This is a genomic window from Streptomyces sp. NPDC033177, from assembly GCF_055577715.1.
In genome coordinates this window covers 1-56,197 of record NZ_JBVIPS010000010.1, presented here as the reverse complement: position 1 = coordinate 56,197, position 56,197 = coordinate 1, and the positions used below count along the sequence as shown (strand labels likewise).

The 56,197-nt window shown below is 70.6% G+C and carries 52 protein-coding genes (1 of these 52 cut by a window edge); 32 read left to right on the top strand and 20 right to left on the bottom strand.

The genetic code is table 11. The features are described 5' to 3' along the window. Nucleotides 1–355, top strand: partial view of a sensor histidine kinase gene (locus ACZ5U5_RS30935; RefSeq protein WP_469028181.1) — the end only. 848 nt of this gene lie to the left of the window's left edge; only the last 355 of its 1,203 coding nucleotides appear in the window; its start codon lies off the left edge, out of view; the stop codon is at nt 353–355. 29 nt (nt 356–384) lie between these two features. Continuing rightward, nucleotides 385–1,059, top strand: a complete 675-nt coding sequence (locus ACZ5U5_RS30930) for a response regulator transcription factor (protein WP_365826117.1) — start codon at nt 385–387, stop codon at nt 1,057–1,059. Between the two features lie 47 nt (nt 1,060–1,106). Here the strand turns inward: ACZ5U5_RS30930 and ACZ5U5_RS30925 are convergent, their stop codons facing one another. Continuing rightward, the gene (locus ACZ5U5_RS30925; protein WP_469028178.1) at nt 1,107–2,225 is read right to left on the bottom strand and encodes a DUF5937 family protein; all 1,119 of its coding nucleotides are present in this window, start codon (nt 2,223–2,225) and stop codon (nt 1,107–1,109) included. A gap of 215 nt (nt 2,226–2,440) precedes the next feature. Here ACZ5U5_RS30925 and ACZ5U5_RS30920 point away from each other — a divergent pair, with 215 nt between their 5' ends. After that, a complete protein-coding gene (locus tag ACZ5U5_RS30920; RefSeq protein WP_469028176.1) occupies nt 2,441–2,668 on the top strand; it encodes a hypothetical protein in 228 nt (75 codons plus the stop codon). Here ACZ5U5_RS30920 and ACZ5U5_RS30915 read toward each other — a convergent pair. Beyond that, nucleotides 2,625–3,788, bottom strand: coding sequence for a threonine aldolase family protein (locus ACZ5U5_RS30915; RefSeq protein ID WP_469028173.1), 1,164 nt, complete (start codon nt 3,786–3,788; stop codon nt 2,625–2,627). The genes ACZ5U5_RS30920 and ACZ5U5_RS30915 overlap by 44 nt on opposite strands. A 181-nt stretch (nt 3,789–3,969) precedes the next feature. Between ACZ5U5_RS30915 and ACZ5U5_RS30910 the strand changes: the two genes are divergently transcribed. From ACZ5U5_RS30910 to ACZ5U5_RS30860, 11 genes are all read left to right on the top strand, one after another. Further along, nucleotides 3,970–4,908, top strand: coding sequence for a Rossmann-like and DUF2520 domain-containing protein (locus ACZ5U5_RS30910; protein WP_469028171.1), 939 nt, complete (start codon nt 3,970–3,972; stop codon nt 4,906–4,908). Continuing rightward, nucleotides 4,905–5,906: a pantoate--beta-alanine ligase gene (panC, locus tag ACZ5U5_RS30905; RefSeq protein ID WP_469028169.1), complete on the top strand. Its 1,002-nt coding sequence runs from the start codon at nt 4,905–4,907 to the stop codon at nt 5,904–5,906. Before ACZ5U5_RS30910 ends, panC begins: the two co-directional genes overlap by 4 nt. After that, the gene (locus ACZ5U5_RS30900) at nt 5,903–7,615 is read left to right on the top strand and encodes an L-aspartate oxidase (protein WP_469028166.1); all 1,713 of its coding nucleotides are present in this window, start codon (nt 5,903–5,905) and stop codon (nt 7,613–7,615) included. The genes panC and ACZ5U5_RS30900 overlap by 4 nt, the downstream gene beginning before the upstream one ends. A gap of 2 nt (nt 7,616–7,617) precedes the next feature. Then, nucleotides 7,618–8,601: a carboxylating nicotinate-nucleotide diphosphorylase gene (nadC, locus tag ACZ5U5_RS30895; protein WP_469028164.1), complete on the top strand. Its 984-nt coding sequence runs from the start codon at nt 7,618–7,620 to the stop codon at nt 8,599–8,601. Between the two features lie 7 nt (nt 8,602–8,608). Next, nucleotides 8,609–9,415 carry a type III pantothenate kinase gene (locus tag ACZ5U5_RS30890; protein WP_469028162.1) on the top strand — a complete coding sequence of 269 codons (807 nt, stop codon included), beginning with the start codon at nt 8,609–8,611 and terminating at the stop codon, nt 9,413–9,415. Nucleotides 9,416–9,546: 131 nt separating this feature from the next. Next, complete coding sequence (locus tag ACZ5U5_RS30885; RefSeq protein ID WP_469028159.1) at nt 9,547–9,939, top strand: hypothetical protein; 393 nt, start codon at nt 9,547–9,549, stop codon at nt 9,937–9,939. A gap of 75 nt (nt 9,940–10,014) precedes the next feature. Further along, the gene (locus tag ACZ5U5_RS30880; protein WP_469028157.1) at nt 10,015–10,656 is read left to right on the top strand and encodes a hypothetical protein; all 642 of its coding nucleotides are present in this window, start codon (nt 10,015–10,017) and stop codon (nt 10,654–10,656) included. Nucleotides 10,657–10,670: 14 nt separating this feature from the next. Next, the gene (locus ACZ5U5_RS30875) at nt 10,671–10,841 is read left to right on the top strand and encodes a hypothetical protein (protein ID WP_363210619.1); all 171 of its coding nucleotides are present in this window, start codon (nt 10,671–10,673) and stop codon (nt 10,839–10,841) included. Between the two features lie 175 nt (nt 10,842–11,016). Continuing rightward, the gene (locus ACZ5U5_RS30870) at nt 11,017–11,472 is read left to right on the top strand and encodes a BlaI/MecI/CopY family transcriptional regulator (protein ID WP_469028155.1); all 456 of its coding nucleotides are present in this window, start codon (nt 11,017–11,019) and stop codon (nt 11,470–11,472) included. A gap of 9 nt (nt 11,473–11,481) precedes the next feature. Further along, nucleotides 11,482–12,015: an amino-acid N-acetyltransferase gene (locus ACZ5U5_RS30865; protein WP_363210621.1), complete on the top strand. Its 534-nt coding sequence runs from the start codon at nt 11,482–11,484 to the stop codon at nt 12,013–12,015. Nucleotides 12,016–12,238: 223 nt separating this feature from the next. Continuing rightward, a complete protein-coding gene (locus tag ACZ5U5_RS30860; protein ID WP_363210622.1) occupies nt 12,239–12,577 on the top strand; it encodes a histone-like nucleoid-structuring protein Lsr2 in 339 nt (112 codons plus the stop codon). On the opposite strand, the gene ACZ5U5_RS30855 is transcribed toward ACZ5U5_RS30860, so the two are convergent. Further along, nucleotides 12,556–13,149, bottom strand: coding sequence for an SCO3374 family protein (locus tag ACZ5U5_RS30855; protein WP_469028151.1), 594 nt, complete (start codon nt 13,147–13,149; stop codon nt 12,556–12,558). The two genes, ACZ5U5_RS30860 and ACZ5U5_RS30855, sit on opposite strands and share 22 nt — an antisense overlap. A gap of 441 nt (nt 13,150–13,590) precedes the next feature. Between ACZ5U5_RS30855 and ACZ5U5_RS30850 the strand changes: the two genes are divergently transcribed. After that, nucleotides 13,591–16,116, top strand: a complete 2,526-nt coding sequence (locus tag ACZ5U5_RS30850; RefSeq protein ID WP_383267724.1) for an ATP-dependent Clp protease ATP-binding subunit — start codon at nt 13,591–13,593, stop codon at nt 16,114–16,116. 143 nt (nt 16,117–16,259) lie between these two features. On the opposite strand, the gene ACZ5U5_RS30845 is transcribed toward ACZ5U5_RS30850, so the two are convergent. Beyond that, nucleotides 16,260–18,824, bottom strand: coding sequence for an NACHT domain-containing protein (locus ACZ5U5_RS30845; RefSeq protein WP_469028939.1), 2,565 nt, complete (start codon nt 18,822–18,824; stop codon nt 16,260–16,262). A 170-nt stretch (nt 18,825–18,994) separates the two neighbouring features. Next, nucleotides 18,995–19,429: a PPOX class F420-dependent oxidoreductase gene (locus ACZ5U5_RS30840; RefSeq protein WP_469028149.1), complete on the bottom strand. Its 435-nt coding sequence runs from the start codon at nt 19,427–19,429 to the stop codon at nt 18,995–18,997. A 207-nt stretch (nt 19,430–19,636) separates the two neighbouring features. Between ACZ5U5_RS30840 and ACZ5U5_RS30835 the strand changes: the two genes are divergently transcribed. Then, nucleotides 19,637–20,368 carry a DUF4232 domain-containing protein gene (locus tag ACZ5U5_RS30835; protein WP_469028146.1) on the top strand — a complete coding sequence of 244 codons (732 nt, stop codon included), beginning with the start codon at nt 19,637–19,639 and terminating at the stop codon, nt 20,366–20,368. A 28-nt stretch (nt 20,369–20,396) separates the two neighbouring features. Here the strand turns inward: ACZ5U5_RS30835 and ACZ5U5_RS30830 are convergent, their stop codons facing one another. Together ACZ5U5_RS30830 and ACZ5U5_RS30825 are read right to left on the bottom strand one after the other, a co-directional pair. Then, nucleotides 20,397–20,594 carry a DUF397 domain-containing protein gene (locus ACZ5U5_RS30830; protein ID WP_469028144.1) on the bottom strand — a complete coding sequence of 66 codons (198 nt, stop codon included), beginning with the start codon at nt 20,592–20,594 and terminating at the stop codon, nt 20,397–20,399. Next, complete coding sequence (locus ACZ5U5_RS30825) at nt 20,587–21,492, bottom strand: helix-turn-helix domain-containing protein (protein WP_469028141.1); 906 nt, start codon at nt 21,490–21,492, stop codon at nt 20,587–20,589. Before ACZ5U5_RS30825 ends, ACZ5U5_RS30830 begins: the two co-directional genes overlap by 8 nt. 306 nt (nt 21,493–21,798) lie before the next feature. Here ACZ5U5_RS30825 and ACZ5U5_RS30820 point away from each other — a divergent pair, with 306 nt between their 5' ends. Beyond that, on the top strand, nt 21,799–22,227 hold the full coding sequence (locus tag ACZ5U5_RS30820) for an ATP-binding protein (protein ID WP_469028139.1): 429 nt from the start codon (nt 21,799–21,801) through the stop codon (nt 22,225–22,227). Here the strand turns inward: ACZ5U5_RS30820 and ACZ5U5_RS30815 are convergent. Further along, entirely contained in the window at nt 22,217–25,417 is a 3,201-nt protein-coding gene (locus ACZ5U5_RS30815; RefSeq protein WP_469028137.1) for an NACHT domain-containing protein, read from the bottom strand. The genes ACZ5U5_RS30820 and ACZ5U5_RS30815 overlap by 11 nt on opposite strands. 512 nt (nt 25,418–25,929) lie before the next feature. Here ACZ5U5_RS30815 and ACZ5U5_RS30810 point away from each other — a divergent pair. Further along, on the top strand, nt 25,930–26,622 hold the full coding sequence (locus tag ACZ5U5_RS30810; protein ID WP_469028134.1) for a M23 family metallopeptidase: 693 nt from the start codon (nt 25,930–25,932) through the stop codon (nt 26,620–26,622). 16 nt (nt 26,623–26,638) lie between these two features. Here ACZ5U5_RS30810 and ACZ5U5_RS30805 read toward each other — a convergent pair whose 3' ends face one another. Continuing rightward, nucleotides 26,639–27,214 carry a TetR/AcrR family transcriptional regulator gene (locus tag ACZ5U5_RS30805; protein ID WP_469028132.1) on the bottom strand — a complete coding sequence of 192 codons (576 nt, stop codon included), beginning with the start codon at nt 27,212–27,214 and terminating at the stop codon, nt 26,639–26,641. A gap of 167 nt (nt 27,215–27,381) precedes the next feature. On the opposite strand from ACZ5U5_RS30805, the gene ACZ5U5_RS30800 reads away from it, so the two are divergent. Continuing rightward, on the top strand, nt 27,382–29,001 hold the full coding sequence (locus ACZ5U5_RS30800) for an MDR family MFS transporter (protein ID WP_469028130.1): 1,620 nt from the start codon (nt 27,382–27,384) through the stop codon (nt 28,999–29,001). A 144-nt stretch (nt 29,002–29,145) separates the two neighbouring features. Here the strand turns inward: ACZ5U5_RS30800 and cseC are convergent, their stop codons facing one another. From cseC to ACZ5U5_RS30775, 5 genes are all read right to left on the bottom strand, one after another. Further along, the gene (cseC, locus tag ACZ5U5_RS30795) at nt 29,146–30,504 is read right to left on the bottom strand and encodes a two-component system sensor histidine kinase CseC (protein ID WP_469028127.1); all 1,359 of its coding nucleotides are present in this window, start codon (nt 30,502–30,504) and stop codon (nt 29,146–29,148) included. 83 nt (nt 30,505–30,587) lie between these two features. Further along, nucleotides 30,588–31,301: a two-component system response regulator CseB gene (gene cseB / locus ACZ5U5_RS30790; RefSeq protein WP_453444723.1), complete on the bottom strand. Its 714-nt coding sequence runs from the start codon at nt 31,299–31,301 to the stop codon at nt 30,588–30,590. A gap of 18 nt (nt 31,302–31,319) precedes the next feature. Further along, a complete protein-coding gene (locus tag ACZ5U5_RS30785) occupies nt 31,320–31,982 on the bottom strand; it encodes a hypothetical protein (protein ID WP_469028124.1) in 663 nt (220 codons plus the stop codon). After that, nucleotides 31,970–32,533: a SigE family RNA polymerase sigma factor gene (locus tag ACZ5U5_RS30780; RefSeq protein WP_469028122.1), complete on the bottom strand. Its 564-nt coding sequence runs from the start codon at nt 32,531–32,533 to the stop codon at nt 31,970–31,972. Before ACZ5U5_RS30780 ends, ACZ5U5_RS30785 begins: the two co-directional genes overlap by 13 nt. A gap of 148 nt (nt 32,534–32,681) precedes the next feature. Next, nucleotides 32,682–33,614: an HhH-GPD family protein gene (locus tag ACZ5U5_RS30775; protein ID WP_469028119.1), complete on the bottom strand. Its 933-nt coding sequence runs from the start codon at nt 33,612–33,614 to the stop codon at nt 32,682–32,684. A 963-nt stretch (nt 33,615–34,577) separates the two neighbouring features. Here ACZ5U5_RS30775 and ACZ5U5_RS30770 point away from each other — a divergent pair. Next, the gene (locus ACZ5U5_RS30770; protein WP_469028117.1) at nt 34,578–36,122 is read left to right on the top strand and encodes a sensor histidine kinase; all 1,545 of its coding nucleotides are present in this window, start codon (nt 34,578–34,580) and stop codon (nt 36,120–36,122) included. After that, nucleotides 36,119–36,772 (top strand): response regulator transcription factor, encoded by a 654-nt coding sequence (locus tag ACZ5U5_RS30765; protein WP_469028114.1) that lies wholly within the window; start codon nt 36,119–36,121, stop codon nt 36,770–36,772. The genes ACZ5U5_RS30770 and ACZ5U5_RS30765 overlap by 4 nt, the downstream gene beginning before the upstream one ends. Nucleotides 36,773–36,788: 16 nt before the next feature. Here the strand turns inward: ACZ5U5_RS30765 and ACZ5U5_RS30760 are convergent, their stop codons facing one another. After that, nucleotides 36,789–37,460 (bottom strand): phosphatase PAP2 family protein, encoded by a 672-nt coding sequence (locus ACZ5U5_RS30760; protein ID WP_469028112.1) that lies wholly within the window; start codon nt 37,458–37,460, stop codon nt 36,789–36,791. A gap of 184 nt (nt 37,461–37,644) precedes the next feature. On the opposite strand from ACZ5U5_RS30760, the gene ACZ5U5_RS30755 reads away from it, so the two are divergent. Further along, the gene (locus ACZ5U5_RS30755) at nt 37,645–38,463 is read left to right on the top strand and encodes a hypothetical protein (protein ID WP_469028109.1); all 819 of its coding nucleotides are present in this window, start codon (nt 37,645–37,647) and stop codon (nt 38,461–38,463) included. 56 nt (nt 38,464–38,519) lie between these two features. On the opposite strand, the gene disA is transcribed toward ACZ5U5_RS30755, so the two are convergent. Continuing rightward, a complete protein-coding gene (gene disA, locus ACZ5U5_RS30750; protein ID WP_363210644.1) occupies nt 38,520–39,644 on the bottom strand; it encodes a DNA integrity scanning diadenylate cyclase DisA in 1,125 nt (374 codons plus the stop codon). A gap of 79 nt (nt 39,645–39,723) precedes the next feature. Further along, nucleotides 39,724–41,133, bottom strand: a complete 1,410-nt coding sequence (radA, locus tag ACZ5U5_RS30745; RefSeq protein ID WP_469028105.1) for a DNA repair protein RadA — start codon at nt 41,131–41,133, stop codon at nt 39,724–39,726. 195 nt (nt 41,134–41,328) lie between these two features. Between radA and ACZ5U5_RS30740 the strand changes: the two genes are divergently transcribed. Beyond that, entirely contained in the window at nt 41,329–43,053 is a 1,725-nt protein-coding gene (locus ACZ5U5_RS30740; RefSeq protein ID WP_469028103.1) for a BACON domain-containing protein, read from the top strand. Between the two features lie 5 nt (nt 43,054–43,058). Here the strand turns inward: ACZ5U5_RS30740 and ACZ5U5_RS30735 are convergent, their stop codons facing one another. Further along, on the bottom strand, nt 43,059–43,883 hold the full coding sequence (locus ACZ5U5_RS30735; RefSeq protein WP_469028100.1) for a DUF3109 family protein: 825 nt from the start codon (nt 43,881–43,883) through the stop codon (nt 43,059–43,061). 71 nt (nt 43,884–43,954) lie between these two features. Between ACZ5U5_RS30735 and ACZ5U5_RS30730 the strand changes: the two genes are divergently transcribed. The 5 genes from ACZ5U5_RS30730 (at nt 43,955) to ACZ5U5_RS30710 (ending at nt 49,049) form a co-directional block, all read left to right on the top strand. After that, nucleotides 43,955–44,914 (top strand): Ppx/GppA family phosphatase, encoded by a 960-nt coding sequence (locus ACZ5U5_RS30730; protein WP_469028097.1) that lies wholly within the window; start codon nt 43,955–43,957, stop codon nt 44,912–44,914. Between the two features lie 98 nt (nt 44,915–45,012). Further along, the gene (locus ACZ5U5_RS30725; RefSeq protein ID WP_469028094.1) at nt 45,013–45,837 is read left to right on the top strand and encodes a sugar phosphate isomerase/epimerase family protein; all 825 of its coding nucleotides are present in this window, start codon (nt 45,013–45,015) and stop codon (nt 45,835–45,837) included. Continuing rightward, entirely contained in the window at nt 45,834–46,463 is a 630-nt protein-coding gene (locus ACZ5U5_RS30720; RefSeq protein ID WP_469028092.1) for a TetR/AcrR family transcriptional regulator, read from the top strand. The genes ACZ5U5_RS30725 and ACZ5U5_RS30720 overlap by 4 nt, the downstream gene beginning before the upstream one ends. Before the next feature lie 146 nt (nt 46,464–46,609). Continuing rightward, entirely contained in the window at nt 46,610–48,463 is a 1,854-nt protein-coding gene (ilvD, locus tag ACZ5U5_RS30715; RefSeq protein WP_469028089.1) for a dihydroxy-acid dehydratase, read from the top strand. A 292-nt stretch (nt 48,464–48,755) separates the two neighbouring features. Further along, on the top strand, nt 48,756–49,049 hold the full coding sequence (locus ACZ5U5_RS30710) for an SH3 domain-containing protein (RefSeq protein WP_469028087.1): 294 nt from the start codon (nt 48,756–48,758) through the stop codon (nt 49,047–49,049). Between the two features lie 35 nt (nt 49,050–49,084). On the opposite strand, the gene ACZ5U5_RS30705 is transcribed toward ACZ5U5_RS30710, so the two are convergent. Continuing rightward, entirely contained in the window at nt 49,085–51,295 is a 2,211-nt protein-coding gene (locus tag ACZ5U5_RS30705) for a protein kinase domain-containing protein (RefSeq protein ID WP_469028084.1), read from the bottom strand. A 176-nt stretch (nt 51,296–51,471) separates the two neighbouring features. Between ACZ5U5_RS30705 and ACZ5U5_RS30700 the strand changes: the two genes are divergently transcribed. From ACZ5U5_RS30700 to proC, 4 genes are all read left to right on the top strand, one after another. Continuing rightward, entirely contained in the window at nt 51,472–52,005 is a 534-nt protein-coding gene (locus ACZ5U5_RS30700) for an EamA/RhaT family transporter (protein WP_469028082.1), read from the top strand. A 105-nt stretch (nt 52,006–52,110) separates the two neighbouring features. Further along, on the top strand, nt 52,111–52,917 hold the full coding sequence (locus ACZ5U5_RS30695; protein WP_469028080.1) for an ABC transporter ATP-binding protein: 807 nt from the start codon (nt 52,111–52,113) through the stop codon (nt 52,915–52,917). Continuing rightward, nucleotides 52,914–53,651, top strand: coding sequence for an ABC transporter permease (locus tag ACZ5U5_RS30690; RefSeq protein ID WP_469028077.1), 738 nt, complete (start codon nt 52,914–52,916; stop codon nt 53,649–53,651). The genes ACZ5U5_RS30695 and ACZ5U5_RS30690 overlap by 4 nt, the downstream gene beginning before the upstream one ends. Before the next feature lie 88 nt (nt 53,652–53,739). After that, the gene (gene proC, locus ACZ5U5_RS30685) at nt 53,740–54,552 is read left to right on the top strand and encodes a pyrroline-5-carboxylate reductase (RefSeq protein ID WP_363210657.1); all 813 of its coding nucleotides are present in this window, start codon (nt 53,740–53,742) and stop codon (nt 54,550–54,552) included. Nucleotides 54,553–54,624: 72 nt separating this feature from the next. Here the strand turns inward: proC and trpS are convergent, their stop codons facing one another. Beyond that, nucleotides 54,625–55,635, bottom strand: a complete 1,011-nt coding sequence (gene trpS / locus ACZ5U5_RS30680) for a tryptophan--tRNA ligase (RefSeq protein WP_469028075.1) — start codon at nt 55,633–55,635, stop codon at nt 54,625–54,627. Nucleotides 55,636–56,197 lie beyond the last annotated feature (562 nt).

The window sequence follows — 56,197 nt, the reverse complement described above, 5'->3', positions numbered from 1 at the left end:
CCCGGTCGACTTCAAGGTCGAGGGGACCCCGCGCCCGCTGCCCAGCGGCGTCGAGCTCACGGCGTACCGCATCGTGCAGGAGGCGCTCACCAACACCCGCAAGCACGGCGGTGAGAACACCGGCGCGAGCGTGCGCCTCGTCTACTTCGACGACGGCCTGGGGCTGCTCGTCGAGGACGACGGCAAGGGCGCGCCCCACGAGCTGTACGAGGACGGCGGCGCGGACGGCAGCGGGCACGGCCTGATCGGCATGCGGGAGCGCGTCGGCATGGTCGGCGGCACGCTGGACGCGGGGCCGCGGCCGGGCGGCGGCTTCCGCATCAGTGCGCTGCTCCCGCTCAAGCCCGCAAACTGACACCTGTCACCGAAACGAAAGGGCCTTTGATGTCGATCCGCGTCATGCTCGTCGACGACCAGGCGCTGCTGCGCACGGGGTTCCGGATGGTGCTCGCCGCACAGCCGGACATGGAGGTCGTAGCGGAGGCGGGCGACGGGGTCGAGGCGCTCCAGGCGCTGCGGACGACCGAGGTCGACGTGGTGCTCATGGACGTACGCATGCCGAAACTGGACGGCGTGGAGACGACCCGGCGCATCTGCCAGGACGCGAACCCGCCGAAGGTCCTGATCCTGACGACCTTCGACCTTGACGAGTACGCCTTCTCGGGGCTGAAGGCGGGCGCCTCCGGTTTCATGCTGAAGGACGTGCCTCCGGGCGAGCTGCTCGCCGCGATCCGCTCCGTGCACAGCGGTGACGCGGTGGTCGCGCCCTCCACGACGAGGCGCCTCCTCGACCGCTTCGCGCCGATGCTGCCGAACGCGGGCGGGCAGCCGCAGCACAAGGAGCTGGAGCGGCTCACCGACCGCGAGCGCGAGGTCATGATCCTGGTCGCCCAGGGGCTCTCGAACGGGGAGATCGCGGCGCGGCTCGTCCTGTCGGAGGCCACGGTGAAGACCCATGTGGGCCGCATCCTGACGAAGCTCGGCCTGCGGGACCGGGTGCAGGTGGTGGTTCTCGCGTACGAGACGGGTCTCGTACGGGCGGGCGGTGGCGGGGCCTGAGGACGGGGCGGCCCGACGGCTGCTCACGGGGCCGCCGACCCGCGGGGTCAGCGCAGGATGCCCTCCAGGAAGTCGCTGCCCAGGCGGGCCACCACGGAGACGTCCAGCTGGTGCATCACGTACCGCCCACGCCGAGCCGTGGTCACCAGGCCCGCCTTCTTGAGGAGGGTGAGGTGCCGGGAGACCTCGGGGGCCGTCAGACCGGTCGCGTGGGCCAGTTCGCCGGTGGTGAAGGGCGCGCGGGCCATGTCGCGGCACAACCGCAGGCGTACGGGGTGGGCGAGGGCCGTGAGCCGCTTCTCCAGGGTCTCCACCGAAGTGGGCTTGGCCAGGTCCGGCGCGGACACGGGGTAGTGGATCACCGGGCGCCAGCCGGGCGCGTGCAGGACCATCAGGTGCGGCCAGGCGAAGTGGGACGGCACGAACGTGAGGCCCGCGCCCAGGGAGTGGTCCAGGGCGGTCGTCCGGCCCGGCACGAGCTTGTCCGCGGTGATGCGACGGCTGTCCGCGTCCACGGAGAGGGCGGCCGAGACTGAGGTCAGTACTTCGGCGAGGCCCTTGTGGCGCAATATCTCGGTCTTGTGCCGTGCGTCGGCGGCCAGTTGGACGCGGACCCGCCGCCAGGTGTCGGCGAAGAACGCCTCGTCACAGTCCTCCAGGAGGCGGCGCAGCCAGGCCCGGACGGTGTGCGGATCGCTCAGCAGGCGCCGCGCGAAGTCCAGTTGGCGCGTGCCGCGGGTGGCGGCGAGCTCCAGGGCGCGCGCACCGCGGACCGGGTCGGTGAGCGGCGAGGGGCCGCCTTCGTTGTACGTCGTGCCGCAGGTGAACTCCAGGGCCGCCATGACGAATCGCTCGTCGTCCAGGCGGTCGAGCAGGTCCAGTTCGTCGGCGAGTGTGGCGCCCGGCCTGCCGTCGCCGTCGACGAGACCGGCGAACGGCATGAAGACGTCCGAGAACGTGTTCCGCCACAGGAAGTCCGCCTCGTGCAGCCGGTCGGCGAGGTCCGGCTTGAGGCAGGCGGTGGTCGCCGTGGCCCAGCCGTGCAGCCCCGGGTGATGCCCGGGCTCGGACAGCGCGTGCAGGGCGACGCCCAGCTCCGCCAGGGGCGAAGGGTCGAAGAAGATCCGCTCCGGCGGCAGGCCCGCGATCTCGATGTGCACGCTCATGGACCCATCGTGCACCGCGCCACCGACATCCCGGCCGCCGATTGACGCCCGGTGTCAATCGGCGCGACGACGGCGTGACGGCGGGAGCAGTCTGTGGTGACAGGGCCGGACGACGAACCGACCGGGCCCGGACATCCACCCCCTTGTGCCGACTGCTTCCCCGTCGACCCAAGGGTGCCCGATAAGTAACAATTTTCCTGAGAGGCGAACCCGTCATGAGCATCACCCAGCAGTACCTGCTCGACAGTTACCGCGCCGCCCAGCACGACGAACGCACCCCGCCGGCCCCCGGTCAGCAGGACTGGCAGGTCATCCGCGAGGTGCGCGATTACGGCCGCTTCCGTGCCGTCGTCGAGGAACGCCCCGCCCACGGAAGGATCCGGGCAGCCGTGGCCCGGCTCATCCGGGGATCCGTCGCACGAACTCCGCGACCGCATCATTGACGTCGCCGGACGACCACTCCAGGCCCGCCTCGGTCACGGTGACCTCCGTGACCGAGAGGCCGGGTGGCCCGTCCGCGAACCAGCGGCCGAACAGCTGGGTCCTGGTCTCCTCGGCCTGGCCGAGCGCCGCCTCCGTGAGGACTTCGGCGTCGTACGGCAGCCAGACCTGGAACTGGTGCGTGTGCGGCTGCTCGGGGTGCACGCGCGACCAGGGCACCCCTGCCGCCGCGAACCCTTCCCGCAGCGCGTCGGCGACCACGCGCGCGTGGGCGACGTAGTCCGGCAGCCGGGGGAGGGTGTTCTTCAGGCCGAGCAGAGCGGCGACGGCGGCCGGGAACTGCTGGAAGACCTGGCCCCCGTAGCGGTGACGCCAGGTCCGCGCCTCGTCGACCAGGGTGCGCGGACCCGCGAGCACCGCGCCGCTCAGGCCGTCCAGGGACTTGTAGAACGACACGTAGACGGTGTCCGCCAGGCCGGCGATCTCCGCCAGGGAGCGGCCGAAGTGCGGTGTGCACTCCCACAGGCGCGCACCGTCGAAGTGCACGACGGCGTCGCGTTCCCTGGCCGCCTCCACGACCTCTTCGAGCTCCTCCCAGGACGGCAGCACGAAACCGGCGTCCCGGAGCGGCAGTTCGAGCATCAGCGTCCCGAAGGGCTCCTCGAAGTCCCGCACTTCGTCGGCCGTGGGCAGCCGGGGCTCCCTCGTCGGATGCACCGTGCGCAGCCCGCTCACCGCGGAGAGGGCGCCCCCTTCGTGCACCTCGGGGTGCGCCTTCGGGTGGAGGGCGACGGTCGCGTTGCCGGTGCGGCCGGCCCAGCAGCGCAGGGCCACCTGCTGGGCCATCGTGCCGGTCGGGAAGAAGGCGGCCGACTCCTTGCCGAGCAGCCGCGCGACCTCGTCCTCCAGGCGCGCGACGACCGCGCTGCCGTAGATGTCGACGGGCTCGTCCGGGTCCACGACCTCCGACGCCGCGTCCGCGAGCGCGGAGAGCCGCGCCGCGAGCGGGAGGTGCGCGGACCAGCGGTGCAGGGTGCGGGTGGCGCCGAGGGCGGCGGACCGGCGGCGGGCGGCGAGCAGGTCCTGCTCGCTCACCTCGGATTCCCCGTCGTGTGAAGTCATCCCAGAAGTCATCCCCCGAGCATGGCGTGCGGTCGGCCGCCGGTCAGCCACCAGTCGGCCACCGGTCATATGAATACCCACAGCCTGTGGACAGCCGAGGACGCGGCGCCGACCAATCGCGTTAGCATGACGAGAAATCGTCCGGTACCCCGAGCGGACTGGAACGGGAAGGCGTCATCGCGTGAACGCACCTCATCAGCCAGACCCGCGGGACCGCCCCGCGAGGCTCACGGTGGGCGTCGTGGGAGCGGGCCGAGTCGGCCCCGCGCTCGCCGCGGCACTCCAGCTCGCCGGGCACCGCCCGGTCGCCGCCTCCGGGGTCTCCGACGCGTCCGTACGACGCGCGGCCACCCTGCTGCCCGACGTGCCCCTCGTCCCGCCCGCCCAGGTCCTGGAGCGCGCCGACCTGGTACTCCTGACCGTTCCGGACGACGCCCTTGTCGGCCTCGTCGAGGGCCTCGCCGAGACCGGCGCCATCCGCCCCGGCCAGCTCCTGGTGCACACCTCCGGGCGGTACGGCACCCAGGTCCTTGAACCCGCGCTGCGCGCCGGCGCCCTGCCGCTCGCGCTGCACCCCGCCATGACGTTCACCGGCACCCCCGTCGACGTCCAGCGCCTGGCGGGCTGCTCCTTCGGCGTGACCGCCCCCGAGGAGCTGCGCCTCGCCGCCGAGGCCCTGGTCATCGAGATGGGCGGCGAGCCCGAGTGGATCGCCGAGGAGGCCAGGCCGCTGTACCACGCGGCGCTCGCGCTCGGCGCGAACCACCTGGTCACGCTGGTCGCCGAGTCCATGGACCTGCTCAAGGAAGCGGGCGTCTCCGCCCCGGACCGGATGCTCGGCCCGCTGCTCGGCGCAGCCCTGGACAACGCGCTGCGGTCCGGCGACGCCGCCCTCACCGGCCCCGTCGCGCGCGGGGACGCGGGCACCGTCGCCGCGCACGTCGCCGAGCTGCGCAAGCACGCCCCGCAGACCGTCGCCGGCTATCTGGCGATGGCCCGCGCGACCGCCGACCGCGCCCTCGCCCACGGACTGCTCAAGCCCGAGCTGGCCGAGGACCTCCTGGGGGTCCTGGCCAACGGCGGGACCGGGAGCGGCGACGCCGAGGGAGGCGCCCGATGACCCGCCTGGTGCACACCGCCGAGCCGCTGCGCACCCGTAAGCGCGCCGGGCGCCGCGTCGTCGTCATGACCATGGGCGCCCTGCACGAGGGCCACGGCACCCTGATCCGCACCGCGCGCCGCATCGCGGGCGACGAGGGCGAAGTCGTCGTCACGGTCTTCGTTAACCCCCTCCAGTTCGGGGCGAACGAGGACCTCGACCGCTACCCCCGCACCCTGGACGCCGACGTCAAGATCGCCGAACAGGAAGGCGCGGACTTCGTGTTCGCCCCCTCCGTGGACGAGGTCTACCCCGGCGGCGAACCGCAGGTCCGGATCAGCGCCGGACCCATGGGCGCCCTCCTCGAAGGGGCCACACGCCCCGGACACTTCGACGGCATGCTCACGGTCGTCGCCAAGCTGCTTCACCTCACCCGGCCCGACGTCGCGCTGTACGGCCAGAAGGACGCCCAGCAGCTCGCCCTCATCCGCCGCATGGTGCGGGACCTGAACTTCGGCGTCGAGATCGTCGGCGTACCCACGGTGCGCGAGGACGACGGCCTGGCGCTCTCCAGCCGCAACCGCTACCTCTCCCCGGCCGAGCGGCGCACCGCGCTCGCGCTCTCCCAGGCCCTCTTCGCGGGCCGCGACCGGCACGCCGCGCAGGAGGCCCTCCACGCGCGAGCGGCGCTCGCCCCCGTCACGCACGCGCGCGCCCACGCCCTGAACGCCCTCGGGGAATCCCGCGCAGCGGCCGACACCCACGCGGTCGCCCAGTCCGTCACGCCGTCCGTGCCCGGCGGCCCCGCGGCCGTCCGCGCCGCCGCCCGCCACGTCCTCGACCAGGCGGCCCGCAGCAGGCCCCCGCTCGAACTGGACTACCTGGCGCTGGTCGACCCCGCCGACTTCACGGACGTACAACCGGGCCACACCGGTGAGGCGGTCCTCGCCGTCGCGGCCAAGGTCGGCGCGACCCGGCTGATCGACAACATCCCGCTCACGTTCGGAGCCACCCCATGAGCGCCACCGGAATACGGCTGCACGCCCCCGCGCCCGGCTGGTCCCTGGAAGCCGACATCGTCGTCGTCGGCTCCGGAGTGGCCGGTCTCACCACGGCCCTGCGCTGCTCGGCGGCGGGCCTGAAGACCGTCGTGGTCACCAAGGCGCGCCTGGACGACGGCTCCACGCGCTGGGCCCAGGGCGGCATCGCCGCGGCACTCGGCGAGGGCGACACCCCCGAGCAGCACCTGGACGACACCCTCGTGGCGGGCGCGGGCCTGTGCGACGAGGAAGCCGTGCGCACCCTGGTCACCGAGGGCCCCGACGCGGTGCGCCGCCTCATCGAGACCGGCGCCCACTTCGACACAGGACCCGAAGGCGCCATCGAGCTGACCCGCGAGGGCGGCCACCACCGCCGCCGCATCGCCCACGCGGGCGGCGACGCGACCGGCCTGGAAATCTCCCGCGCCCTGGTCGAAGCGGTGCGCGCGCGGGCCATACCGACAGTCGAGAACGCCCTCGTACTGGACCTGCTCACGGACGCCGACGGCCGCACCGCCGGTGTCTCCCTGCACGTCATGGGAGAGGGCCAGCACGACGGCGTGGGCGCGGTGCACGCCCCCGCGGTCGTCCTCGCCACCGGCGGCATGGGCCAGGTCTTCTCGGCGACCACGAACCCCTCCGTGTCGACGGGCGACGGCGTCGCGCTGGCCCTGCGCGCGGGCGCCGAGGTCAGCGACCTGGAGTTCGTGCAGTTCCACCCCACCGTGCTCTTCCTTGGCGCCGACGCGGAGGGCCAGCAGCCGCTGGTCTCCGAGGCGGTACGCGGCGAGGGCGCCCACCTCGTGGACACCGACGGCGTGCGCTTCATGGTCGGCCAGCACGAGCTCGCCGAGCTCGCGCCCCGGGACATCGTCGCCAAGGGCATCACACGGCGCATGCAGGAAAAGGGCGCCGAGCACATGTACTTGGACGCCCGGCACTTCGGCGCCGAGATGTGGGAGAACCGCTTCCCGACGATCCTCGCCGCCTGCCGCGCCCACGGCATCGACCCGGTGACCGAGCCCATCCCCGTCGCCCCGGCCGCGCACTACGCCTCCGGCGGCGTCCGCACCGACCCGCACGGCCGCACCACGGTCCCGGGCCTCTACGCCTGCGGAGAGGTCGCCTGCACCGGCGTGCACGGAGCGAACCGCCTCGCCTCCAACTCCCTTTTGGAAGGCCTGGTCTACGCCGAGCGCATCGCCGCCGACATCGCGACGCTGCACGCGGGCAAGACGCTCCACGCGCGCGTGCCCGCACCCGTCTCCCACCCCGACACCCCCGCGCACCCCCTGCTGCCCCCCGAGGCCCGCTTCGCCATCCAGCGCGTGATGACCGACGGCGCCGGAGTGCTCAGGTCCGCCGACTCCCTCTCCGAGGCCGCGGCCCGGCTCGCCCGCATCCACGCCGAGGCCGCGGGCGCGCTCGCCGAGGACGGCAAGACCGCCGAGCCGGGCGTCGACACCTGGGAGACCACCAACCTCCTGTGCGTCGCACGCGTCCTGGTGGCCGCCGCGCAGCGCCGCGAGGAGACCCGCGGCTGCCACTGGCGCGAGGACCGCCCCGACCGCGACGACGAGGCCTGGCGGCGCCACATCGTCGTACGCCTCAACGCGGACCGGACCCTGGCCCTGCGGACCACCGAGACCGCAGACTTCCCCCCGACGACCAGCCTTCAGGAGAAGTGACCGTGAGCACCCCCGACGACCTCCCTCTCGCCCCCACGGGCGGCGGCTGCGGCGATGCCTGCGGCTGCGGCGGAGACGACGCGTACGACCCCATGGAGTGCGGCCTCGACCCCGCTCTCGCGCAGCTCCTGACCGAGGCGGGGCTCGACCCCGTGCAGGTCGAGGACATCGCGCACATGGCGATCGAGGAGGACCTGGCGGGCGGCGTTGACGTCACCTCGGTCGCCACGATCCCCGAAGAGGCCGTCGCCACCGCCGACTTCACCGCGCGCGAGGCCGGCACCGCGGCGGGCCTGCGCATCGCCGAAGCCGTCATCTCCATCGTCTGCACGGACACCTTCGAGGTGGAGCGGCACGTCGAGGACGGCGACCGGGTGGCGGCGGGCGACAAGCTGCTCAGCGTCACCACCCGCACCCGCGACCTGCTCACCGCCGAGCGCAGCGCGCTCAACCTCCTGTGCCGCCTCTCCGGCGTGGCGACGGCCACGCGCGCGTGGGCCGACGCACTGGAGGGCACCAAGGCCGAGGTCCGCGACACCCGCAAGACGACCGCGGGTCTGCGCGCCCTGGAGAAGTACGCGGTGCGGATGGGCGGCGGCGTGAACCACCGCATGTCGCTCTCCGACGCGGCCCTGGTGAAGGACAACCACGTGGTGGCCGCAGGAGGCGTGGAGCAGGCCTTCAAGGCCGTCCGCGAGGCCTTCCCCGACCTGGCCGTCGAGGTCGAGGTCGACACCCTGCACCAGCTGCGCGAGGTCGTGGACGCGGGCGCCGACCTGATCCTCCTGGACAACTTCACGCCGGGCGAGACCGCGGAGGCCGTGGCCATCGTGGACGGCCGCGCGATCCTGGAGTCCTCGGGCCGCCTGACCCTGGAGAACGCCCGGGCGTACGCGGAGACGGGCGTGGACTTCCTCGCCGTGGGCGCCCTCACCCACTCCTCGCCGATCCTGGACATCGGCCTCGACCTGCGCGCGGCGGAGTGACGACGACATGCTGCTGACCATCGACGTCGGAAACACCCACACCGTCCTCGGCCTCTTCGACGGCGAGGAGATCGTCGAGCACTGGCGCATCTCCACCGAGGCCCGCCGCACCGCCGACGAACTCGCCGTCCTGCTCAACGGCCTGATGGGCATGCACCCGCTGCTCGGCGACGAACTGGGCGACGGCATCGACGGCATCGCCATCTGCTCGACCGTCCCCTCCGTCCTGCACGAACTGCGCGAGGTCACCAGGCGGTACTACGGAGACGTGCCCGCCGTCCTGGTGGAGCCCGGCATCAAGACCGGCGTGCCGATCCTCATGGACAACCCCAAGGAGGTCGGCGCCGACCGCATCATCAACGCGGTCGCGGCGGTCGAGCTCTACGGAGGCCCCGCCATCGTCGTCGACTTCGGCACGGCGACGACGTTCGACGCGGTCTCCGCGCGCGGGGAGTACACCGGCGGCGTCATCGCCCCCGGCATCGAGATCTCCGTCGAGGCCCTCGGCGTACGCGGCGCCCAGCTCCGCAAGATCGAGCTGGCCCGGCCGCGCAGCGTCATCGGCAAGAACACCGTGGAGGCCATGCAGTCCGGCATCCTGTACGGCTTCGCGGGCCAGGTCGACGGCGTCGTGCAGCGCATGGCCCGCGAACTGGCGGGCCCGGGCGGCAACCCGGACGACGTGACGGTCATCGCGACCGGCGGCCTCGCGCCCATGGTGCTCGGCGAGGCCACGGTCATCGACGAGCACGAGCCGTGGCTGACCCTCATCGGCCTCCGCCTGGTCTACGAGCGGAACGTGTCCCGGAGTTGATGCCCCGGAGCTGAGCCCCGCCAAAGCCGTCGGCTCATAACCGGCGGCTCATAAGCGGGGCTTGCGCACACAACCCTGCGCCCCATAGAAGAGTCTGCGCAGGGACGGGACTTGAGAAGGTTCGAGCGGGCGTGGAGCAAATGGGGCGTAGGGGAAGACTGGCCGCGGCAGTGGCGGCCGGGGTGCTGGCCGGCCTCGCCGGTCCTGCCGCGACGGCGCACACGGCCACCGGGCTCGACGAGGCACGTCCCGCGTACGCGGTGAGTGTCCCGGCCGCGACGGCCTCACCGTCCACGACCTCCAGCACGTCGCCCTCCGCTGCGACCCCCACCTCCACCACGTCACCGGACGCCGAGGAGCACGGTCCCGACGCCCGCGAAGCCTCCGAGGACCCTGACGCCCCTGACGGCAAGATGGCGGAGACCGGTGCGACGAACGTCGTCTCCTGGATAGCCACCGCCGCGGCCGGCGCCCTCGGGGTCGGCGCGGTCGTCTTCGCGATGATCCGCCGCCGCTCCGAGTAAACGCGTGAGCAAACAGAGCCACGCCACATATTGGCGTTAAACGGATTTTGTCCACTTTGCACGTATCGTCAGGCCATGCCCACGCCATTCGGATCTCGCGGCGGCATGGCCTTCGGTGCGGAGGAACTGCGTGTGCTCCGCCGCGCTCTGGCCCTCGCCCTGCATCCCAGCCCCGTCTCCGCCGAAGACGTCCAGGACTGCCTGCGCCTGGCCGACGCCGTCGACCAGGCAGTGAGCGAGGGCGCCAGGCTCCGCGCCTTCCTGCTGGCCGACCTCGCCCGCTACCGGGCGGCCCTGCCCGGCACCGCAACCGGCTACCTCGCACTCCTCGAGGACGTCCTCGGTACCGGCTACCAACCCGGCGCCGACGATCTCGCCGCGCTGCGCGCCCTGCGCGGCAACCCGGTGGCCGCCGCCCTCCTCGACCGCTGCCGGACCGTCGCCGAACAGGCTGTACGCGCCCGTCTCGCGGGCCGGTCGCAGTCGGCCGTCCCGGCGCCGCGCCCCCTCGTCCCCGCCTCGCGCACCCGCCTGCTCGCCCTCCCCGGCGGCCGGAGCGAGGCCGGCGACCGGGCGGCGCCCAAGCCCAAGACGCCGCACACCCCTCCGGCGAAACCGGCCGCCCCGGAGCCGCCACGCCCCGTCCCGACCCCGGCCGAGGTCTTCCCTCCCAAGCGCCGCCCGACGGACCCGCCGCACCAGCTCGCCGCGGGCTAGCTACTCTGGGGGGCATGGAATACGTCTCCGCGCTCCTGCCCCCCGTAGTGATGGCCGTGTTCTTCGGCGGTCTCATCGTGACGATCGTGAAGACCCAGGGCGGCGCCAACAAGGCCAAGGAGGACGCGGCCGTCGACGCCGTGATCTCCAGCGCCGAAGGCGCCCGGCAGACCCCCAAGGCCTGACTGTTCCGCTCTCCGGTGACCTGAGGGTGACCGGCGGATGACCTGAGGTCACCACCCGCACATCCTTGGCGTACGACTCGCTCCCATTCCGAGTCGTACGCCCTTTTTGTTGGGGAAATGGCGCCTCCGCCACGTCCGTCACGTCATTAGTGACATCTCCCACTATTGTTCTCGTGTGCCTCGCCCCTTGGGAGAACTCGAAGACTCAGTCATGACACGGGTGTGGAAGTGGAACCGCCCCGTGACCGTTCGAGAAGTCCTGGAAGACCTTCAGCAGGAACGGTCCATCGCGTACACCACCGTCATGACCGTTTTGGACAATCTTCATCAGAAGGGCTGGGTGCGCCGTGAAGCGGAAGGCCGCGCCTATCGATATGAGGCGGTCTCCACTCGGGCCGCCTACGCCGCCGCACTGATGAACGAAGCTTGGTCGCAGAGCGACAACCCCGCGGCCGCTCTCGTCGCGTTCTTCGGGATGATGTCGGCGGAACAGCGCGAAGCACTCAGTGACGCGATGCGGATCGTGGGCCCGATCTCTCAGCCCTCGATCTCCGAAGCCCCGATCTCCGAAGGCCCCGCCACTCAAGCCCCGCTCAACCCCGGCGAGGCGGAGCCCGAAGCAGAACGATAGCGTCCGGTCATGCCAGCAGAACCCCCTGAACTCAGCGCTAAAGCAGTCTCCGTACGCCGGGCGCGCACAGCCGATGTGCCGGTCGTACGCAACCTCCTGGACTCCTACGCCCGTCAGGGGATCCTGCTCGACAAAGCGACGGTCGCCCTTTACGAGTCCATCCAGGAGTTCTGGGTGGCGGAACGCGACGACAACGCCGAGGTCGTCGCCTGCGGTGCACTGCACGTGATGTGGGAAGACCTCGCGGAAGTTCGCACTCTCGCGGTGAACCCCGACGTCAAGGGCGTCGGAGTAGGGCATCAGGTGTTGGGGAAGTTGCTGCAGACCGCTCGCTGGCTCGGTGTCCGCAGGGTTTTCTGTCTCACCTTCGAAGTCGACTTCTTCGCGAAGCACGGCTTCGTGGAGATCGGTGAGACACCTGTCGACGGAGATGTCTACAGCGAGCTGCTGCGTTCCAAAGATGAGGGCGTCGCGGAGTTCCTGGGCCTCGAACGAGTGAAACCGAACACCTTGGGCAACAGCCGGATGCTTCTGCATCTGTGATCGTCGCCGGTATTCCGGACTGCCTGCTGCCCCGGTTCCCTATGTCCGAAACGCGCATGTTTCCTGGGTTCTCGGGGTCCCCGGTCTCTCCCGGGGGTTTGTGTTTTCCCAGCAAAAGCGGTTTGCTTTCCGACGTACTGCAGTACTGCATATAACAGGGGGCGGCGATTCCACGGCTCACGCCGTGCGATCCGGCCCTAAGTTATCGATGAAAGGAAATCCGGTGGCACAGAAGGTTCAGGTCCTTCTTGTCGATGACCTCGACGGTGGCGAGGCAGACGAGACCGTGACGTTTGCGCTGGACGGCAAGTCGTACGAGATCGACCTCACCACGTCGAACGCGGACAAGCTCCGCGGTCTTCTTGAGCCTTACCTCAAGGGCGGTCGTCGCACCGGTGGCCGTGGTTCGGCCGGGCGTTCCAAAGCCCGCGCCTCCGCCACGAGCGGCGGTCAGGACACCGCTGCGATCCGTGCCTGGGCCAAGGACAACGGTTTCGAGGTCAACGACCGCGGCCGCGTCCCCGCGTCCATCCGCGAGGCCTACGAGAAGGCCAACGGCTGACGTCGGGTCCGTTGCAGCCGGACCCGGTGGACTTGCGTTGCCGCCGTGTCCACGAGTCGTACGAGACCGGAGCCCACGGCGGGGTCGCTGTGAGGCATGGCGCCACCCCCCACGCAGGACAGGGACGGCAATGCCGGCAGCGTCGGCTCCACCTCGCACCCGGGCTCCGGGGGTCGCAGCCATACGGCGGCCCCCTGCGTGCCGGGCCACCCCGGAGGCGTGGGCGCGTCGGTCCGTCCGCCCGCCCCGACGGCCGTGAGGTCCAGGGGGATGCCGCCCCACTCCAGCCAGTCCAGGAGCCCCGGCAGCTCGTCGGCGCTCCCCGCGGCCACGAAGAGCCGCATCGATTCTCCTCGCAGGGCCACCGGCGCCTTCGGCCCGAGATGTCTCAGCGCGGCGAAGCCGGCCTCGGCGGGCAGCTGCAGTACGTCGAAGCGGAGCCCCGTCAGGAGCTGCACCGGCAGCCCTGGGCGGCGCTCGTCCGTCGCCCAGCCGAGTTCGTTCGCGTACCACTGCCGCACCGGGTCGCTCTGCTCGACCGGTACGCGGGGCTGGGGAACGGTGAAGGCCATGCATGGAGCAACCGGCCGGAAGCGTCTTGGGTTACGCAGAGTGCCCGGATGATTGCTCTGGGTGTCCGGAAATAGGGCGTAAGGGCGTGTTCGGCCGCGCAAGGGTGTTCGCCCGTAGCGGAGGGAACCGGCGCGCGCCGCATGGACTGTCAGTCCTTGCGGGTAAGACATCCCTAGTGGGGAGGGGCGACACACGCGCGAGGCCGTCTCACGTTCGCCATCGGCGTAGTGGTGGTGAGGGTAAGTGCTTGGCCTGCGGGAACATCGTCTCGCACCATCGGGTTGGAGCAGTTGTCGGCGTTCGGGGTCAGGAGGCACCTCTTGTTCTCGGCCGGGTGTCGGCAGTTGGAATGAGCGGTCCCCGCTTGCGGGACTAAGCTGCGGAAGGACAGGGAGGGGACAGCCCCCTTACTGCCTGACCGCTCTGAGGAGCGATTAACGATGTTCGAGAGGTTCACCGACCGCGCGCGGCGGGTTGTCGTCCTGGCTCAGGAAGAAGCCCGGATGCTCAACCACAACTACATCGGCACCGAGCACATCCTCCTGGGCTTGATCCACGAGGGCGAGGGTGTCGCCGCTAAGGCCCTGGAGAGCCTCGGGATTTCGCTCGAGGCGGTCCGCCAGCAGGTGGAGGAGATCATCGGTCAGGGCCAGCAGGCCCCGTCCGGCCACATCCCCTTCACCCCCCGTGCCAAGAAGGTCCTGGAGCTTTCGCTCCGCGAGGCCCTTCAGCTGGGCCACAACTACATCGGCACGGAGCACATCCTGCTCGGCCTGATCCGCGAGGGCGAGGGCGTCGCCGCCCAGGTCCTCGTGAAGCTCGGCGCCGATCTCAACCGGGTGCGGCAGCAGGTCATCCAGCTGCTCTCCGGATACCAGGGCAAGGAGACCGCCACCGCCGGCGGTCCTGCGGAGGGCACGCCTTCCACGTCCCTGGTGCTCGACCAGTTCGGCCGGAACCTCACCCAGGCCGCTCGTGAGTCCAAGCTCGACCCGGTCATCGGGCGCGAGAAGGAGATCGAGCGGGTCATGCAGGTGCTGTCCCGCCGTACGAAGAACAACCCCGTGCTCATCGGCGAGCCCGGCGTCGGCAAGACCGCCGTCGTCGAGGGCCTGGCGCAGGCCATCGTCAAGGGCGAGGTGCCCGAGACGCTGAAGGACAAGCACCTCTACACGCTTGACCTCGGCGCGCTGGTCGCCGGCTCCCGCTACCGCGGTGACTTCGAGGAGCGCCTGAAGAAGGTCCTCAAGGAGATCCGCACCCGCGGCGACATCATCCTGTTCATCGACGAGCTCCACACCCTGGTGGGTGCCGGCGCCGCCGAGGGCGCGATCGACGCCGCGAGCATCCTCAAGCCGATGCTGGCGCGAGGCGAGCTGCAGACCATCGGTGCCACGACGCTGGACGAGTACCGCAAGCACCTGGAGAAGGACGCGGCCCTCGAGCGCCGCTTCCAGCCCATCCAGGTCGCGGAGCCGTCCCTGCCGCACACCATCGAGATCCTCAAGGGTCTGCGCGACCGTTACGAGGCCCACCACAGGGTCTCCATCACGGACGAGGCGCTGGTCCAGGCCGCCACCCTGGCCGACCGGTACATCTCGGACCGCTTCCTGCCGGACAAGGCGATCGACCTGATCGACGAGGCCGGTTCCCGGATGCGCATCCGCCGGATGACCGCGCCGCCGGACCTCCGCGAGTTCGACGAGAAGATCGCGGGCGTGCGTCGCGACAAGGAGTCGGCCATCGACTCCCAGGACTTCGAGAAGGCGGCCTCTCTCCGCGACAAGGAGAAGCAGCTGCTCGCGGCGAAGGCCAAGCGCGAGAAGGAATGGAAGGCCGGCGACATGGACGTCGTCGCCGAGGTCGACGGCGAGCTCATCGCCGAGGTCCTGGCCACGGCCACCGGCATTCCGGTCTTCAAGCTGACCGAGGAGGAGTCCTCGCGTCTGCTGCGCATGGAGGACGAGCTCCACAAGCGGGTCATCGGCCAGAAGGACGCCATCAAGGCGCTTTCGCAGGCGATTCGTCGTACGCGAGCGGGTCTGAAGGACCCGAAGCGTCCCGGTGGCTCGTTCATCTTCGCCGGCCCGTCCGGTGTCGGTAAGACGGAGCTTTCCAAGACGCTCGCCGAATTCCTCTTCGGCGACGAGGACGCCCTGATCTCCCTCGACATGTCGGAGTTCAGCGAGAAGCACACGGTCTCGCGTCTCTTCGGTTCGCCGCCCGGATATGTCGGTTACGAAGAGGGCGGTCAGCTGACGGAGAAGGTCCGTCGCAAGCCGTTCTCGGTCGTGCTCTTCGACGAGGTCGAGAAGGCGCACCCGGATATCTTCAACTCGCTGTTGCAGATCCTGGAGGACGGTCGTCTGACCGACTCCCAGGGCCGGGTCGTGGACTTCAAGAACACGGTCATCATCATGACGACCAACCTCGGCACGCGTGACATCTCCAAGGGCTTCAACCTCGGATTTGCCGCCGCGGGTGACGTCAAGACGAACTACGAGCGCATGAAGACCAAGGTCAACGACGAGCTGAAGCAGCACTTCCGCCCGGAGTTCCTGAACCGTGTCGACGACACGGTGGTCTTCCACCAGCTCACCGAGGAAGACATCATCCAGATCGTCGACCTCATGATCGCCAAGGTGGACGAGCGTCTCAAGGACCGCGACATGGGCATCGAGCTCAGCGGTGACGCGAAGAAGCTGCTTGCCAAGAAGGGTTACGACCCGGTCATGGGCGCCCGGCCGCTGCGCCGGACGATCCAGCGCGAGGTCGAGGACATCCTGTCGGAGAAGATCCTCTTCGGCGAGCTCCGCCCCGGCCACATCGTGGTCGTCGGCACGGAGGGTGAGGGCGAGGAAGCCAAGTTCACCTTCCGCGGCGAGGAGAAGGCGGCGCTTCCGGATGTCCCGCCGATCGAGCAGGCCGCTGGTGGCGCGGGGCCTAACCTGAGCAAGGAGGCGTAGCCCTTCGGGCTCGCCAGGCTCACTGGGGCTGCCCCGGACCGTTTCGTACGGTCCGGGGCAGCCCTTTTTGCTTTGACCTTTGGCTGCACGTACTTCGTGGCTGGTCGCGCAGTTCCCCGCGCCCCTACGGGGCGCCCCTCGGCTTACGACGTGATCGTTACGCCCTCCGGTACGTTCCGCACTCGCGGCAGGCGGGGGTTCACTCGCAGCACGCTCAGGTTCGGGAAGCGGGCGAGCCAGGACATGTCCGTGTCGGCGAGTTCGGCCGTGATCCACAGGTGGGTCAGCTGGTCGTGTTCCAGGCCGTCCAGGAGTTCCTCGGTGCGCATGACGCCGACGACCTGGATCCACGGGCGTCCGCCGAGGTGCCGTAGCGCCGCGAGCTCGGCCGTGTCGGACACCGGGAAGTACAGGCCGAGCGGGTCGAGGTGGGCGATGATCTCGCGCGCGTACCGCTCCGTGTCGAAGTGCCGCCACGGGCGGACCAGCTCGACCCGGATGGACAGGGCCGAGCGGTGGCGCATACGGGCGAGGTAGTCGATGGCGGCGTCGTCCTGGACGCGGGTGGCCGTGATCGCCAGGAGGAGCGCCTGCTGGTCGCTCGGCACCTGCTCGGGGTCCGGCAGCTGCTCCAGGACGATGGGGCCGACCCAGCCGAGGCTGCGGGCGGCCAGTTCCGTGGTGGGGCGCACGAGGTTCTTCGTACGGTCGTGGACGAGCTGCTGCACCTCGGGGTCGAGCTCGGTGACGTGCTCCAGGCAGGCCGCGGCCATCAGGCGCCGATGGTTCACGTGTGGGCGGCGCAGGTTCGGGGCGGCGGCAAGGAGCCGCTCGAGGAAGTCGGCGCACTCCTCGGGGCGTGCGTGGGCGGCGGCCATGCGGATGACCTCCTCCCACTCGGCGCGGTGCGCGTGCTCGACGAGGGTGCGGAACTGACCGCGAGCCACTATCTCCTTGGCGGCGAGGTAGTCCTGGAAGGTGCGGTGGATGAAGTCCACCGAGAGGCCCGCCTGCTCGCGCAGCAGCCCCGTGCGGTGCAGCAGATGACGGAAGATCTTCTCGCCGTCGCCCTCGGCGCGCGCGGAGGGGATGGCGGGCAGCGCGCTGTCCAGGATCGCGACCACGCGCTCGCGCGGCAGCTCCGAGACGCCCTCCTCCACCATCGCGTGGGCCAGCTTGCGCAGGAGCAGCTCGCGCGGGCCCTGCTGCAGGCGCACGTCATCGGCGTACAGCACGTCACGCTCAGGGTCGCGGCGCTGGAGCAGCATCTCCAGAGCCGCGTCGTACAGCTCCTTGCGCCCCTTGGGGAGCGAACCGGAGCGGTCGCGGTTCAGGGCGCAGATCAGGCCGCACATCAGCGGATTCGTGGCGAGCTGGCGCAGCTCGCGGTAGATGCGGACGGAGTGCAGGAGACGCTCCTCGTACTCCCGCAGCTTGTCGCGCTCCGACTGCTCCTTGCACTGGTCGTCGCTCATCGCCGCGGCGTGCCAGTCGTGGATGAAGTGGGTGACCTGGTCGCGTGACATCGGCGCGAGGGAGAGTTCCTTGAAGCCCTCTTCGGCGAGGCGTTCCTGGGCGAGCCAGCCGTCCTCGACGGCGGAGGGGCGGGACGTCACCAGGCAGCCGTTGCCGGAGAAGATGCGAAGGAGGCGGCGCAATTGGTTGCGCAGCTCGCCGCGGGTCGCCTCCGGGGCCTCGTCGATCCCGTCGACCAGGAGCATGGCGCGGCCCGCGAGCAGGGTGCGTACGACCCAGCCCTCGGGTGCCTGGTCGGCCAGCGGGTGGCTGATGGCGTGCAGGAAGTCGTCCGGAGCGGGGAAGCCCTCGCGGGCGAAGCGGCGTACGGGCAGGACGAAGGGCACGCGGGTGCCCTCGCGCGCCGCGGCCACGGCGAGCCACTGGACGAGCGTCGTCTTGCCCGAGCCGGCGACACCGCGCAGCAGGACCCGCTCGTGCCCCTCCAGGGCCCGGTCGGCGAGCAGCACGGTGCGCGGTTCGCCCGGTACGCCGCTGCCGCTGCTCTCCTCGGCCTCCAGGCTGAGGTAGGTGTCCTCCAGGGGCCAGCGGTCGGGCGCGTTGGCGAGGTCCACGCCGACGATGGTGAGCCAGCCGTGCTGCCGTACGACCTCTTCGGCGTACGCGGCCTCGAAGTCGCGGTCCTCCTGCGAGCGTTCGGGCTGGCGGGCGGCGGCCTCCGCGTCGTTCAGGTCGATGAGCTGGCGGATACGGCTGGCGCGCTCGGCCATGTCCTGCTGGATGTGCGGGGAGCGGCGGACGAAGTGGTACAGGAGATGCAGGCAGACGGCCACGAGCAGCTCGTCGTGGAACGAGGCGGCGCCGGGGGACAGCGCACGGTCCGCGCCCTGCACGGCGCCCCTCAGACGCCGCGCGTAGTCCTGCGGGCCGAGGCGCACGGCGTCCACGTCCGTGAGGTCGAGCTCGCCGACCGCGAGGAGGGTCCGCGTCAATACGTCACTCACGGCGCCCAGTTCGGCTGACTGGGCGGAGCGCGCCTCGGCGGCGAGGTGGACGAAGTCTGCGGCGGTGCGGTGTACGTCGTCCGGGGTCGCGGGGGCGCCGGCGCCGCGCCAGGTGGTGAGGGCGGCGATCAGGTCGGGCGCGGCGGGCGGCTGTGGCGGGGGCGTGCGGATGAGCCGTTGTACAAGGGGTGCTGCGAGCGTCGAGGGGATACGGACAACGGGCTCCATGGACATGGGGGGTCCCTGCGGGTGGGATTTCTTGTGTCGTGGAGGGTCAAGGGTAGGTCAACTCAGCCGCGGGGGAGGGGGCTTGGGGAGCGTGAGAGGGATGGTCTGCAAGAAGATCCCAACGGGGGCGGCGCACGCCGGGGGCTCACGCGAGCTCCGCGTGCCGGGGCTCAGGTGAGCTCCGTGCCGTACACCTTCTCGACCGTGATCGTGATCAGCACCCGGCGGTCGTCGACCATGACCCGGCGGTACTCGTCCCAGTCCGGGTGCTCACCGGCGGCGGCCCGGTAGTAGTCCACGAGGGCCTGCACCTCAGGGCCTTGCGGGTCGGTGCCGGGCCCGATGAGCTTGGCGTCGCCCTCGGCCGTGGCCCAGGCGCGGCCGTCGGGGCTGGTCACCTCGAGTGCGGCGCGGGGGTCGCGACGCAGGTTCGCGAACTTCGCGGTCTTCGCGGTCGTCGAGATGCGGATGACGCCCGCGGAGTGGTCGTACGACGGCATCACGGGCGAGAGCTGGGGCCGCCCGTCGGCCTTGATGGTCGCCAGTACGCCGAGGCTGCCGGCGGCGAGCAGGGCGTGGGGATCGAAGGGTGCGTCAGTCGTCATGTGGGGGCCAACCCGGGGGCGGGGGCGGGGTATTCCGTCGCGGCGGGCGGATGGGCGGTCCGCTGACTTTCCGGGGTCTTTTCGCAGCTCAGCAGGGTTCGTTAGGCGGATGTTAGTCGGGTGGGAGTTCGGCATTAGTGGGCTCGACCAGAGTCGGTCTTGTTCCCGAGGAGGGGACGCCACCTACTACCTACGGGGGACCCCGCCATGCGTTCCAACACCACCACCGCCGCTCGTCGCCGCACTCTCCGCATCGCCGCCGCGGCCCTGACCGTCGCCGCGAGCCTCTCGCTCACGGCCTGTAACGGCGATGACGTCACGGGGCAGGGTGACCCGTCGGCCGCCTCCAGCGCATCCTCCTCGGGCGGCTCCGGCTCGGGCGGCGGCTCCGGTTCGGACGGTGGTTCGGAGCAGGGCGGCGGTTCGGAGCAGGGCGGCGGGAAGGACTCGGCCGGCAAGACCTCCGGCGGGCAGGGCACTGCGGCCGGAAGCGGTGCGGGCAACGTCGAGCGGGCCGAGAAGTGCCGTACGGATGATCTCGACATCTCGGCGTCGGACAGCACCATCGACGGTGACGACAAGGGTTCGGTCGCGGTGACGTTCAAGAACCCCGGTGACCGGGGCTGCCTGCTCTCCGGGTTCGCGGGCATCGACCTGAAGACCAACGCGGGGGATCTGTCCGCCACGCGTGAGGGGAAGCCTGCCGAGCAGATGGTCCTCACGGGCGGGGAGTCGGTGTCCTTCTACGTCAGCTACCCGATGAACGACACGGGCGGCTCCGGTGTCCGCGTCACGGGCCTCGTGGTGACGCCTCCCGGTGAGACGAAGTCGTACTCCCTGGAGTGGCCGGGCGCCGCCACGCTGCCCGTCAGCGATGGCACGGGCTCCTCGGTCAAGGTCGGCCCGATCGGCAGCGCGGGCCAGGGCGGCGCGCAGTAAGCCGCCTGGCTTTGAGCGGCAACCAACATCACGCCGGGCCCCGACAGCTCACGAGGGTACGTATCAGAGCTGCGAGGGCCCCGGGCGTTGTGGTGAGGATTGCCTCCGGGGCGTCGCTCTCCCGGAGGTGGATGGTCGCCTTCGGTCCGTGGGTGGCGGCCAAGTAGACGCAGTTGGCGCCTGCTGCCTCGCTGAAGGTGGATTTCTGCCAGTGGAGTTCAGCCATGGTCTCTTCCCTGGTGGGTGTAGAGCAGATGCTGGATGAGCCCCCACGAGTCACGCTTCCCGTGCGCTTCGGAACGCTCGTTCGACACGACCGCTGGGAGTGCGCTGTGGCTCAGCTCTTCGAAGGTAGCCCGGTACTGGTCCAGGGCCGCTTCGTCGTCGAGGACGACACGGGAGCCTGGGTGCTCCAGTACCACCGTTCCCAAGCGGCCGATCACAGGCTCGACTTGGAGAAACGGCGCACAGCGCCAAGCCCCGGGTCCGGCGTCGAACGGCAGGATCTGGATCGTCACGTTGGGCAGCGCCGCCACGCGCACGAGGTGGGTCAACTGCTCGCGCATGACGCGCGAATCGCCGACCACCACGTGCAGGGCAGCTTCGTGAATGACCGCGTGGAAGTCGATGGAGTGAGGCGCGTCGAGGATGGGCTGTCGCGCCAAGCGGAATCGGACTGACGTCTCGACCTCGTCGCGCGAGGCCTCGGGCAGGCCCGTGCTGACAAGCGCGCGGATGTAGGACGCAGTCTGGAGCAGGCTCGGGATGAGCAGAGTCTCGTGGCTTCGGATGGACGTGGACGTGGCCTCGAGTTCAGCAAGGTCGAGCCACGCCTGGGGGCGTGACTTGCGGTACTCGGACCACCAGCCCTTGCCGTTGCTCTCGGACATGCGGATGAGCTCTTCGATGTAGGGCTCATCCTTGCATCCGTACCCGTGGACCAGGTCGCGGAGGCGCGCAGTGGGAATGGCGGTTCGCGCCGCCTCGATGTGGCTGAGGTGGGGTGCACCCATCTCGATCAGCCGACCGCCTTCGGCGACGGACAACCCCGCCGTTATGCGCAACTTGCGCAGCTCATGGCCGAGTCGACGCTGTCGTTCAGTGATCAGCGTTCTTAGTGCCACGCGTCGGCCTCCCCGGGGTTTCGATCAGAGTCTGCCCCCGTAGGGGTGCTTGGTCCACTTGATTCGCCGATTGGGTTGCACGATTGCTGAGCGTATCGCTACTTTAAGTGCGGCGGTGCTCACGCAGAGATGCCGGAAGCCTCGCTGTCGACGCAATAACCCCTGCTCAGCCGCAGAAGCGCACTGTCCGATCCAAGTCCCCGTACCGGGCGGCGACTTGTTCGCGAAGGGCAGTAGGCCACTGCGGCCGGGCCACCCGTCACCGTCACAGCGAACGAACCCCTACGCGCGCCTTGGAGGCGTCTCATGGGCGTAACCGTGCATGACTCCGTATGCGGTCCCGAGCAACCCGAGCGCCCCGAACTCCCGCTCGCCTACACCCTGTTCGCCCCCGCCGACTCCAGCTCACCCAAGATCTGCCGCGACTTCGTACGCAGCGCGCTGCTCACGCTGGGGCTGGGCAACCTCGCCGAAACCGCCGCGCTCTGTACGTCCGAGCTGGTGACCAACGTGCATCAGCACACGAAGGGTGACGTGCACCTGAGAGCGGCCATTGCGCCCACGCACGTACGGGTCGCCGTGTATGACGGGAGCGATCAACTGCCGTCCCCTCGAAGGGCTCCCGCGGAAGACGAAGGTGGGCGGGGGCTTTTCCTCGTGACGGCGTTGTCGGATGTGTGCGGGGTGACGCCTACCGGGGGTGGCAAAGGGGTGTGGTTTCAGCTCAATCGGTGAAAAGGGCGCGAGGCTCTCGTATCTCGACGTGCGGGGGAAGGGCGTCGATGTCGGTCACGTGGCGCCTGGAGATCGTCAGGTGCCGCAGGGCGGTGAGCTGGGTCAAGGGGGCGACGCTGACCCGCTCCCGGCCGCTGAACCCGTATACGGACAGGTGTGTGATGTCAGGGAAGAGCCGCGTGACGTGCAGTGCCGTCGATGCCCAGTCGGGGCTTCCGTGCGGCCCCTCGTGCAGCAGGGACAGTTCCGTCACACCGGACAACGTCAGCCCTTCCGGTGCGTGGGGGAGTGCGCTGGATGTCAGGTCCAGCCGGATGAGGTGCGGGAGGCGTGTGAGAGCTTCCCAGACGGCGGGTGACCTGGGACCGTCCGTTTCGCCGAAGAGGACCCACTCCAGTTCCCGCCACTTGTCCAGGCCTTGCAGATCGTCTGCGGCTTCCGTGGAGGCGAACACTCCCAGCATGCGCAGCGGAGCGTCAGTGGGGAACAAGTCGAGGCTCCAGCGCTCGGTGATGCCGGCGAGGCGGAGCTGATTCAGGTCGCGCAGCCCGTGGAGCGCGGCCGGGGAGAGTCGGCTGGGTGGCACCTTCATGGCGAGGAACGAGGGGGCGCACGCCGCGATCAGCCGGGAGGCGGCTGTGGGGGTCACGCCCTCGCGGATGTCCAGCAGCTTCGGGCGGATCGCCAGCCGTTCCAGCTCCACGACCTGGTCGTCGCTGCGGAGCGTGAAGTACGTTTCGCCGTCGTCGAGTTGAGTGATCACGGCTTCCGCGTACCTACGGCAGTCGTAGCGACTCCACCCCCACATGAGCTGGCTGCGAACCGCGAGCGCGGGATGGCGTGCCAAGCGCGCGAGGAAGGGGATCGCCGCGTCCGACGGGATACTCGTCGCGGTGATCGCGACGTTGCTCGCTGCCTGCTCGTCCAGCCCGTCCGGGCCCGGCAGCAGGTCCAGGACCATGGGCCCGACCATCGCCAGCTCGCGGGCATCCTCCGGGGTGCGGGGCGGAATCACCTCCGCCACCCGTAGCTCCACCTGCTCACGCACCTCCGGGGCGAGCTCCGCCGCGTGCTCCAGGCAGGTTGCCGCCAGCAGATGGACTCGCACCCGCGCCCGCTCCTCGGCGTGACCATCACCGAACGCAAGCAACTCCCGGAAGAGTTCGACCCGTTCGCGAGGGCGCGCGTGCGCCACCGCCATACGGATGACGTCCTCCCACTGGTCGTCCGCCGCGTGACGTGCCAGCACGCCGAAGTCGCCCTCGTCGACCGCCGCCCGCGCGCCCAGGAAATCCTGGAACGTGCGGTGGATGAAATCGACCGTGCCCGGTCCTGGTTCGCGGAGAAGACCGCTTCGGTGGAGGAAGTGCTCGAAGACTGCCTTGGCGTCTCCGAGGGCTGCCACCTCCGGGACCGCGGGGAGCAGGTCCGCGATGATCGTCTCCGCCCGCTGACGGTCCATGGTCGTACGGCCGTTGCGGATCAGCCAGTAGGCGAGGCGCTGGAGGAGCTGGAGCTGCGGCTCCTCCCGCAGGTCGGGCACGTCCATGTGCCGCTCTCGGTCCCGGCGGATCAGGAGCATGGACAGGGCCGCCGTGTAGAGATCCTTGCGGCCGAGTGGGAGGAAGCCCCTGCGGTCGCGGTGCAGCGCACAGATCAGGCCGCACATGAGGGGGTTGGTCGCCAACAGGCCCAGGTCGGGCTTCGTGTGGACCGCGTTGAGGAGCTGACGCTCGTACGAGCCGAGCGTGGCGTCCTCGTCCGCCGCGCCCGTACGTGCGGCCACGTGCCAGCGCTTGATGAACGCCGCGGCGTCCGTCCTGCTCATCGGGGAGAGCGTCAGCAGGGTGAAGTCCTCCTCGGCGAGCCAGTCCTCGCGTACGGCCGAGGGGCGTGACGTGACCAGCCAACGGTTGCCGGGGAAGGCGTCGATCAGGTCGCTCAGCCAGGCGCGGGTGCGGGAGCGCTCGGCGTCGGGGACCTCGTCGATGCCGTCCACCAGGACCAGGCCGCGCCCCGCCGCCAGGACGCGGGACTCCCAGCCTCTGGGTTGTGTGCCTGCGAGGGGGGAGCGGACCGCCGAGAGAAACTCCGAAGGTGCCGGAAGGCGCTCGCCGTGCCGGGTGAGGGTACGCAGGGGCAGGACATAAGGGATGCGGTCGTAGAGGTACGTCATGTGGTCGTCGCCCGGGGTGGGGCGCGCGGCGCTCACCGCCAGCCACTGGATGAGCGTGGTCTTGCCGGAGCCGGCCTCGCCCCGCAGGAGGACGCGGTCGTGGGTGGCGAGGGCTTGGTCGGCGGGCGCGGGGGCGGGGGCGTCGGCCGCCGCGATGCGCGCGGATTCCGCGATTCTGCGGACTGCGTCCTGGGTGCTGCGGGAAGTGATGTCAACTGGGACGAACTTGGACCATGCGACCGGGCCGGTGGCGGACTCCGTGACGGGCGGCGGCAGGAGGTCTCTCCAGCGCGTCCCGGACGCCGTTGCCTCCAACCGCATGTACGCCGCATCCAGCGGCCACTTCCCCGGCGTCCGGGTCAGATCGATCCCGAAGATCGTCAGCTTCCCGTGCTTCTTCGCGACGTACGCGAGGTACCGCTGCTCGAAGGCCACGTCCTCCGCCCCGGGCAGGGGGCTGCGGGCGATCAGTTCGTCGATCTTGGTGATCAGTTCCGACTGGCGGCGGCTCTGTTCCACCAGGGTCCGGGCCACGAAGGCCGACCGCTGCGTGAAGAAGTGCAGGATGTGCAGGCACGTCGTGTCGAGCAGGCGGTCGTAGAAATACGCCGCGTCGGCGGACAGGTCACGGTCGGGGTTGCCGCTCGCCCGGCGCAGGCGCAGGGCCAGGGCGTTGTGGCCGAGCTCGACCGCCTGCACGTCCGTGAGGGTGAGATCGCCCAGCGCGTGCAGGGTGCGGGCCAGCGCGTCGACCACCGCCTGTTCTTCGTCCGCGGGGACGGCGCTCTCGCCGGAGGCCCGTACCGCCTGGCGCACCAGCTCCGCCGCGAGCTTCGCCAGGTCCTTGTCGGTCAGCTTCCGCTTCTCGCCCCTGAAGGACACGAGCCCCGAGAGACGGACCGGTTTCTCCACCAGGTCAGCGCCCGGCCCCTCACGTACGAAAAGGCGCTTGACCAGGGGAGTGACGACGCTCGACGCGAGTCGGGTGACGGAGCCTATGGCCGCGGGATCCATGCGCCGCAGCGTAGCGCCGGTCACATTCGGAAGGTTGTGGATCTCGGGAGCCGGTGACATGACGCACAGGCGATATGTCCGGTACTAGGCGGAATAGTGGTGCTGGTCGGAGGGGTGGCCGGGACCTTCGGCACGCACCCCGCGGGACCTTGGGCGGGTCGGGAGGGTCCCTCCGCGGAACGTGCCAGTGCTGGCCCGAGATGTCCTTTCGAAGTGTGGTTAAACCTGACTCCGAACGCCAATTCCGGCAGATGGTTGAAGGGGGAATTGTCGGAATTTGTCGGTGTCAAGGGGTCGAAAGAGGGTCGGTTGGCTACGGTATTAGGTAGTAGATGGGGGGTTTGAGCAGGGGGCGGGGTGCGGGTTACCAAGGTGGGGCCCCGGCGGAAACGCAGCGAAGCGTGTGCCGGGTCCCTCTGTGTCTCAGGCACAGGTCCAGTCCCAGCCCCACGTGCCACGCGGCGACAGCGGCGGTGTCACGTACACGCTCCCCATCCCGGAGGTCATCCGCCATGTCGAAGCGCGCCACGTCCACCCAGTCCGGCCTGTCCCTGCTCCGTACGCGGACGGCCGTCGTCACCATCGCGGGCCTCGGGCTCGGAGCGTCGGCCGTTCTCGGTTCCGGCGTCGCATCCGCCGCGGACGCCAAGAACAGTGCGCTGCCCGGCGTCTCCGCCAACTCGATAGCCGCGCAGGCCGACGCGCAGGCCAAGGCCGCGTCCAAGGCCAAGCAGGCCGCCACCAAGAAGGCCGAGCAGGCCAAGAAGGCCGCCGCCAAGAAGGCAGCCTCCTGGCAGGACCCGGTCGACAAGTACACGCTCTCCGCGTCCTTCGGGCTCGGCGGCAACATGTGGTCCAGCAAGCACTCCGGCCAGGACTTCGCCGTGGCGATCGGCACCTCCGTCGAGGCCGTGCACAACGGCACCGTCGTCAAGGCCGGCGGCAACGGCGCCGGTGACGGTCCCGCGTACGGCAACGCCATCGTGATCAAGCACGACAACGGCACGTTCTCGCAGTACGCGCACCTGTCGAAGATCGACGTCCGCGTCGGCCAGACCGTCGGCACCGGCCAGCACATCGCCGCCTCCGGCAACACCGGAAACTCCAGCGGTCCGCACCTGCACTTCGAGATCCGTACGACCCCGAACTACGGCACGGCGGTCGACCCGGTCGCGTTCCTGCGCTCGAACGGCGTCAGCGTCTGACCCAGCAGCTAGTCGCTCAGGCGCCCTCGTGCGCCTGTGTCACCAGATCGATGGCGACCTCCAGGATGGCCTTGCGCTTCTCCTCGGGGTCGCCTTCGGTGTCTCTCAGCACGAAAATCCCGCCGTGCATCGTGAACAGTGCGCTGATGCAGCGCACTTGAGACGTCATCGGTGCGTCCGGCTCCCTCAGGGTGTCGAGCAGGCCGAGCATGCGGTCCTTGAAGTGCTCGCCCGTCTTCAGGTCCCGCACGGTCGCCTGGTTCTCCTGCATGAAGCGGAAGAGGGGGGCCGCGTCCGTCAGGATCACGCTGTAGCGGGTCAGGATCGTCCGCTTCACGTCCAGCGTGTGCGGCTGCTCCCTGCCCCACTCGACCAGCTCTTCGATGGGCCGGGTCATGTCCTCGAAGACGCTGGTGAGGATGTCTTCCTTCGTCTTGAAGTGGTAGTAGAGCGCCGCCTTCGTGACGTCCAGACGCTCCGCGATCTCGCGCAGTGACGTCTTCTCGTACCCCTGCTCGGCGAAGAGTTCGAGGGCCACGTCCTGGATGCGCTGGCGGGTGTCCCCGCGGCGCTGCTGCTTGCCCGTGACCATCTTTTTGCTCCTCGGCTCCCTCGACTCGAATCCTTGGATCCGATTTTACTTACTTGACGCCCGGCTAGTTGGGGGTCTACTTTCCCTCAGTGTAGTCAGCTTGCCGGTCGGCAAGTAAGTGCCGGCAGGCGGCAATACGCAGTCGGGGTAACCGGGGAGTGGGGAACATGGCCGAGACAGAGATACAGCCGGGGGAGAAGGCGATACCAGCCGGATCGGAGCAGGCGACACCAGCCGTATCGGAGAAGGTGTCACCGGCCGGATCGGCGAAGGAAGCGCCGCAGCCGCGCAGCGTGCGCGTCGTGATGATGGCGCTGATGGTCACCATCCTGCTCGCGATGCTCGACAACATGATCGTCAGCCCCGCGATGCCGACGATCGTCGGTGACCTCGGCGGCATGGAGCACCTGTCGTGGGTCGTCACCGCGTACATGCTCGCCACCGCCGCATCGACCCCCATCTGGGGCAAGCTCGGCGACATGTACGGGCGTAAGGGCGTCTTCCTCACCTCCATAGTGATCTTCCTGCTCGGTTCCGTGCTCAGCGGCATGGCGCAGGACATGGGCCAGCTGATCGGTTTCCGTGCCGTCCAGGGGCTCGGCGCGGGCGGTCTGATGGTCGGCGTCATGGCGATCATCGGTGAACTCGTCTCCCCGCGGGAGCGCGGCAAGTACATGGGCATGATGACCGGCGTCATGGCGGTCGCCATGATCGGCGGGCCGCTCGTCGGCGGCACCATCACCGACCACCTCGGCTGGCGCTGGGCCTTCTACATCAACCTGCCGCTCGGCGCCGTCGCGCTCGCCATGGTCACCGTGGTCCTTCACCTGCCGAAGAAGAAGGCGAAGGGGCGCATCGACTACCTCGGTGCGGCGCTGCTGACCGTGGGCATCAGCGCGCTCGTGCTCGTCACCACCTGGGGCGGCACGGAGTACGCCTGGACCTCGACCGTGATCATGGAACTCATCGCGATCGGCGTCGTCTCGCTCATCAGCTTCGTCATCGTGCAGAAGAAGGCCGCCGAGCCGATCCTGCCGCTGCACATCTTCCGCAGCCTCAACTTCACGCTCATGTCGGTGATCGGCTTCATCACCGGCTTCGTGATGTTCGGCGCGATACTGTTCCTGCCGCTCTACCAGCAGGCGGTGCAGGGGGCCTCGGCCACCAACTCCGGGCTCCTTCTCCTGCCGATGCTGCTCTCGATGATGGTCGTCTCGTTCTTTTCGGGGCGGTTCACCACCTCCACCGGCAAGTACAAGATCTTCCCGATCGCCGGCACCATCCTGATGGTCCTCGGGCTGTTCCTGCTGTCGCAGATGGACACCGACACCTCGCGGTTCACGTCGGGCCTCTATATGGCGGTGCTCGGTGCGGGCATGGGCTGCCTGATGCAGATCACCATGCTGGTCGCGCAGAACAGCGTCGAGATGAAGGACATGGGCGTCGCGTCGTCCTCGGCCACGCTCTTCCGTACGCTCGGTTCGTCGTTCGGCGTCGCGATCATGGGCGCGCTCTTCAACAGCCGCGTCGAGGACACGATGGCCTCGCGCGCCGGGGACCTTGGCGGCAAGGTCACCGAGCAGTCGGCGCAGCTGGACGCGGACAGCCTGGCGAAGCTGCCGGAGGCGGTGCGGGACGCGTATCAGCACGCGGTCTCGGCCGGTACGCACTCGGCGTTCCTGCTGGGCGCGATCATCGGGGTCGCCGCGCTGATCGCCGCGTTCTTCGTCAAGGAGGTTCCCCTGCGGGGGGCGGGGCCGAAGGATGCGGTTGCGGAGTCCGTCTGACCTGCGGCCCTGCTCCCTCGCAACGGCCCTCGGCACCTTCTGGTGCCGGGGGCCCGTGCTTCTGCCCTGCTTATTCGTGCCCTGCAGCTTCGGTGTTGTGCCCACCCGTTCCGCCCCGCGGAACGCCTGCCCACAACAAACCGGCTACTTGTACTTGTCCGGCAGTTGCAGGATCGGGAAGCTGCCCGTGTTGGTCGGGGCGTGTTCCGGGAGCCAGAGGACCGCCACCGCGCCCTCTGCCGGGTCCTGCGGCCCCGCGCCCGCGGGGGTCACGTTGCGGAAGGTGAGCCGCGCGCCGAGGACCCTCGCCTGGCCCGCCGCGATCGTCAGGCCCAGGCCGTGGCCCACGCCCGCGCGGTCCGTGCTGCCGGTGCGGAAGCGGCTCGGGCCCTCCTCCAGGAGACCCGCGGGGAACCCGGGGCCGTGGTCGCGGACCCGCACCACGCGGCCCTCGACGCTGACCTCGACCGGCGGCTTGCCGTGCTTGGCCGCGTTGGCGAGGAGATTGCCGAGGATGCGCTCAAGGCGGCGCGGGTCGGTGGTCACCTCCGACTCGTGCACCACCGTCACGCGCACGTCCGAGTCAAGGATCGCGATCCGCCGCGTCACGAACTCGCCGAGCAGCAGATCCTGCAGCTCGGCACGCTCGGCCGCGCTGTCCAGACGCGCCACTTCGAGCACGTCCTCGACCAGCGTGCGCATCGCCTGCGCCCGATCCCTGACCAGCTCGGTCGGGCGGCCCGGCGGAAGCAGTTCGGCGGCCGTGAGCAGGCCCGTCACCGGCGTACGCAGCTCGTGCGCGATGTCCGCCGTCACGCGCCGCTCGGCTTCGAGGCGCTGCTTGAGTGCGTCCGCCATCGCGTCCACCGACCGCGCGAGGTCATCGGTCTCATCGCGTACGACGCCGCCGATGGCATCCCGTACGCTCACGTCCGTCTGCCCCTGGGCGACCTCCTGCGCCGCGGTCGCCGCCTTGCGCAGGCGCCGCGAGAGCTGGCCGCCGATGAGCACGCCGAGCGCGCAGCCGCCGAAGACGACCGAGATGGAGCCGATGACCAGGGCCTGGTCGAGGTCCTTCATGATGGTGGCGCTGCGGTCGGTGAAGCGGGTGTGCAGCGACAGGATGTGGCCGTCGCTCAGCGGCACCGCCGCCCAGATGTCGGGCACGCCGCCCTCGTGGTCCTCCACGTACGTCGCGCGCCGCCCGGCGAGCACCTTCGCCAGGAGGTCCTTGGGCATCTCCGGGTCGTCGATCTTCATGCCGAACTGGCCGGTGCGCCCGGACGTCTCGTAGATCCGCTGGGCGTACAGGATCCGCTCGTCCTGCACGTCGCGCGCGTTGTCGAGCATCGATACGCGCGCCGCGTTGTGCACGACCAGGCTCAGCGCCACCGCGACGAGCGCGCCGACCAGAGCGATCGCCGCGCTGATCTTCCAGCGCACGCCGGTGCGCAGGCCGGAGCCAAGGCGCGCGCGCAGCGCGGCCACCGTCCTCCTGCTCATATATGTCCCCCGAGACGCACCGAACCGTCCGGACCGTGCGGACCGTTCGTAACTTCAGCCCTGCCGTCAGCCATGCGGTCGGCTCACGCCTTGAGTTTGTAGCCGAAGCCGCGGACCGTCTCGATCCGGTCCTGGCCCACCTTGGTGCGCAGCCGCTGCACATGGACGTCGACGACGCGGGTGTCGCCGCCCCAGCCGTAGTCCCACACGCGCTCCAGGAGCTTGTCGCGGGAGAGGACCGTGCCGGGCGCGGACGAGAATTCGAGGAGCAGGCGCATCTCGGTCGGCGTCAGCGCCACCGGGGCGCCGTCCTTGCGGACCTCCATGCCCTCCGTGTCGATCTCCAGATCGCCGAAGTGCAGTACGCCGCCGTCCGGCGAACCGCCCTCGCCGCCGACGGGCGCCCCCGAGTCGGGGCCGCTCGCGTGCCCGAAGCGGCGAAGCACGGCGCGGATCCTGGCGACCAGGACGGCGCCGTCGAAGGGCTTGGTCACGTAGTCGTCGGCGCCCGCCTCCAGGCCGAGCACGACGTCGATGGAGTCGGCACGCGCCGAGAGCATGATCACCGGGACCGTCGACTCGTCGCGGATGCGGCGGCACAGCGAGACGCCGTCGAGGCCCGGCACCATCACGTCGAGCAGCGCGATGTCCGGGCGGTCGGCGCGGAAGGCCTCAAGGCCCTTCAGGCCGTCGGGCATCGCGGTGACGACGAAGCCGTCCCGTTCGAGCGCGAGCTGCGTCGCCTCGCGGATGACGTCGTCGTCCTCCACGAACAGGACATGCGTGTGCTCTGCCATCGGGGGCTCTCAGTTCTCTCAGTTCTCCGACGGAGCGGGTGTGTCGCCGCCCGCCGCGCTGCTGTAGTGACTGCGGGTGCGGTCCGTCTCGGTGAAGTGGTTCGTGGACCAGCGGTACGTGATGACTTCCTCGCCGGACGGATACGACACCGGGTCACCCTTCTCGTACACCTGCTTGGTCACCACCAGGTCGCCCCGGTCGATCTCCGCGTAGACGGGCGGCTCCTCGTCCTGGAAGACATTCTCGTACTTCTTGCCTTCGGCGCGATACACGTAACTGCTGGTTCCGACGGCATCGCTGCAGGTCATGATGTTCACCACGACATCGGAGCCGGCTCCTCCGGTCAGGTTGCCGTACGAGACGTCGACGGGGTAGTCGTCACCGACGCACGGCTTCAGGTCGCGCTTGACCGTCCGGCTCACCTTCGGGTCGTCCTTGACGAGCTCCACCGCCTCCAGGCTGGAGGGCGGCGACGGAGCGGACGTCGTCGACGGCGTCGGGGACGGCGAGGGGGTCATCACCGTCTCGCCGCGGTTGCCGGGACCCTCGTCGCGGGCGCCGGAGCCGCCGGTCGAGCAGGCGGTGAGGAAAAGGCCGATGGCGGCGAGTGCGACCGCCGCCGCGCTCCCCGCCCTGATCGCCTTGATCGTCCTGCCAGCCCGGGTGCTTAGGCCGCGCAACGCTCCCGCTCCTCACGTTCGAGCGCGCCGGTGGCGGGCTCCTCGCGGTCCCGGCTCTGGCGGTCCCGGCTCTCCAGCTCCTGGCGGAGCCGGGCGAGCGCGCGGTGCAGGGTGCTCTTTACCGTTCCCGCGGACATGCCGAGTGCCGCGGCCGTCTCCTCCGTGGACATCTGCTCCCAGTGTCGCAGCACGACGACGCTGCGCTGCTTGGGGGCGAGCACCTTCATGATGTCCATCAGGAGGGCACGGTCCGCGTGCTGTTCGGTGGAGTCCTCCACGCGGGCGTCGGGCATCTGCTCGGTGGGGACCTCTTCGAGTTTGCGGGCCCGCCACCACTCCGTACGCGTGTTGATCATGACGCGGCGCAGGTAGGCGTCCGCGAGCCGCTTGTCGGCTATGCCGTCCCAGCGGCCGTACGTCCGCACGAGCGCGGTCTGCAGCAGGTCCTGGGCGTCGACGGGGTCGGGGACCAGGCGCCGGGCACTGCGCAGCAGGGCGTCCTGCCGAGTGCGGACGTACTCTTCGAACTCGAGCACCTCGCCGTGCGCCATACCCAACCGCCTCCGTTCACCGACCACCGCTGCTTGTGCGGTACGGCTATGAAGCTACGGAGGCGTTGTCACGAGGCTGTGCGGAGCAGCCGCCGGGGGGCGCACGGCCTTCCGTCGGTTGTGTAACAGAAGTAGGCGCGGCGTAAAGCTAGGTCAGAGGGAGTCGGTAGAGCCCTTCGGGGAGCGGCTCGACGAGGCCGTCGGAGACGAGTCCGTCCAGGGCGCGGGCCCGCTGCACGGGCTCGTCCCACACGCGGTCGAGGGCCGCCTGCGGTACGGGGGTGACGGCCTCGCGGAGCACCGCGAGCAGCTTGCCGCGGACCTGGCGGTCCGTGCCCGCGTACGTCTGACCCCGGCGGGTCGGCCCCTGATGCGCCGGCTTGCCTGCCGCCTGCCACGCACACTGCGCGGCGATGGGGCACCGTCCACAGCTCTCGTTCTTGGCGGTGCAGACGAGGGCGCCGAGCTCCATGGAGGCGGCGGCCCAGCGGGATGCCGTGCGCTCCTCCTCGGGGAGGAGGGCGCGGGCCAGCTTGCGCTCGGCGGCGGTGGTGGCGTTCGGCGGGTACTGGACGCCGGTCACGGCCCGAGCGAAGACCCGACGGACGTTCGTGTCGAGCACGGCGTGCCGCTGTCCGTACGCGAACGACGCCACGGCGGCGGCGGTGTACTCGCCGATGCCGGGCAGCGCGAGGAGCTGCGCGTGCTTGGCCGGTACGTCGCCGCCGTGCCGTTCCGTTATGGCGACGGCGGCGCCGTGCAGGCGGAGCGCCCGGCGGGGGTAGCCGAGGCGTCCCCAGGCGCGGACGGCCTCACCCGGGGCTTCCTTGGCGAGGTCGGCGGGGCGGGGCCAGCGGGCGATCCACTGCTCGTACACGGGCAGGACGCGGTTGACCGGCGTCTGCTGCAGCATGAACTCACTGACCATCACGCCCCAGGGCCCGGCGTCGGACCGACGCCACGGCAGATCACGGGCGTTGGCGTCGAACCAGGCGATGACGGGACCGTGCAGGGCCTCGCCGACGGGCTCGGGGCTGTCTGACATGGGCATGGGCGGCATGGGCTTCGTGGGCGCAGTCATGGCAAGACGATCCTGCCACGGACCCACCGGGGGGCGGGCCAGGCGGGGCCGTTCCATCCCACGCACCGGTCCCCCCCCACCCAAGCCGACAGCTCCCCTCCACCCGCCGCCACCTCCCTCCTGGCCCCGCCAACATCTCCTCCCCACCCCTACCGACGCCTCCCACCCCCTCCACGGCCGCCAGCCACCCGCCCAGACTGGCCCCCGGGCCCAAGCCACCGGTGCTGGCCAGCCCTCCCCCGCCCACCCCAGGCTGGCCCCCGGCTCGGCCCGCCGGTGCTTGCCGCCTCCCGCCCTCCCAGGCTGGCCCCCCGGGGCCCGGCCCGCCCGTGCTTGCCCCCGGCCCGACCCAGGCTGGCCCCCTGGAGCCTGGCCCGCCGGTGCTTGCCGCCCTGCCCTCTCAGGCTGGCCCCCCGGGCCCGGCCCACTGGCGCTTGCCGCTCTCACCCACCCCCAGGCTGGCCGTCGGCCGGGCCCACCGCTGCTAGCCAGCCCCCCGCCCCTCCCAGACTGGCCCCCCCCCCGAGCCCGGCCCACCGGCGTTTGCCGCTCCCACTCACCCCCAGGCTGGCCCCATGGAGCCTGGCCCGCCGGTGCTTGCCGACCCCGCCCTCCAGGCTGACGGGCCTAACCCACCCGCGCGCGGACCCCCATGTCTGTACGCGCTTCCCACCCACCCCCCTTGCCCACCCCCCTTTGGCACCGCGGGGCGATCGGGTGGGTGGGTGGGAAAGGTTCGTTCGTGCAGGGGTGGCTGCCGGGTGATCGGGCGGGTGGGCGGGAAAGGCTTGTTCGTTCAGGAGGGATGCGGGGTTCCAGGAACGCGGGTGGGGGAGTGCAGCGGCCCGGGGAGGACCTGACGATCGGCAGGGGTGGATGCCGGGGAGGGGGACGTAGCTTCGGGGGGTGAAAAGTGATCGGGGGCGCGGAGCCCTCCTCTGGGCGGCCCTGGCGATACCCGCGGTGAGCGCAGCTCCGCTGGGGCTGAGCGAGCCGCACCCGGCATGGCTGCAGGCAGCCGGAGCCACCGCGCTCACCCTGGCCGTGGCCACCCGCCACCACCGCCCGGCCACAGCCTTCGCCGCCGCCGCAACACTCGGCCTCGCCACGGCACCTTCCCTGTTCACCGTCTCGTACGGCCCCGCCCTGGCCGTCTTCGCACTGCTGATGGGCCGCCGGTCCACCCAACTCCGCCCCGCGGCAATCGCCTTCGGGGCCACCGCCCTCATCGGCACGGCCAAGATCCTCGTACGCGGCGTGGACCCCGTCGTGGAGTGGCTCGTCCTCATGGGAACCCTGCTCTTCGGGGCCGTCTTCCCCTGGCTCGCCGGGCGCTACCTCCGCCAGGCCCGCGAACTCTCCGCCGCGGGCTGGACCCGCGCCGCCCAACTGGAGCGCGAGCAGCGCATCGTCGCCGACCGGGCCCGACTGCGGGAACGCGCCCGCATCGCCCAGGACATGCACGACTCCCTCGGCCACGAGCTGAGCCTCATCGCGGTGCGGGCAGGCGCCCTCCAGGTGGCCGCCGACCTGCCGGAACGGCACCGCACCGCCGCCGCCGACCTTCGCGTGGCCGCTTCGGACGCCACCGACCGGCTGCACGAGATCATCGGGCTGCTGAGGGAGGAGGGAGACGAGGCCGCACCCCTCGGCCCGGCGGGCGAAAGCGTGCGCGCCCTCGTCGAACGGGCCGCCGACTCGGGGCTGCCGGTCCGGTACACGCAGGACGGCGGGGAAGGGGAGCGTACGGACATGAGAAGGCCTAAACCCGCAGAAGCCACAGAAGCCACAGAAGCCACAGAATCCGCGAAAACTGCAGAAGCCGCCGCGCGCACCTTCTACCGCGTCGTCCAAGAAGCCCTCACCAACGCCGCCAGACACGCCCCCGGCGCCCCCGTCACCGTAGAAGTGCGCGAAACGGCGGTCGTCGTCACCAACGGCGTTCCCCGGCGCCCGGGTTCCGGACCCGGCGCGGGCTCCGGCCTCGCCCATCTGCGGGCCAGGGTCGAAGACCTCGGCGGCACCTTCGACGCGGGCCCGCACGGCGACGGCTTCCGAGTCGAAGCCCGCGTCGAGCCCCGGACCGAAGCACCGCGCCCCCCGCACCCCACCGGTCCAGGACGACTCGCCTACGCCCGCCACCGCACCCTCCTCGCCTTCGGTGCCGCCCTGGCCACCGGAGTCCTGCTGGTCGGCGGCGCCTTCGCCTGGTACGCGTACTCGCGGTCGCACGCCGTCCTGCAACCGGCCGACTTCGCACGCCTGTCGGTCGGCCAGGCCCAGGCCGACGCCGAACGACTGCTCCCTGACCTGGCCGCATCCGACCCGCCCGCGGAGCGCGCCCCGTCCCCGCCCCCCGAAGGAGCCGACTGCCGCTACTACCGCGCCAGCGGTGAACTCTTCGTCACCGTCCGGCACTTCAGGGTCTGCTTCAAGGACGGGACCCTCGTGGAGAAAAGCGTGATCCCCACAGCAGGGGCCCGGTACGAGAGAGAGGGGACGCGGTGATCCGCGTACTGCTGGCCGATGACGAGGCGATGATCCGCGCCGGCGTCCGCGCGATCCTCGGCGCGGGCGAGGACATCGAGGTCGTCGCGGAGGCGGGCGACGGGAGAGAGGCCATCGTTCTGACCCAGGCCCACCGGCCCGACGTCGTGCTGCTCGACATCCGTATGCCGGGGCTCGACGGCCTGGCCGCGGGCGAGGAGATCGTACGGACGATGCCCGGCACCGCGGTCGCGATGCTGACGACCTTCTCGGAGGACGCGTACGTCGCGCGAGCGCTGAGCGGGGGAGCCACCGGCTTCCTGCTGAAGTCCGGCGACCCGCACGAACTCATCGCGGGAGTACGCGCGGTGGCCGGCGGCGCCGCCTTCCTCTCGCCCAAGGTGGCCCGCCACGTCATCGACGGCTACGGCGCCCAGCGCATGGGTCGCGGCGCGGACGCCCGCGCGAGGACCGCGGCCCTCACCCCGCGCGAGCGTGAAGTGCTCGGGCTCGTCGGCGAGGGCCTGTCCAACCCGGAGATCGCCGCTCGGCTCCACCTGGTGGAGGGCACGGTCAAGGCGTACGTGAGCGCGGTCCTCGACCGGCTCGGGGTCAAGAACCGCGTCCAGGCGGCGATCGTGGCCTACGAGGCGGGACTTGTGCGCCTCTGACGCCCTCTCGCCAACCTCAGCGGCGGTGAGAAGCGGGCCGCCGGTGCGACCCGGCATGCGGGCCCGCCTGGGATGCCGGCACCGGGGCCCCCGGCCCCGCGAACCACCTGACGACTCCCGTCGACGAACCGCGCATCGCCTCGACGACCCGCCCCACGGGACGAGTCGTCAGACGTACGAGGACGAGGGCGAGCACGGCGCCGAGGAGCAGGCCCACTGCCACGTCATGCGGATAGTGCACGCCCACGAAGACCCGCGAGGCCGCCATGAGGACGGCCATCGGCAGCGTCAGCGCCGCGATCCGCTGCCAGGCGAGCGCCAGGCCCACGGCGGCGGCACCGGCGATCGTCGAGTGGTTGCTGGGAAAGGACCAGTCGCCGTACGCGGGGCACTCGACGATCGAGGTGACCGCGCCGGCGACGGCCCGGCACGGACGCTCCTCGTCCACCGCGGACTTGAGCGCCTCGCTGCAGACGTAGGCCACCGCCGTGACGAGGGGCGCGAGGACAGCTATCGCGAGGGCGCGGGGGTCAGAGCGCCGCGCCCGCCACCAGGCGACGATGAAGAGCGCACCGAAAAGCAGCAGTCCGAGTTCCGTCCACACCTCGGCGAGATGCTGGAACCAGGTAGGGGTGTCGTTGGCGAAGTCGGTGACATCGCGATAGAGATCGTCGGTCATGGTGTCCATGATTACGGACGGTACGTAGTGGGGCCCAATCGTCACACCCGGCGATCGACCGGTCACGCCCCCTGACGAAAGACAGGGGTGCGGAAGCGGAGTTGATCGTTCCGTGATGATGATCCGCAAAGTTTGTGGCTCTGGGCGGCGGGTGGGGCAGGACAAGGCCCGGATCTCTCGTAAGGTTTGGGCCGTGGGATCTCTGCGCAATCCGGTCGGGCCGCTTCCCTCCACCATCTACTGGCGTCGGAGGGCCGTTCTGCTGTCCTTGATCGGACTGCTGGCGCTCCTTGCCGTGTGGGTACTCACCATGGGCGGTGGGGGCAAGAACGACGGCGCCGACGGCCCGTCGGGCTCCGGGCCCGCCACATCCATCACGCCAGGACCTTCCAGTTCCGGGCCCGCCATCAGTCAAAACCCGGGCGGGCGCGACGAGTCGGGCGACGGGGGCGACTCCGGCTCGGGCGGCTCCGGTGGCTCAGGTGACTCCGAGGGGTCCAACGGCTCGGGCGACGGGGGCGACTCCGGCGGCGGTGACGGCAGCGGATCGGACGACGGCGCCAAGGGCGGCGGCGGTGCGGGCGGACAACTGCCTGCCGGGTCGAGCCTGCCCAACTGCGTCAGCGGCGACGTGAAGTTGAAGCTGAAGAGCGTCCACAACCGGTACGAGGTCGGCGAGAAGCCGAAGTTCGAACTCGTCGCCCAGAACAGCGCGGGCAAAGCCTGCAAGGTGGATCTCGGCGCCAAGAAGACGGTGCTGACGATCACTCAGGCCGACGGCGACAAGGAGATCTGGTCCTCGGCGGACTGCCCCGCGGGCGGCGGGAGCCTCCTGCTGCGGGTGCCGGGCGACGGGCGCGTCACGCACACCGTGGAGTGGGACCGCCGGGGGAGCGAGCCGAACTGCGCGACGCCTTCGGCGGGCAGTGCGTCTCCCGGCACGTATCTGGTGGAGGCCAAGTCCCCGGGCCTCGGTTCGGTGAAGACGTCGTTCGTGCTTGAGGACAGCTGACCGCTGAGTAACGGGTGGGTGGGCGGGCAAAAATCCCACCCACTCAGCAGCACCCGCTAGACGTACCGCTCCAGAATCGACGACTCGGCAAGCCGCGAGAGCCCCTCGCGCACACTCCGGGCCCGCGCTTCTCCCACACCGTCCACGGTCTGCAGGTCATCGACGCTCGCGGCGAGAAGCTTCTGCAGCCCCCCGAAGTGCTCGACAAGCCGGTCGATGATCGCGCCGGGCAGCCGCGGCACCTTGGCCAGCAGCCGGAATCCCCGCGGGGAGACCGCGGAGTCCAGCGCCTCGGGGGAGCCGGTGTAACCCAACGCCCGCGCCACGGTGGGCAGTTCGAGCAGCTCGGCGTGCGAGAGCGCGTCCAGTTCGAAGAGCGCCTCCTCGACCGTGCGGGAGCGCTTGGCGGTCGGCTCGGGGACGTAGTCCCGGACGACCAGCTCGCGCTCGGGCTCGACGCCCGCGATCAACTCGTCCAGCTGGAGGGCGAGGAGACGACCGTCGGTGCCAAGCTCCACCACGTACTCGGCGATCTCCGTGGCGATGCGGCGCACCATCTCCAGGCGCTGGGCGACGGCGGTGACATCCCGCACCGTCACCAAGTCCTCGATCTCCAGGGCGGACAGGGTGCCCGCCACCTCGTCGAGGCGCAGCTTGTACCGCTCCAGGGTCGCGAGGGCCTGGTTCGCGCGGGACAGGATCGCCGCCGAGTCCTCCAGGACCTTGCGCTGCCCGTCCACGTAGAGCGCGATGAGGCGCATCGACTGGGAGACGGAGACGATGGGGAAACCCACCTGCTTGGACACGCGGTCCGCGGTGCGGTGCCGGGTGCCCGTCTCCTCCGTGGGGATCGTCGGGTCGGGGACGAGCTGCACGCCCGCCCGCAGGATCTTGGTGATGTCCTTGTCGACGACGATGCCACCGTCGAGCTTGCACAGCTCGCGCAGCCGCGTCGCCGTGAACTCGACGTCCAGGATGAATCCGCCCGTACACATCGATTCGACGGTTTTGTCCCAGCCGAGGACGATGAGCCCTCCGGTGTTGCCGCGGAGGATGCGCTCAAGGCCGTCGCGCAGGCCCGTGCCGGGCGCGACCGCGCTCAGGGAGGCGCGCATCAGCCCGTCGGCGCCGGAACTCCCACCGGGCTTGCCGGGAGCTGACGCCCGGTCGTTGGCTGCCACTGCACTCCTCGGGTCGCGGGTTGTCCAAGCCCCGGTCCGTACGACCGCTTCGTACGGATGGGCGAGACCAGGGCAAAGTCTACCGGCGCTCTTCGGCCTCCCGTGGGGCCTCTCTGCGACGCGACCTCGGAAGGACTCGCAGCGCGTCCCCCATGTCGGCGACTTCGGTGACCTTCATACCGGCCGGGATCTTGCCCGGGTCGGCCGGGACAAGGGCGTGCGTGAAGCCCAGACGGTGCGCTTCGGCGAGTCTGCGCTGGACTCCCGTGACCCGTCTGACCTCGCCCGCCAGGCCCACTTCGCCGATCGCGACGAGATTTTTCGGCAGCGGGGTGTCGCTCGCCGCACTGGCCAGGGCGAGGGCGACCGCGAGGTCCGCGGCGGGCTCGGAGAGCTTCACGCCGCCGACCGTCGCGCTGTAGATGTCGCGCTTGCCGAGTGCGGTGATGCGGCCCCGCTGTTCGAGGACGGCCAGCATCATCGAGACGCGGGAGGTCTCGAGGCCGGACGTGGTGCGCCGGGGCGAGGGGATCTGCGATTCGACGGTGAGCGCCTGGACCTCGGCCACCAGGGGGCGGCGGCCTTCGAGCGTGACCGTCAGACAGGTGCCGGGGACGGGCTCCGTGCGGCGGGTGAGGAAGAGACCGCTGGGGTCGGCGAGGCCGGTGATGCCCTCGTCGTGCAGTTCGAAGCAGCCGACCTCGTCCGTCGTGCCGTACCGGTTCTTGACGCCTCGGACCAGGCGCAGGCGCGCGTGGCGGTCGCCCTCGAAGGACAGGACGACGTCCACGAGGTGTTCCAGGAGGCGCGGTCCCGCGATGGCGCCGTCCTTGGTGACGTGGCCGACCAGGAGCGTGGACATGCCGCGCTCCTTGGAGGCGCGGATCAGCGCGCCCGCCACCTCGCGGACCTGGGCCATGCCGCCCGGCGCTCCGTCGATCTCCGGGGACGCGATCGTCTGGACCGAGTCGAGGATGAGGAGCGAGGGCTTCACCGCGTCCAAGTGGCCGAGGACGGCGGCCAGATCGGTCTCCGCCGCGAGATAGAGGTGGTCGTCGATCGCCTTGATGCGGTCGGCGCGCAGCCGGACCTGGCTGGCGGACTCCTCACCCGTCACGTACAACGTGCGGTGCTCGTCGCTCGCCGACTTCGCCGCGACGTCCAGGAGCAGCGTCGACTTGCCGACGCCGGGCTCGCCCGCGAGCAGGACCACGGCGCCGGGCACCAGGCCGCCGCCCAGGACGCGGTCGAACTCGGGGACGCCGGTGGAGCGTGCGGTGGCCCGGCGGCCGTCGACCTCGCCGATGGGCAGGGCGGTGGAGGTGACGCGGCCGGGGGCGGTGGTGCGGACCGCGGGCGCGCCGTACTCCTCGACCGTCCCCCAGGCCTGGCACTCGGGGCAGCGGCCGAGCCACTTGGCCGTCTGCCAGCCGCACTCGGTGCAGCGATAGGACGGCCGGTCTTTGCCGGACTTCGTACGGGTGGCCATGAACCGAACCGTAGCGGGCCCCACTGACATTCACCGACGGCGGCCGACTGTGCGAGAGGCGAACCGTTTCGGGCGCGTGCGCGGGTCACGGAATCATGGGTTCCTGTCCCCTTTTGAGGGATCTGTTCACCCGTAAGGATTAAATGTGCTCAAGTGGGAGGAGAGGCCCGGCATCATCCGCCTAACTTCGCACGGGTGATGAGCAGCAGGCCGGAAACCACCACCCAAGCAACCGGCGCACACCGGGCGCATCGTGACGCGCGCCAGCGCGTTGTGCCCCGCTCGGTGCCGCAGGCGCCGCCCGCACGCTATGAGCCCTGTCTGGACGGCCTGTTCACGTACTGCCTGTCCGTGCTCTGCGATCACGACACCGCGACCGCCGCCCTGGGCGACGTGCTCGCCATCGCCGAGCGCCGCGGCTCGCGCGGCCCCGCCACCGAGGCGGAGCTGCGGTCCTGGCTGTACGCACTCGCCCGCTGGGTCTGCCTGCGCGCCCTCGCCGAGGCCAAGCGCAAGCGGCAGGGAGGCGCCCACGCCTCCGGAGCGGCTCCCCGCGCCCCGCAGCCGGACGGACCCACCAACGGCCCCGACACCCTCCCGGACGAGACGGAGCGGCAGCGGCGCCGCGAACTCGCCCAGCTGGCCTGGCCCGAGGCCGCGGGGACGACGCCCGAACAGCGCGAGGCCCTGGAGCTCGCCGTACGCCACCAGCTCACCGCCAAGGAAGTCGCCGCCGTCATCGGCATGGACCTCGTGAAGACCCGCGACCTCCTCGCCTCCGCTGCCTGCGAGGTGGAGCGCACCCGGGCCGCGCTCGCCGTCGTGGAGACCGGCACGTGCCCGATCGTCGCCCGCCTCACCGGTGACAACCAACTCCTGCTGGGCACGGCCCTGCGCCGCGAGCTCGTCCGGCACGTCGACGACTGCCCGCGCTGCCGCCGCACCGCCGAGCGCGCCGGGTCCTCGGCCTGGCCCGGCACTGCCGCGTCCCCCGCCGCCCTGCCGGTCATCGAGGCCCCCCGGGCCGCCGTGCACGTGGCGATGGCGCACGTCCCGCGCGCGCGGGGCGGCGGTCCGCGCTTCGACCGGCACGGGTTCCCGATGGACCCCAAGGACCACGCGGCCCGCCGCGACCGGATGCGCGCGCGTGCCGTGACGACGACGGTCGTCGCCACGGTGGTGGCCGCCCCGGTGCTCGCGCTCTGGGCCGCGTACCGGGGAGCGCCCCTCACCGGAGAGGGTCAGGACGGCCGCTCGGTCAGCGCGAGCGAGGCCGGGGACGACGGAATGAACGGCGACCGGCGGCGCGAGGACTACGAGAACGCGGGCAACGCCCACATGCCGCCCGATCCCCGCTTCACCGCCGGCAGCCGCTCACCGGACGTCTCCGTAGAGGTCATCAGCGCCGGATCACCCCCCTCCCGTTCCGGGACCGGAGCGGGCCGCCTCACCGTCCAGGCGCAGCCGAGCGGCGGCACGACCTTGATCACGCTCTCCGCGTCAGGGGGCGAGCCGGTCCACTGGTCGGCGAGCACGGGGGCGTCCTGGCTCTACCTGAGCCGGTCCTCCGGGACGCTCGCACCGGGGGAGACGTTCACGATCCGGGTGTACGTCGACCATGCGCGCGAGCCCGCCGGGCACTGGAGCGCACGGGTCTCCATCGCGCCCTCGGGGGCGATCATCTCGATCGAGGGGTACGGCAACGGATCGGGGCGCCCGACGCATCCCGGCCCCAGACCGACCCCGAAGCCGACCCCGCCGAAGCCGACACCGACGCCCTCGACCCCGGACCCGACCCCCACGCCGACGACCCCGGACCCGACCCCGAGTTCCCCGGACCCGACGCCCACCCCGTCCGACCCGGGCAACTCGACACCGCCGCCGAGCAACAGTGGCGACCCGAGCCCGAGCGAGGGCTGACCCCGCTACTTCGAAGGATCCGCCGGATGCGGTGCAAGCAACGGCAGCTGCGACGCGAGTCGCTCCTCGCACAGCTCCGCGAGCCGGTCGTAGCCCTCCTTGCCCATCAGCTCCATCAGCTCGGGGCGGTAGGAGACGTACACCGGATCGCCCGCGCCGTGCGCCGACGTCGCCGACGTGCACCACCAGTGCAGGTCATGGCCACCGGGGCCCCAGCCCCGCCGGTCGTACTCCCCGATGGACACCTGCAGGATGCGCGTGTCGTCGGGCCTGTCGATCCACTCGTACGTCCGGCGCACCGGCAGCTGCCAGCAGACGTCCGGCTTCGTCTCCAGCGGCTCGCGGCCCTCCTTCAGCGCCAGGATGTGCAGCGAGCACCCCATGCCCCCGGCGAAACCGGGGCGGTTCTGGAAGATGCAGGAGCCGTTGTACGGGCGGGTCTGGCGCTCGCCGTCGTCGTCCGTCGACACCCAGCCGCTCACCGTGCCGATGTCGTGGTGCTGCCAGATGTCCGGCGTGAGCCGCGCCACGGACTCGGCGACCCGCTTCTCGTCGTCCTCGTCCGAGAAGTGCGCGCCCAGCGTGCAGCAGCCGTCGTCCGCCCGGCCCGCCTGGATGCCCTGGCAGCCGCTGCCGAAGATGCAGGTCCACCGAGAGGTCAGCCATGTCAGATCGCAGCGGAAGACCTGCTCGTCGTCCGCGGGATCCGGGAACTCCACCCAGGCGCGGGCGAAGTCGAGGCCCTTCTCGTCCGGCTGCACCTTCCCCGGCTTCCCCGACATCTTTTTCGTCTTCGTTTTGTCGGTCTTCGCCTTTTTCGTCTTTGGCACGTCTCTAGGGTATGCGCGCGGTACCCGATCCGAGGACCAGCGACCGCCGTACGCGCAGTAGCGTTCCGTATATGAGACTCGGTGTCCTCGACGTAGGTTCGAACACGGTGCATCTGCTGGTGGTGGACGCCCACCCCGGCGCGCGCCCCCTGCCCGCGTATTCGCACAAGGCGGACCTGCGCCTCGCCCAACTCCTCGACGAGGCCGGGGCGATCGGCCCCGAAGGCGTCGACCTGCTCGTCGGCACCGTCCGTGACGCGATGGAGGCCGCGGAGGACAAGGGCGTGGAGGATCTGCTGCCGTTCGCCACCTCCGCCGTACGCGAGGCCAGCAACGCCGATCAGGTCCTGGCCCGCGTCAAGGAGGAGACCGGCGTCGATCTGCAGGTCCTCACCGGCGCCGAGGAAGCCCGCCTCACCTTCCTCGCGGCCCGCCGCTGGTTCGGCTGGTCGGCGGGAAAGCTCCTGGTCATCGACATCGGCGGCGGCTCCCTGGAGATCGCGTACGGGATAGACGAGGAGCCGGACGCGGCGGTCAGCCTGCCGCTCGGCGCCGGCCGTCTGACGTCCGCCTGGTTCAGCCAGGACCCGCCGGACCCGGCCGACGTGAAGGCGTTGCGGCGGCACGCACGCGCCCAGATCGCGCGCACGGTGGGCGAGTTCAGCCGCTTCGGCGCCCCGGACCACGTCGTGGCGACGTCGAAGACGTTCAAGCAGCTGGCCAGGCTCGCGGGCGCCGCACGCTCCGCCGACGGCCTCTACGTCCAGCGAGAGCTGAAGCGGAAGTCCCTTGAGGACTGGGTCCCGCAGCTGGCGGCGATGACGACGGCCGAGCGCTCCGAGCTGCCCGGAGTCTCCGAGGGACGGGCCGGGCAACTGCTCGCGGGGGCGCTCGTCGCCGAGGGCGCCATGGACCTCTTCGGGGTCGAGACGCTGGAGATCTGCCCCTGGGCACTGCGCGAGGGCGTGATCCTGCGCAGGCTCGACCACCTTCCGGCCACCGAGGTGGCTCCCACCGACGACGGCGCGTAGACGTACGACTCAGCGGTTGGGGACATACGTCACATACGACCCGGGTGTGGGGGAGACCACCTCCCCCGTGCCCAGGCGTGGCCCGTACGCTGTCCCTCGTGGCAGAACCAGTGGTGCGCATCCCGGATGCGAAGGTCGCCCTGTCGACGGCCTCGGTCTATCCGGAGTCGACGGCGACGGCCTTCGAGATCGCCGCGCGCCTCGGCTACGACGGCGTCGAGGTCATGGTCTGGACGGATCCCGTCAGCCAGGACATCGAAGCCCTGCGCAGACTCAGCGACTACCACCAGATCCCGATCCTCGCCGTTCACGCGCCATGTCTCCTGATCACGCAGCGCGTGTGGTCCACGGACCCGTGGGTGAAGCTCCAGCGCGCGCAGGTCGCCGCCGAGAAGCTGGGCGCGTCGACCGTCGTCGTGCATCCGCCCTTCCGCTGGCAGCGGGGGTACGCGAACGCCTTCGTCGACGGCATCTGGCGGATGGCGGACGAGACCGACGTCCGGTTCGCCGTCGAAAACATGTACCCCTGGCGCTACCGCGACCGCGAAATGCTCGCCTACGCCCCCGACTGGGACGTCACCAAGGACGACTACCGCCACTTCACGGTCGACCTCAGCCACACCGCGACCGCCCGCACGGACGCGATGCAGATGATCGACCGCATGGGCGACCGCCTGGGGCACGTCCACCTCGCCGACGGCAAGGGCTCCGCGAAGGACGAGCACCTGGTGCCGGGCCGCGGCACCCAGCCGTGCGCCGAACTCCTGGAGCGCCTCGCGACGAGCGGCTTCGACGGCCATGTCGTCATCGAGGTCAACACCCGGCGCGCGATGTCCAGCGCCGAACGGGAGGCGGACCTCGCCGAGGCCCTCGCCTATACGCGGCTGCATCTGGCGTCCGCGGTGAAGGTGCCCCGCTCGTGACCGCTCAGGCGCCCGGCGGTGCGGCTCCGCGCCGCAGGGGACGCCCGTCCCGTACGCAGTCGGCCGAGGGCCCCGCGATGCGGGACCGCATCCTGGAGGCGGCCCGCACCGAGTTCTCCGCACGGGGGTACGAGAAGACGTCCGTGCGCGGGATCGCCAAGGCCGCCGGGGTGGACTCGGCCCTGGTGCACCACTACTTCGGCACGAAGGACCAGGTCTTCGCCTCGGCGATCGAGGTGGCCTTCGCGCCCGCCCTCGAAGCGCCCTCGGCGATCGAGGACGGCCCGCTCGACGGCGTCGGCGAGCGCCTGACCCGCTTCGTCTTCGGCGTCTGGGAGAACCCCGCCACCCGCGTCCCGCTCCTCGCGATCGTGCGTTCGGCGGTGAACAACGACACGGCGGCGGCCGTCTTCCGCCGCCTCATCGCGGCGCAGCTGCTCGGCAGGATGGCGAGCAGGATCGACCAGCCGGACGCCGAGCTGCGGGCGGAACTGGCGGCCGCGCAGCTGGTGGGCACGGCGATGCTGCGCTACGTGATCCAGGTGGAGCCGCTCGCGTCGGCCGACCCGGAGGCGATCATCGCGCGGATCGCGCCGGTGGTGCAGGGGCATCTGACCGGGCCCTGAGCCTGCCTCGTACGGCGTCACCAGCGGCCGCTCACCGAGACGGCCGTCCCGCTATCCGGACAGGCTGTCCAGATCGTGGAGCGTCGGCGTACGCTCGAGAACAGTCGATCCTTATGTCTCTCCCGATCCTGAAGGAGCGAGCGACGATGCCCGAGCTCAGGTCCCGCACAGTCACCCACGGCCGCAACATGGCGGGCGCACGCGCCCTTATGCGTGCCTCCGGTGTACCCGGCGCGGACATCGGGCGTAAGCCGATCATCGCCGTCGCCAACTCCTTCACCGAGTTCGTCCCGGGCCACACCCACCTGCAGCCGGTCGGCCGCATCGTCTCCGAGGCGATCACGGCGGCGGGCGCCATCCCCCGCGAGTTCAACACCATCGCGGTGGACGACGGCATCGCGATGGGCCACGGCGGCATGCTCTACTCCCTGCCCTCCCGCGACCTCATCGCGGACTCGGTGGAGTACATGGTGGAGGCGCACTGCGCTGACGCGCTGATCTGCATCTCCAACTGCGACAAGATCACCCCCGGCATGCTGAACGCGGCCCTGCGCCTCAACATCCCGACGGTCTTCGTCTCCGGCGGCCCGATGGAGGCCGGCAAGGCCACACTGGTCGACGGCACGGTCCGAAAACTCGACCTGGTCGACGCGATGAGCGACGCGGTCAACGAGAAGATCTCGGACGCGGACATCCTCCGTATCGAGGAGAACGCCTGCCCGACCTGCGGCAGCTGTTCCGGCATGTTCACCGCCAACTCGATGAACTGCCTGACCGAGGCCATCGGCCTCTCCCTGCCGGGCAACGGCTCGATGCTCGCCACGCACACCGGCCGCAAGGCCCTGTACGAGCGGGCGGGCGCGACGGTCGTCGAGATCGCCAAGCGGTACTACGACGGGGACGACGACTCGGTCCTGCCGCGCAACATCGCCACCCGCGCCGCCTTCGACAACGCCATGGCGCTCGACATCTCCATGGGCGGCTCCACGAACACGATCCTGCACCTGCTCGCCGCCGCCCAGGAGGCCGAGCTGGACTACGACCTCGCCGACATGGACGAGGTCTCGCGCCGCGTCCCCTGCCTGGCCAAGGTCGCCCCGAACGTCGCCCCCGGCGGCACGTACTACATGGAGGACGTGCACCGCGCCGGCGGCATCCCCGCGATCCTCGGCGAGCTGTACCGCGCGGGCCTCCTGAACGAGGACGTGCACTCCGTCCACTCCGCGTCCATCAAGGACTGGCTGGACACGTGGGACGTGCGCGGCGGTTCCCCGTCGGACGAGGCGGTCGACCTCTGGTACGCGGCACCGGGCTGCGAGCGCTCGGCGACGGCCTTCTCCCAGTCGAAGCGCTGGGACACCCTGGACACGGACGCCGCGGGCGGCTGCATCAGGGACGCGGCGCACGCGTACTCGAAGGACGGCGGTCTCGCGGTCCTCAAGGGCAACCTCGCCGTGGACGGCTGCGTCGTGAAGACGGCGGGCGTCGACGAGTCGATCTGGACGTTCGAGGGCCCGGCGGTGGTCTGCGAATCGCAGGAAGAAGCGGTCGACAAGATCCTCAAGAAGCAGGTGAAGGAAGGCGACGTCGTCGTCATCCGCTACGAGGGCCCCAAGGGCGGCCCCGGCATGCAGGAAATGCTCTACCCCACGTCCTTCCTCAAGGGCCGCGGCCTCGGCAAGGCCTGCGCACTGGTCACGGACGGCCGCTTCTCCGGCGGCACGTCGGGCCTCTCGATCGGCCACGCGTCGCCCGAGGCGGCGTCCGGCGGCACGATCGCCCTGGTCGAGGACGGCGACCGCATCCGCATCGACATCCCGAACCGCGGCATCGAACTCCTGGTGGACGAGGCCGAGTTGACCCGCCGCCGGGAGGCCCTCGGTGGCGTCTACGCCCCCAAGTCCCGCGAACGCAAGGTCTCGGCAGCGCTGCGGGCCTACGCCGCAATGGCCACGAGCGCGGACCGCGGCGCGGTGCGCGATGTGTCGAAGCTGGGCTAGCGCTCGCGTTCTGTTGGTGGGCCCGGCCCGGTTCTTTTCCCTGCCCGCCCGGCGGGATATTTTTCAGCCCGTCCGGCGTTTGAGGACGAACTCGGCGGAGCCGGTGATGACGGCACGTACAAGGCAGTACAGGGCCCTCGCGCCGAGCGAGTTTTCGGGAAGGGGCGGGGTCGGGGAAAGGAACCCCCGACTCCGCAACCACCCCAACCCACCCACGCGTCCCCCCAGTGACGAACATGCCAAGGGCGGCCATCACAGGCCATGAGCCGCCGCTTTCACGGGGGAGAGAAGCATGAGCGAGAACGTCATGGCACCGGAATCCGCGGAGGCAATCGAAGCCGCCGCGGCAACGACGTACCCGATCGTCGCGGACGTCAACGTCCGCTCCGGTCCGGGCACGTCGTACGGCAAGGTGGGCCGCCTCTCGGCGGGAACGCGCGTGACGATCCACTGCCAGAAGCCGGGCGAGAAGGTCACGGGCCCGACCGGCACATCGAAGCTCTGGGACCGCATCGGCAGCGGCCGCTACGTCTCCGACACATACGTCCGCACGGGCAGCGACGGCTACGTGGCGCCCCGCTGCTGATCCACACCCGTACGGGATTCAGGAGCCGCCGAAGTTCACCCGGACTTCGGCGGCTTCGTCGCGTCGAACGAGAACACGGTGTTCTTGGCCGCCGCCACGAAGATCACCCGCCCCGAGACCGCGACCCGCGGACTCGCGTTCACCTCACCGCCAAGGCCCTCGGCACGCGGATCGGTGCTCCACAGAGTCCTGCCCCGCGGTGAAACGGCGACCACACGCCCACTGGGCGAGCTGAAGTACAGCGCACCGCCGCTCGCCGTCGGCCCGGACGCCCCTTCCACACCCGTCTGCCGGGACCACTTCTGGCGCCCGGTCGCGGGATCCACCGCGCTGATCCGCCCGGTCGGCTCCGCGAAGTAGACCGTGCCGTCGGCGATGCCGGGCGTGGCGTTGTACGTCGACTTCAGCGGCCGGGCCGAGACGCGACCGCTGCCCGGCTCGACCCGCAGCACCTTGTCGTACCCGAGGAACTCGGGACCCTTCAACCGCTGGTGGAGGAGCACGAGCCTGCCGTCGTCACCGCCCACCGGGTGCACGGGCCCCTCGACCGGAATGCCCTTGCCGAACGTCCCCGAGGTGAGGCCGAGGGTGTGGAGAACGGGATTGCGCACCTCGACGTTCGCGACCTGCGCGGACGGCGCGCACATCGCGTACATCCGCTGACCGGCCGGGACCGGCGTGCACTCCGAGCCCGCGGGGAACGGCGTCGACCAGAGCATGCGCCCGCTGTGCGCGTCCCTGGCCTCGACCCGCGTACGCCCCGGCTCGACCGACAGGACCGTCGAACCGGAGAGAACCGCGTCCTGCGACCGGCCGGTGTAGATCTGGGACTGGCCGCTGATCGGGCGGGACCACAGTTCCTTGCTGGTCCTCGCGTCCAACGCCACCAGCTGGACGGGCTTTCCGGACGAGGCGGCCTCGGGCGGGATGCGGTAGCCGAGGACGGTGTCGTTCGTGGCGCCCACGATGTGCATGCCCTGCATGGGCACACCGGGGCTCTTCACCTTCCAGATCTCCTTGCCGTCGGAGATCCGCAGCCGGGTCGCGACGACTCCGCCGCCCCCGCAGAACAACGCGTCCCCGCGAGGCACGCACCGCACCTCGTCCGGGATGCCCTTGTCGTTGGGCACACTCGTGCGCCACGGCCGGTAGCCGTCGGGCAGGGGAGCCTCGGCGGCCGCGACGGTGTCGTCCTTGCCGTCGCCACCACCGTCACCGTCCGCGCCGGTGGACTCGTCGGACGAGCCGAGCTGGAGTGCCGCGATGCCACCCCCGAGGGCGGCCACGGCGACGGCGGCGGCGAGCACGGAACGCCAACGGCGGCGCGGACGAGGGCTGCCGGGGGCGCTCTTGGTCCCCTCACCCAAGGAGGGCTGATGGTGATGCTGCGTATCGATGTCCCGCGTACGGCTGGCCCGCACCCCCGCCGCGTCCCCCATCTCGACCGGCAGGTCCCGCAAGCGCTCCAGGAGCTGGTCCGCCGAGGGGCGGGCGTCGGGGTCCTTGGCGAGGCACGGCTCGACCACCGCGCGCAGGGCGGCCGGGACGGCGTCCAACGCCGGCGCCTCGTGCACCACTTGATACGCCGTCATGTACGGGCTGTCCGCGTCGAACGGCCCCTGCCCCGTCGCCGCGTACACCAGCAACGTGCCCAGCGAGAAGACGTCGGAGCGTGGCCCGACCCCGCGCGGTGCCTGCAACTGCTCCGGAGACATGAACGGCGGCGTACCGATGACCCGCCCCGTCATCGTCAGCGTCTGCTGGTCCGCGGCGCGCGAGATGCCGAAGTCGATGACGCGTGGCCCCTCGGGCGAGAGCACGACGTTCGAGGGCTTCAGGTCGCGGTGCACGACACCCACGCGGTGGATGTCCCGCAGCGCCTCCGTCAGACCGATGGCGAGCGTGCGCAGCTCCGCGCCGGTCAGCGGGCCCTTCTTGGCGATCTCCTGGGCGAGCGTGCGCCCCTCTATATAGGCCGTCGCCATCCACGGATACTCGGCCTCAGGGTCGGCGTCGACCACGGCGGCGGTGAACGCGCCGCTCACCCGCCGCGCCGCGGCCACCTCCTGCCGGAAGCGGATGCGGAACTCCTCGTCCCCCGCGAACTGCTGGTGGATCAGCTTGATCGCCACGGGTCGCCCCGAAGCCGTACGCGCCAGATAGACCGTGCCCATGCCGCCCGAGCCGAGGCGCGCCTCAAGCGGGTAGCCGCCGATCTCGGCCGGGTCACCTCCGCGGAGCGACACTCTCTCGACCTCCTCGTCCCGCGTGCACCAGTTTGCGCAGCTCTCGCATGAGCCCGTTTATCTGTCCCGCACCACAAACTAGTCGCCAAGTGGTACGGCAGGGCAAGGCGGGGGACGAATAGGGCGCGCCTGCCCGGCGCCGCCGCGCCGCGGCCACGCCGGGCGATACTCGAGGGGTGAGCGCAGATTCCAGCACCCCCGACCGCGCGGACGCGAAAGCCGGGCCGTCCCCGTCGGCCGCGACGGCCCCCGGCCCGCAGCCCGAGCCCCTCCGCTTCTTCGGCACGACCTGGGTCGGCCACGACAACGGCTACGGGGCGCGCCGCGCGGGCGTAGCGGTGGGCTCGCTGCTCGCGGCGGCGGCCGGCTGCTTCGTGCTGCGGTTCGCGTACGAGGGCATGGCCATCGCGGACGTGGGGACGTTCGTGAACTTCCTGGTCCTCATCATGTTCTCGGTCTGCAGCGCGATCGCCTTCCGCCGCACCTGGGAGGGCTTCACCCGCCGCCACGACCCGGCGTCCCAGTCCTCGATGCGCGGCCTCCTGACGATCGGCTTCGTCGGCGTACTACTCGCCTACTTCGTCCGCTCCCTCACCGAGGCCCCCGGCGAAGAACTCCACCGCGAGGAGTACGAGGCGGCCCGCCAGCAGTACGCGAAGCGCACGTCCCGCCGCACGGGCAACCCCTCCCGCAAGAAGAAGAGGGCCTGACCCCGGGCAAGAACCGGGCCCGCCCCCCAGAGCCACGCACGCACAGTGCGTGGCTCTTCCCTTGTCCCTTGACGTTCCCGGCACCCGGGGCGCCATAATCATCACATGATGAATATTAAGGAGCCGCCCGCCGTCGAGGCGCGCGACCTGACCGTCGTCCGAGGCCCCCGCACAGTCCTCCGCGGCCTGAACTTCACCGTCCCGAAGGGACAGATCACCGGCCTCCTCGGCCCCTCGGGCTGCGGCAAATCCACCCTCATGCGCGCCACGGTCGGCACCCAGGCCAAGGTCACCGGCACCCTGAAGGTCCTCGACCAGCCGGCCGGCGCCCCCGCCCTCCGCTCCCGCATCGGCTACGTCACCCAGAGCCCATCCGTCTACGACGACCTGACCGTCCGCCAGAACCTGGACTACTTCGCCGCCGTCCTCGACCCCGGCCGAGGCCCCGCCGCCCACCGCCGCCACGAACACGTCACCCGCGCCATCGCCGACGTCGACCTGACGACCCACGTCGACGCCCTCGCGGGCAACCTCTCCGGCGGCCAGCGCAGCCGCGTCTCCCTGGCCGTGGCCCTCCTCGGCGCCCCCGAACTCCTCGTGCTCGACGAACCCACCGTCGGCCTCGACCCCGTACTCCGCCGCGACCTGTGGAACCTCTTCCACTCCATCGCCGCCGACCGAGGCACCACGATCCTCGTCTCCTCCCACGTCATGGACGAGGCCGAACGCTGCCACCGCCTCCTCCTGATGCGCGAAGGCGAACTCCTCGGCGACGACACCCCCGAAGCCCTCCGCACCCGCACCGCCACCCCGACCGTCGAAGCGGCCTTCCTCCACCTGGTCGACGAGGCCGCCGCCGCGCAGGGCGACACCCCCACCGGCAGCACCGCCCCCACCGGGAGCCCCCGATGAACGCCTACCGCACCCTCGCCACCGCGGCCCGTGTCCTGCGCCAGCTCCGCCACGACCCCCGCTCCATCGCCCTGATGCTGCTCGTCCCCTGCGTGATGCTGTTGCTCCTGCGCTACGTCTTCGACGGCAGCCCGGCGACCTTCGACTCCATCGGCGCCTCGCTCCTCGGCATCTTCCCCCTCATCACGATGTTCCTGGTGACCTCCATCGCCACCCTCCGCGAACGCACCTCCGGCACCCTCGAACGCCTCCTCGCCATGCCCCTGGCCAAGGGCGACCTCATCGCGGGCTACGCCCTCGCCTTCGGCTTCCTCGCCGTCATCCAGTCCGTCCTCGCCACCGGCCTCGCCCTCTGGGCCCTCGGCCTTGACGTCACCGGCTCCGCCTGGCTGCTGCTCCTGGTCGCGCTCCTCGACGCCCTGCTCGGCACGGCACTCGGCCTCTTCGTCTCCGCCTTCGCGGCATCCGAGTTCCAGGCCGTCCAGTTCATGCCGGCCGTGATCTTCCCCCAGCTGCTCCTCTGCGGCCTGTTCACCCCACGCGACAAAATGCAGCCGGTCCTCGAAGCGATCTCCAACGCCCTCCCCATGTCGTACGCCGTCGACGGCATGAACGAAGTCCTGCGCCACCCCTCCGTCACCGGCGACTTCGTACGCGACGCGGTCATCGTCGCGGGCTGCGCCGTACTCGTCCTCGCCCTGGGCGCCGCGACCCTCCGCCGCCGCACGGCCTGACCCACCAATGCGAGGATGGCCCCACCTGGCCGAGGCGCTGCCCCGCTCCCGGCCGAAGCGCCGACCCGCACCCGGAGGGTGACCTCACATGCCCCAGCCCGTCGCAGTCCTCGGCACCGGCAAGATCGGCGAAGCCCTCCTCAGCGGCATGATCCGGGCCGGCTGGGCCCCAGCCGACCTCCTGGTCACCACCCGCCGCTCCGAACGTGCCACGGAACTGCGCACCCGCTACGGCGTCGACCCTGTCAGCAACGCCGAGGCCGCCAAGCAGGCCGACACCCTCATCCTCGCCGTCAAGCCGCAGGACATGGGCCGCCTCCTCGAAGAGCTCGCCCCGCACATCACCCCCGATCGCCTGGTCATCAGCGCCGCCGCCGGCATCACCACCTCCTTCATCGAGGAGCACCTCGCCGACGGCACGCCTGTCGTCCGCGTCATGCCCAACACCCCGGTCCTCGTGGACGAGGGCATGTCCGTCATCTCCGCGGGCAGCCAGGCCACAGCCGCTCACCTCGCCCACGCCGAGGAGATCTTCGGCGCCGTCGGCAAGACCCTCCGCGTCCCCGAGACCCAGCAGGACGCCTGCACCGCCCTCTCCGGCTCAGGACCGGCGTACTTCTTCTACCTGGTCGAAGCCATGACCGACGCGGGCATCCTGCTCGGCCTGCCCCGCGACAAGGCCCACGACCTCATCGTCCAGGCCGCGATCGGCGCCGCCGTGATGCTCCGCGACAGCGGCGAACACCCGGTCAAGCTCCGCGAGAACGTCACCTCCCCTGCCGGCACCACCATCAACGCCATCCGCGAACTCGAGAACCACGGCGTACGAGCAGCCCTCATCGCCGCCCTCGAAGCCGCCCGCGACCGCAGCCGCGAACTGGCCTCCGGCAACAACAGCTGACCCCCCGGTGCCGGGGCGCGCACCGGCCGCACCCACCCTGGCCGCGCCCCGACACCGGCCCCGTCACCTCGCCTACGGCCCCTCCTCCACCGGAGGCAGCAGGCCGATCGCGCGATAGGCGGTGTCCACCGTCGGCCTGGACATCTCCCTGGCCCGCTCGGCTCCCCGCCGCAACACCCCCGCCACATACGCGGGATCAGCAACCAGCTCCTTGTGCTTCGCCTGCAGGGGCCTCAGCATCTCCACCACGGCGTCGGCGGTGTCCTTCTTCAAAGCCCCGTACGACTCATATACACCGCTCAACCCCTCGGGGTTCCCACCCTCACAGGCCGCGAGGATCTCCAGCAGATTCGAGATCCCCGGCTTGGCCTCACGGTCGTACTCGACCTCGGACCCGCTGTCGGTCACGGCCCGCAGGACCTTCTTCCGCACGACGTCCGGCTCGTCCAGCAGATAGACGATCCCGGCGCCGGCACCGCCGGACTTCCCCATCTTCGACATCGGGTCCTGCAGATCCATGACCCTGGCCGCCACCTTGGGATACGTGGCCCGCGGCACCACGAACGTGTGTCCGTACCGCTGGTTGAACCGCACCGCCAGATCCCGGGTGAGCTCCACGTGCTGCACCTGGTCGTCCCCGACCGGCACCTCGTCCGCCCCGTAGGCCAGGATGTCCGCCGCCATGAGCACGGGATAGGTGAGCAGCGAAAGCCGCACACTCCCGCCGCGAGCCCGCTCCAGCGCAGACTTCTCCTTGTACTGGATCATCCGCCGCATCTCGCCGTCCGTCGCGACGCACTCCAACAGATACGAGAGCCTGGCGTGCTCATCCACATGACTCTGTACGAACACCGTGGCCCGCTCGGGATCGATCCCCGACGCGAGCAAGAGCGTCGCCGCCTGCCGACTGAGCCGGCGCACCCGGCCGGGATCGTGGTCGACGGTCAGGGCGTGCAGGTCGACGACGCTGAACAGCGACTCGGCCCGGTGCTGATCAACTTCTGCCCACTGGCGCACGGCGCCCAGGTAGTTGCCCAGGGTCAGGTGCCCGGTCGGCTTGATCCCGCTGAAGATCCTCGTCATCTCTCCACCTCATGGTCAGAACCGCCGGCCCGACGACCGGGCTCCGGGTCCTCCAGGGGAGAAACACGAAACGGCCGCCGAGTCGGCAGCCGTTGAGTACATGCGTGTGTACGGCCGCCGTCAGGCGGCCCACCACTGTTGGGTGTGCGCATGTGTGGTCACGCCTCCTACGGTAGCCCCAGGGGGTCACCGTGGACCAGGGTTGACACGCCCAGAGCGCGTACGTAGTGTTCTCCGAGTTGTCCGGCGTGAGCGCCGACCCCTGGTCGGTCCGCGGGCAACCATTCCGCACAGCCATTCAAACGATCGATGCCGTGTCATCTTCGATGCCTCGTCGTCTGCTCGTTTTCATGCGCTTTTGCGAAATGAGGAATCCGCGTTCGAAAGGGCGCCCCCGATTAGGTCAGGGAGCAGGATTCCGCTAATGTCTCACTCGTCGGAACGGCCCAACAGCCGGGAAGACAAGCCCCGCTGACTGGGAATCAGGCCCGAAAGGATCTGGTAGAGTCGGACTCGCCGGAAAGGGAAACGCGAAAGCCGAAAGGCCGGAGCGGGAACCGGA

Bases quoted from the DNA above. Each gene is read 5' to 3' on its own strand.
- ACZ5U5_RS30930 (WP_365826117.1), top strand. From the start codon at position 385: ATGTCGATCCGCGTCATGCTCGTCGACGACCAGGCGCTGCTGCGCACG.
- ACZ5U5_RS30925 (WP_469028178.1), bottom strand. From the start codon at position 2,225: ATGAGCGTGCACATCGAGATCGCGGGCCTGCCGCCGGAGCGGATCTTC.
- ACZ5U5_RS30920 (WP_469028176.1), top strand. From the start codon at position 2,441: ATGAGCATCACCCAGCAGTACCTGCTCGACAGTTACCGCGCCGCCCAG.
- ACZ5U5_RS30915 (WP_469028173.1), bottom strand. From the start codon at position 3,788: ATGACTTCACACGACGGGGAATCCGAGGTGAGCGAGCAGGACCTGCTC.
- panC (WP_469028169.1), top strand. From the start codon at position 4,905: ATGACCCGCCTGGTGCACACCGCCGAGCCGCTGCGCACCCGTAAGCGC.
- ACZ5U5_RS30900 (WP_469028166.1), top strand. From the start codon at position 5,903: ATGAGCGCCACCGGAATACGGCTGCACGCCCCCGCGCCCGGCTGGTCC.
- ACZ5U5_RS30890 (WP_469028162.1), top strand. From the start codon at position 8,609: ATGCTGCTGACCATCGACGTCGGAAACACCCACACCGTCCTCGGCCTC.
- ACZ5U5_RS30880 (WP_469028157.1), top strand. From the start codon at position 10,015: ATGCCCACGCCATTCGGATCTCGCGGCGGCATGGCCTTCGGTGCGGAG.
- ACZ5U5_RS30875 (WP_363210619.1), top strand. From the start codon at position 10,671: ATGGAATACGTCTCCGCGCTCCTGCCCCCCGTAGTGATGGCCGTGTTC.
- ACZ5U5_RS30865 (WP_363210621.1), top strand. From the start codon at position 11,482: ATGCCAGCAGAACCCCCTGAACTCAGCGCTAAAGCAGTCTCCGTACGC.
- ACZ5U5_RS30855 (WP_469028151.1), bottom strand. From the start codon at position 13,149: ATGGCCTTCACCGTTCCCCAGCCCCGCGTACCGGTCGAGCAGAGCGAC.
- ACZ5U5_RS30850 (WP_383267724.1), top strand. From the start codon at position 13,591: ATGTTCGAGAGGTTCACCGACCGCGCGCGGCGGGTTGTCGTCCTGGCT.
- ACZ5U5_RS30845 (WP_469028939.1), bottom strand. From the start codon at position 18,824: ATGGAGCCCGTTGTCCGTATCCCCTCGACGCTCGCAGCACCCCTTGTA.
- ACZ5U5_RS30840 (WP_469028149.1), bottom strand. From the start codon at position 19,429: ATGACGACTGACGCACCCTTCGATCCCCACGCCCTGCTCGCCGCCGGC.
- ACZ5U5_RS30835 (WP_469028146.1), top strand. From the start codon at position 19,637: ATGCGTTCCAACACCACCACCGCCGCTCGTCGCCGCACTCTCCGCATC.
- ACZ5U5_RS30830 (WP_469028144.1), bottom strand. From the start codon at position 20,594: ATGGCTGAACTCCACTGGCAGAAATCCACCTTCAGCGAGGCAGCAGGC.
- ACZ5U5_RS30820 (WP_469028139.1), top strand. From the start codon at position 21,799: ATGGGCGTAACCGTGCATGACTCCGTATGCGGTCCCGAGCAACCCGAG.
- ACZ5U5_RS30815 (WP_469028137.1), bottom strand. From the start codon at position 25,417: ATGGATCCCGCGGCCATAGGCTCCGTCACCCGACTCGCGTCGAGCGTC.
- ACZ5U5_RS30810 (WP_469028134.1), top strand. From the start codon at position 25,930: ATGTCGAAGCGCGCCACGTCCACCCAGTCCGGCCTGTCCCTGCTCCGT.
- ACZ5U5_RS30805 (WP_469028132.1), bottom strand. From the start codon at position 27,214: ATGGTCACGGGCAAGCAGCAGCGCCGCGGGGACACCCGCCAGCGCATC.
- ACZ5U5_RS30800 (WP_469028130.1), top strand. From the start codon at position 27,382: ATGGCCGAGACAGAGATACAGCCGGGGGAGAAGGCGATACCAGCCGGA.
- cseC (WP_469028127.1), bottom strand. From the start codon at position 30,504: ATGAGCAGGAGGACGGTGGCCGCGCTGCGCGCGCGCCTTGGCTCCGGC.
- cseB (WP_453444723.1), bottom strand. From the start codon at position 31,301: ATGGCAGAGCACACGCATGTCCTGTTCGTGGAGGACGACGACGTCATC.
- ACZ5U5_RS30780 (WP_469028122.1), bottom strand. From the start codon at position 32,533: ATGGCGCACGGCGAGGTGCTCGAGTTCGAAGAGTACGTCCGCACTCGG.
- ACZ5U5_RS30775 (WP_469028119.1), bottom strand. From the start codon at position 33,614: ATGACTGCGCCCACGAAGCCCATGCCGCCCATGCCCATGTCAGACAGC.
- ACZ5U5_RS30760 (WP_469028112.1), bottom strand. From the start codon at position 37,460: ATGGACACCATGACCGACGATCTCTATCGCGATGTCACCGACTTCGCC.
- radA (WP_469028105.1), bottom strand. From the start codon at position 41,133: ATGGCCACCCGTACGAAGTCCGGCAAAGACCGGCCGTCCTATCGCTGC.
- ACZ5U5_RS30730 (WP_469028097.1), top strand. From the start codon at position 43,955: ATGAGACTCGGTGTCCTCGACGTAGGTTCGAACACGGTGCATCTGCTG.
- ilvD (WP_469028089.1), top strand. From the start codon at position 46,610: ATGCCCGAGCTCAGGTCCCGCACAGTCACCCACGGCCGCAACATGGCG.
- ACZ5U5_RS30710 (WP_469028087.1), top strand. From the start codon at position 48,756: ATGAGCGAGAACGTCATGGCACCGGAATCCGCGGAGGCAATCGAAGCC.
- ACZ5U5_RS30695 (WP_469028080.1), top strand. From the start codon at position 52,111: ATGATGAATATTAAGGAGCCGCCCGCCGTCGAGGCGCGCGACCTGACC.
- ACZ5U5_RS30690 (WP_469028077.1), top strand. From the start codon at position 52,914: ATGAACGCCTACCGCACCCTCGCCACCGCGGCCCGTGTCCTGCGCCAG.
- proC (WP_363210657.1), top strand. From the start codon at position 53,740: ATGCCCCAGCCCGTCGCAGTCCTCGGCACCGGCAAGATCGGCGAAGCC.
- trpS (WP_469028075.1), bottom strand. From the start codon at position 55,635: ATGACGAGGATCTTCAGCGGGATCAAGCCGACCGGGCACCTGACCCTG.